The organism is Micromonospora sp. USAFONa4 (genome assembly GCF_057197825.1).
This window is the reverse complement of sequence record NZ_CM170072.1, coordinates 285,411-341,914: the sequence shown is the minus strand read 5'-3', so window position 1 is coordinate 341,914 and position 56,504 is coordinate 285,411. Positions and strand designations below refer to the sequence as shown.

General features: G+C 75.8%; 53 protein-coding genes and 1 pseudogene (2 of these 54 cut by a window edge). 37 read left to right on the top strand and 17 right to left on the bottom strand.

The features are described from left to right. The 3 genes from AC0OO9_RS01445 to AC0OO9_RS01435 form a co-directional block, all read right to left on the bottom strand. A protein-coding gene (locus AC0OO9_RS01445) for a SpoIIE family protein phosphatase (protein WP_484514932.1) crosses the window boundary here: on the bottom strand, positions 1-1,070 show its beginning. It extends 3,118 nt beyond the left edge of the window; 1,070 of the gene's 4,188 nt are visible here — the first part of the coding sequence; its start codon is at positions 1,068-1,070; its stop codon lies off the left edge, out of view. A 229-nt stretch (positions 1,071-1,299) separates the two neighbouring features. Beyond that, on the bottom strand, positions 1,300-2,001 hold the full coding sequence (locus AC0OO9_RS01440) for an alpha/beta hydrolase (RefSeq protein ID WP_484514930.1): 702 nt from the start codon (positions 1,999-2,001) through the stop codon (positions 1,300-1,302). A gap of 157 nt (positions 2,002-2,158) precedes the next feature. Beyond that, a complete protein-coding gene (locus AC0OO9_RS01435) occupies positions 2,159-3,145 on the bottom strand; it encodes a LacI family DNA-binding transcriptional regulator (protein ID WP_484514928.1) in 987 nt (328 codons plus the stop codon). A 157-nt stretch (positions 3,146-3,302) separates the two neighbouring features. Here AC0OO9_RS01435 and AC0OO9_RS01430 point away from each other — a divergent pair, with 157 nt between their 5' ends. Both AC0OO9_RS01430 and AC0OO9_RS01425 read left to right on the top strand, forming a co-directional pair. Next, entirely contained in the window at positions 3,303-4,523 is a 1,221-nt protein-coding gene (locus AC0OO9_RS01430) for an MFS transporter (protein WP_484514926.1), read from the top strand. A gap of 152 nt (positions 4,524-4,675) precedes the next feature. After that, complete coding sequence (locus tag AC0OO9_RS01425) at positions 4,676-5,011, top strand: hypothetical protein (protein WP_484518113.1); 336 nt, start codon at positions 4,676-4,678, stop codon at positions 5,009-5,011. Positions 5,012-5,044: 33 nt separating this feature from the next. On the opposite strand, the gene crcB is transcribed toward AC0OO9_RS01425, so the two are convergent. Both crcB and AC0OO9_RS01415 read right to left on the bottom strand, forming a co-directional pair. Continuing rightward, positions 5,045-5,407, bottom strand: coding sequence for a fluoride efflux transporter CrcB (gene crcB, locus AC0OO9_RS01420; RefSeq protein WP_484514924.1), 363 nt, complete (start codon positions 5,405-5,407; stop codon positions 5,045-5,047). Next, entirely contained in the window at positions 5,404-5,901 is a 498-nt protein-coding gene (locus tag AC0OO9_RS01415; RefSeq protein WP_484514922.1) for a fluoride efflux transporter FluC, read from the bottom strand. Before AC0OO9_RS01415 ends, crcB begins: the two co-directional genes overlap by 4 nt. Before the next feature lie 147 nt (positions 5,902-6,048). On the opposite strand from AC0OO9_RS01415, the gene paaI reads away from it, so the two are divergent. The 3 genes from paaI to AC0OO9_RS01400 all read left to right on the top strand — a co-directional run bounded on the left by paaI (position 6,049) and on the right by AC0OO9_RS01400 (position 8,316). Next, positions 6,049-6,501 carry a hydroxyphenylacetyl-CoA thioesterase PaaI gene (paaI, locus tag AC0OO9_RS01410; protein WP_484514920.1) on the top strand — a complete coding sequence of 151 codons (453 nt, stop codon included), beginning with the start codon at positions 6,049-6,051 and terminating at the stop codon, positions 6,499-6,501. 72 nt (positions 6,502-6,573) lie between these two features. Further along, on the top strand, positions 6,574-7,680 hold the full coding sequence (locus tag AC0OO9_RS01405; protein ID WP_484514919.1) for a nucleotide disphospho-sugar-binding domain-containing protein: 1,107 nt from the start codon (positions 6,574-6,576) through the stop codon (positions 7,678-7,680). 69 nt (positions 7,681-7,749) lie between these two features. After that, positions 7,750-8,316, top strand: a complete 567-nt coding sequence (locus tag AC0OO9_RS01400; protein WP_484514917.1) for a dienelactone hydrolase family protein — start codon at positions 7,750-7,752, stop codon at positions 8,314-8,316. A 35-nt stretch (positions 8,317-8,351) separates the two neighbouring features. Here the strand turns inward: AC0OO9_RS01400 and AC0OO9_RS01395 are convergent, their stop codons facing one another. Both AC0OO9_RS01395 and AC0OO9_RS01390 read right to left on the bottom strand, forming a co-directional pair. Continuing rightward, positions 8,352-9,245 (bottom strand): aldo/keto reductase, encoded by an 894-nt coding sequence (locus AC0OO9_RS01395; RefSeq protein WP_484514915.1) that lies wholly within the window; start codon positions 9,243-9,245, stop codon positions 8,352-8,354. A 143-nt stretch (positions 9,246-9,388) separates the two neighbouring features. After that, on the bottom strand, positions 9,389-11,677 hold the full coding sequence (locus AC0OO9_RS01390) for an AAA family ATPase (RefSeq protein ID WP_484514913.1): 2,289 nt from the start codon (positions 11,675-11,677) through the stop codon (positions 9,389-9,391). Positions 11,678-11,861: 184 nt separating this feature from the next. On the opposite strand from AC0OO9_RS01390, the gene AC0OO9_RS01385 reads away from it, so the two are divergent. The 5 genes from AC0OO9_RS01385 to AC0OO9_RS01365 all read left to right on the top strand — a co-directional run bounded on the left by AC0OO9_RS01385 (position 11,862) and on the right by AC0OO9_RS01365 (position 20,249). Further along, positions 11,862-14,756: a helix-turn-helix transcriptional regulator gene (locus tag AC0OO9_RS01385; RefSeq protein ID WP_484514911.1), complete on the top strand. Its 2,895-nt coding sequence runs from the start codon at positions 11,862-11,864 to the stop codon at positions 14,754-14,756. 111 nt (positions 14,757-14,867) lie between these two features. Beyond that, the gene (locus tag AC0OO9_RS01380; protein ID WP_484514910.1) at positions 14,868-15,638 is read left to right on the top strand and encodes a DUF5995 family protein; all 771 of its coding nucleotides are present in this window, start codon (positions 14,868-14,870) and stop codon (positions 15,636-15,638) included. Between the two features lie 327 nt (positions 15,639-15,965). Then, positions 15,966-16,367 carry a hypothetical protein gene (locus AC0OO9_RS01375; RefSeq protein WP_484514909.1) on the top strand — a complete coding sequence of 134 codons (402 nt, stop codon included), beginning with the start codon at positions 15,966-15,968 and terminating at the stop codon, positions 16,365-16,367. Between the two features lie 84 nt (positions 16,368-16,451). After that, the gene (locus tag AC0OO9_RS01370; protein WP_484514908.1) at positions 16,452-18,545 is read left to right on the top strand and encodes an APC family permease; all 2,094 of its coding nucleotides are present in this window, start codon (positions 16,452-16,454) and stop codon (positions 18,543-18,545) included. A 171-nt stretch (positions 18,546-18,716) separates the two neighbouring features. Next, entirely contained in the window at positions 18,717-20,249 is a 1,533-nt protein-coding gene (locus AC0OO9_RS01365) for a right-handed parallel beta-helix repeat-containing protein (RefSeq protein WP_484514907.1), read from the top strand. A gap of 117 nt (positions 20,250-20,366) precedes the next feature. Here the strand turns inward: AC0OO9_RS01365 and AC0OO9_RS01360 are convergent, their stop codons facing one another. From AC0OO9_RS01360 to AC0OO9_RS01335, 6 genes are all read right to left on the bottom strand, one after another. Further along, complete coding sequence (locus AC0OO9_RS01360) at positions 20,367-21,326, bottom strand: TIGR03557 family F420-dependent LLM class oxidoreductase (RefSeq protein WP_484514905.1); 960 nt, start codon at positions 21,324-21,326, stop codon at positions 20,367-20,369. Positions 21,327-21,566: 240 nt separating this feature from the next. After that, positions 21,567-21,773 carry a hypothetical protein gene (locus AC0OO9_RS01355; protein WP_091630565.1) on the bottom strand — a complete coding sequence of 69 codons (207 nt, stop codon included), beginning with the start codon at positions 21,771-21,773 and terminating at the stop codon, positions 21,567-21,569. A gap of 350 nt (positions 21,774-22,123) precedes the next feature. Then, a complete protein-coding gene (locus AC0OO9_RS01350) occupies positions 22,124-23,356 on the bottom strand; it encodes a hypothetical protein (RefSeq protein WP_484514903.1) in 1,233 nt (410 codons plus the stop codon). A 287-nt stretch (positions 23,357-23,643) separates the two neighbouring features. Further along, positions 23,644-24,993 (bottom strand): FAD-dependent oxidoreductase, encoded by a 1,350-nt coding sequence (locus AC0OO9_RS01345; protein WP_327028665.1) that lies wholly within the window; start codon positions 24,991-24,993, stop codon positions 23,644-23,646. 15 nt (positions 24,994-25,008) lie between these two features. Then, the gene (locus AC0OO9_RS01340; RefSeq protein WP_151456453.1) at positions 25,009-25,359 is read right to left on the bottom strand and encodes a TcmI family type II polyketide cyclase; all 351 of its coding nucleotides are present in this window, start codon (positions 25,357-25,359) and stop codon (positions 25,009-25,011) included. A gap of 122 nt (positions 25,360-25,481) precedes the next feature. Beyond that, a complete protein-coding gene (locus tag AC0OO9_RS01335; protein WP_484514901.1) occupies positions 25,482-26,291 on the bottom strand; it encodes an AfsR/SARP family transcriptional regulator in 810 nt (269 codons plus the stop codon). 417 nt (positions 26,292-26,708) lie between these two features. Here AC0OO9_RS01335 and AC0OO9_RS01330 point away from each other — a divergent pair, with 417 nt between their 5' ends. The 10 genes from AC0OO9_RS01330 (at position 26,709) to AC0OO9_RS01285 (ending at position 36,977) form a co-directional block, all read left to right on the top strand. Further along, complete coding sequence (locus AC0OO9_RS01330) at positions 26,709-27,047, top strand: TcmI family type II polyketide cyclase (protein WP_132234740.1); 339 nt, start codon at positions 26,709-26,711, stop codon at positions 27,045-27,047. Beyond that, positions 27,044-28,765, top strand: coding sequence for an acetyl-CoA carboxylase carboxyltransferase subunit alpha (locus AC0OO9_RS01325; protein ID WP_484514899.1), 1,722 nt, complete (start codon positions 27,044-27,046; stop codon positions 28,763-28,765). Before AC0OO9_RS01330 ends, AC0OO9_RS01325 begins: the two co-directional genes overlap by 4 nt. A gap of 203 nt (positions 28,766-28,968) precedes the next feature. Next, positions 28,969-29,523, top strand: a complete 555-nt coding sequence (gene accB / locus AC0OO9_RS01320) for an acetyl-CoA carboxylase biotin carboxyl carrier protein (RefSeq protein ID WP_484518112.1) — start codon at positions 28,969-28,971, stop codon at positions 29,521-29,523. Positions 29,524-29,536: 13 nt separating this feature from the next. Further along, positions 29,537-30,916, top strand: coding sequence for an acetyl-CoA carboxylase biotin carboxylase subunit (locus AC0OO9_RS01315; RefSeq protein ID WP_484514898.1), 1,380 nt, complete (start codon positions 29,537-29,539; stop codon positions 30,914-30,916). Continuing rightward, complete coding sequence (locus AC0OO9_RS01310; protein WP_484514896.1) at positions 30,913-31,638, top strand: SRPBCC family protein; 726 nt, start codon at positions 30,913-30,915, stop codon at positions 31,636-31,638. Before AC0OO9_RS01315 ends, AC0OO9_RS01310 begins: the two co-directional genes overlap by 4 nt. Beyond that, a complete protein-coding gene (locus tag AC0OO9_RS01305) occupies positions 31,631-32,035 on the top strand; it encodes a cupin domain-containing protein (RefSeq protein WP_132234732.1) in 405 nt (134 codons plus the stop codon). The genes AC0OO9_RS01310 and AC0OO9_RS01305 overlap by 8 nt, the downstream gene beginning before the upstream one ends. A gap of 115 nt (positions 32,036-32,150) precedes the next feature. Continuing rightward, positions 32,151-33,425 carry a beta-ketoacyl-[acyl-carrier-protein] synthase family protein gene (locus AC0OO9_RS01300; RefSeq protein WP_311412659.1) on the top strand — a complete coding sequence of 425 codons (1,275 nt, stop codon included), beginning with the start codon at positions 32,151-32,153 and terminating at the stop codon, positions 33,423-33,425. After that, complete coding sequence (locus tag AC0OO9_RS01295) at positions 33,422-34,669, top strand: beta-ketoacyl synthase N-terminal-like domain-containing protein (protein ID WP_484514893.1); 1,248 nt, start codon at positions 33,422-33,424, stop codon at positions 34,667-34,669. The genes AC0OO9_RS01300 and AC0OO9_RS01295 overlap by 4 nt, the downstream gene beginning before the upstream one ends. An 83-nt stretch (positions 34,670-34,752) precedes the next feature. Continuing rightward, the gene (locus AC0OO9_RS01290; RefSeq protein ID WP_484518111.1) at positions 34,753-35,055 is read left to right on the top strand and encodes an antibiotic biosynthesis monooxygenase family protein; all 303 of its coding nucleotides are present in this window, start codon (positions 34,753-34,755) and stop codon (positions 35,053-35,055) included. A gap of 536 nt (positions 35,056-35,591) precedes the next feature. Then, positions 35,592-36,977, top strand: a complete 1,386-nt coding sequence (locus AC0OO9_RS01285; protein ID WP_484514891.1) for a class I adenylate-forming enzyme family protein — start codon at positions 35,592-35,594, stop codon at positions 36,975-36,977. Between the two features lie 341 nt (positions 36,978-37,318). Here the strand turns inward: AC0OO9_RS01285 and AC0OO9_RS01280 are convergent. Continuing rightward, positions 37,319-37,834: pseudogene (locus tag AC0OO9_RS01280) on the bottom strand (4'-phosphopantetheinyl transferase family protein); the annotation flags it as partial. A 15-nt stretch (positions 37,835-37,849) separates the two neighbouring features. Here AC0OO9_RS01280 and AC0OO9_RS01275 point away from each other — a divergent pair. From AC0OO9_RS01275 to AC0OO9_RS01210, 14 genes are all read left to right on the top strand, one after another. Beyond that, on the top strand, positions 37,850-38,116 hold the full coding sequence (locus AC0OO9_RS01275; RefSeq protein ID WP_311412663.1) for an acyl carrier protein: 267 nt from the start codon (positions 37,850-37,852) through the stop codon (positions 38,114-38,116). Beyond that, complete coding sequence (locus AC0OO9_RS01270; RefSeq protein WP_421450266.1) at positions 38,116-38,400, top strand: acyl carrier protein; 285 nt, start codon at positions 38,116-38,118, stop codon at positions 38,398-38,400. Before AC0OO9_RS01275 ends, AC0OO9_RS01270 begins: the two co-directional genes overlap by 1 nt. Further along, the gene (locus tag AC0OO9_RS01265; protein WP_484514889.1) at positions 38,393-39,475 is read left to right on the top strand and encodes a beta-ketoacyl-[acyl-carrier-protein] synthase family protein; all 1,083 of its coding nucleotides are present in this window, start codon (positions 38,393-38,395) and stop codon (positions 39,473-39,475) included. Before AC0OO9_RS01270 ends, AC0OO9_RS01265 begins: the two co-directional genes overlap by 8 nt. Beyond that, complete coding sequence (locus AC0OO9_RS01260) at positions 39,472-40,029, top strand: beta-ketoacyl synthase chain length factor (RefSeq protein ID WP_484514888.1); 558 nt, start codon at positions 39,472-39,474, stop codon at positions 40,027-40,029. The genes AC0OO9_RS01265 and AC0OO9_RS01260 overlap by 4 nt, the downstream gene beginning before the upstream one ends. After that, entirely contained in the window at positions 40,026-41,642 is a 1,617-nt protein-coding gene (locus tag AC0OO9_RS01255) for a class I adenylate-forming enzyme family protein (protein WP_484514886.1), read from the top strand. Before AC0OO9_RS01260 ends, AC0OO9_RS01255 begins: the two co-directional genes overlap by 4 nt. Then, positions 41,639-42,877, top strand: coding sequence for a beta-ketoacyl-[acyl-carrier-protein] synthase family protein (locus AC0OO9_RS01250; RefSeq protein ID WP_484514885.1), 1,239 nt, complete (start codon positions 41,639-41,641; stop codon positions 42,875-42,877). Before AC0OO9_RS01255 ends, AC0OO9_RS01250 begins: the two co-directional genes overlap by 4 nt. Before the next feature lie 71 nt (positions 42,878-42,948). Then, complete coding sequence (gene hppD / locus AC0OO9_RS01245) at positions 42,949-44,052, top strand: 4-hydroxyphenylpyruvate dioxygenase (RefSeq protein ID WP_484514883.1); 1,104 nt, start codon at positions 42,949-42,951, stop codon at positions 44,050-44,052. Continuing rightward, the gene (locus AC0OO9_RS01240) at positions 44,049-44,978 is read left to right on the top strand and encodes a phytanoyl-CoA dioxygenase family protein (RefSeq protein ID WP_484514882.1); all 930 of its coding nucleotides are present in this window, start codon (positions 44,049-44,051) and stop codon (positions 44,976-44,978) included. Before hppD ends, AC0OO9_RS01240 begins: the two co-directional genes overlap by 4 nt. Position 44,979: 1 nt before the next feature. Then, positions 44,980-45,777 carry a DUF3050 domain-containing protein gene (locus AC0OO9_RS01235; protein WP_484514880.1) on the top strand — a complete coding sequence of 266 codons (798 nt, stop codon included), beginning with the start codon at positions 44,980-44,982 and terminating at the stop codon, positions 45,775-45,777. Next, entirely contained in the window at positions 45,774-46,745 is a 972-nt protein-coding gene (locus AC0OO9_RS01230; RefSeq protein WP_484514879.1) for a thiamine pyrophosphate-dependent dehydrogenase E1 component subunit alpha, read from the top strand. The genes AC0OO9_RS01235 and AC0OO9_RS01230 overlap by 4 nt, the downstream gene beginning before the upstream one ends. A 2-nt stretch (positions 46,746-46,747) precedes the next feature. Next, positions 46,748-47,719 (top strand): alpha-ketoacid dehydrogenase subunit beta, encoded by a 972-nt coding sequence (locus AC0OO9_RS01225; RefSeq protein WP_484514878.1) that lies wholly within the window; start codon positions 46,748-46,750, stop codon positions 47,717-47,719. Continuing rightward, positions 47,720-49,078, top strand: coding sequence for an ATP-grasp domain-containing protein (locus AC0OO9_RS01220; protein ID WP_484514877.1), 1,359 nt, complete (start codon positions 47,720-47,722; stop codon positions 49,076-49,078). Positions 49,079-49,236: 158 nt separating this feature from the next. Then, positions 49,237-50,490 carry a COG1361 family protein gene (locus AC0OO9_RS01215; RefSeq protein ID WP_484514875.1) on the top strand — a complete coding sequence of 418 codons (1,254 nt, stop codon included), beginning with the start codon at positions 49,237-49,239 and terminating at the stop codon, positions 50,488-50,490. Positions 50,491-50,527: 37 nt separating this feature from the next. After that, the gene (locus tag AC0OO9_RS01210) at positions 50,528-51,505 is read left to right on the top strand and encodes a phosphotransferase family protein (protein ID WP_484514873.1); all 978 of its coding nucleotides are present in this window, start codon (positions 50,528-50,530) and stop codon (positions 51,503-51,505) included. Between the two features lie 67 nt (positions 51,506-51,572). Here AC0OO9_RS01210 and AC0OO9_RS01205 read toward each other — a convergent pair whose 3' ends face one another. Together AC0OO9_RS01205 and AC0OO9_RS01200 are read right to left on the bottom strand one after the other, a co-directional pair. Next, the gene (locus AC0OO9_RS01205) at positions 51,573-52,220 is read right to left on the bottom strand and encodes a response regulator transcription factor (protein ID WP_484514871.1); all 648 of its coding nucleotides are present in this window, start codon (positions 52,218-52,220) and stop codon (positions 51,573-51,575) included. Further along, positions 52,184-54,109: a sensor histidine kinase gene (locus AC0OO9_RS01200; RefSeq protein ID WP_484514869.1), complete on the bottom strand. Its 1,926-nt coding sequence runs from the start codon at positions 54,107-54,109 to the stop codon at positions 52,184-52,186. Before AC0OO9_RS01200 ends, AC0OO9_RS01205 begins: the two co-directional genes overlap by 37 nt. A gap of 131 nt (positions 54,110-54,240) precedes the next feature. Between AC0OO9_RS01200 and AC0OO9_RS01195 the strand changes: the two genes are divergently transcribed. Then, on the top strand, positions 54,241-54,975 hold the full coding sequence (locus AC0OO9_RS01195) for an ABC transporter ATP-binding protein (RefSeq protein WP_484514867.1): 735 nt from the start codon (positions 54,241-54,243) through the stop codon (positions 54,973-54,975). After that, positions 54,972-55,715 carry an ABC transporter permease gene (locus tag AC0OO9_RS01190; protein WP_484514865.1) on the top strand — a complete coding sequence of 248 codons (744 nt, stop codon included), beginning with the start codon at positions 54,972-54,974 and terminating at the stop codon, positions 55,713-55,715. The genes AC0OO9_RS01195 and AC0OO9_RS01190 overlap by 4 nt, the downstream gene beginning before the upstream one ends. An 82-nt stretch (positions 55,716-55,797) precedes the next feature. Here AC0OO9_RS01190 and AC0OO9_RS01185 read toward each other — a convergent pair whose 3' ends face one another. Further along, a complete protein-coding gene (locus AC0OO9_RS01185; protein WP_484514863.1) occupies positions 55,798-55,950 on the bottom strand; it encodes a hypothetical protein in 153 nt (50 codons plus the stop codon). Between the two features lie 78 nt (positions 55,951-56,028). On the opposite strand from AC0OO9_RS01185, the gene AC0OO9_RS01180 reads away from it, so the two are divergent. Next, positions 56,029-56,504: the start of an MFS transporter gene (locus AC0OO9_RS01180; RefSeq protein ID WP_484514861.1), read on the top strand. The gene runs 1,027 nt beyond the window's last position; the window shows 476 of its 1,503 coding nt (coding positions 1-476); the start codon lies at positions 56,029-56,031; its stop codon lies beyond the right edge, outside the window.

The following is a 56,504-nucleotide window of genomic DNA, read 5'->3' as shown; positions in this document are numbered from 1 at the left end:
AGCGCCGTCGAGACCCGGTTGGCCACCAGGTCGAGGAAGCCGCGGTACGCCTCGTCGAGCTCGCGGAAGGGGCTGATGCCGACGACCAGCACGCCGGCCGGGTGGGTCTGCCCGGTGGCCAGCAGGGGCAGCACCACGACCTCGTCCACGGGCACCCCGACGACCGCCCCGGCCCCGGCGCGGGGGTCGCCGGGCAGGGCCACTCCGCGGACCCGCGCGGGGCGACCGGTGCGCGCCACCTCGCCGATCTGCGGCAGCCACCCGGGACCCGCGGCGGCGTCGTCCTCGGGCACGCCGACCGAGGCGGCCAGGACCAGTTCGTCGTCGGACTCCCGGCTGCCGCCCGACCCGGGGCCGGTGAGGTGGCTGCCGTCGTCCGGCGGCACGCCCCCGGGACTTAGGTAGATCATCGCGGCGGGCAGGTCGGCCGGGCTGCCGGTGAGGACGCGGGCCGCCGCCCGGACGGCGTCGCGGGTGGTGTCCGCCGCCGCGATGGAGATCGAACCCAGCTCGCGCAGCGTCTCCAGCCGCCGGTCACCGAGCACCCGGGCCGTGACGTCGGTGGTGGCCACGAAGACGCCGGGAACCCGGCCGTGCCCGGCGCGTACGGGGCTGTAGGAGAAGGTCCAGTACGTCTCCTCGAGGTAGCCGTGCCGGTTGAGCAGGAGCAGTTGGTTCTGCGCGTAGGTGGCGCCGCGGCCGGCGAGCACGTGGTCGGTGAGCGGGCCCAACTCGTCCCAGACCTCCGCCCAGCACCGCGCGCCCGGCTGACCGATCGCGGCCGGGTACTTGTCGCCGAGCACCGGCGTGTACGCGTGGTTGAAGATCTGCACCAGCTCGGTGCCCCACCACAGCAGCATCGGGATCTTCGACGGCAATACGGTGCGCACCGCCGCGCACAGCTCCGGCGCCCAGGTCTCCACCGGGCCCAGGGCGGTGGCGGCCCAGTCGGTGGCCCGGTGCGCGGCGCTGGTCGGGTCGTCGCCGGCGAAGAGGTCGTCGACGGACGCCCCGGCGCCCGCCGGTCCTGCGGCGCCCCGGTCGTCCCGGTCGCCCAGTGGGGCTGCCACGCGCTGCTTGGAATCCACGTCCCGGCCCCCTGTCCCCGCGTCGGTCTCCGGGTCGCAAGCAGCCGCCGTGTCCTGCCCCTCATCGTCCCGCCGGAGTCACTTTCCCCAACCGGTCACGCCCGAACCGTCGATCGACGTGACCCGACCCGCACCCTGACCGGCAGCCCGCCGAGCGAGAACTGCATGATCGCCAGCGGGCGCGGGCGCGGGCGCGGGCGCGGGAGTGGGGTCAGGTGGTCAGCCAGGTGGTGGCGCGGGTGCGGATGGGGGCGGGGATCTCGTGGGAGCCCGGGAACTCGTCGTAGGTGACGTCGCAGCCGAGCGCGCGCAGGCGGGGAACCAGCCGACGGCTGCACACGTCCACCGGCAGGACGGGGTCCCGTGTGCCGTGCGAGACGTAGACCCGGGGCCGGCCGTGGGTCACCAGCGGCGCGGCGAAGCCGGGGGAGAAGGCCAGCACCGCGTCGACCAGGTCGCCGTTGGTCAGGCCCAGGGAGAGGGCGTACGAGGCGCCGTCGGAGAACCCGCCGAACGCCACCCGCGCCACGGGGTAGCCGGCGAAGGCCGTGGCCAGCAGGCCGTCGATGCGCCGTACGTCCGTCCCGAAGCCCTCGCCGCCGATCAGGTCCCAGCTGCTCGCCACCGCCTGCGGGGCGACCAGCAGCAGCCGGTGCGCGTCGGCTTCCGGAAGCAGCAGGTCCAGCCCCTGCCGGGCCGAGCCGCCGGCCCCGTGCAGGAGCAGCACCAGCCGGTACGGCGGCCCGTCGACCGGCTCCGGGGCGTACACCATCGCCAGCGCGGCACCCCGCGGGTCGGTCAGCGAGGCCAGCCCGGGGGCGGCCAGGGCGGTCGGCGGCGCGGGACGCGCGGCGAGCCGGCCGTGCCGGGGGTTCTCCTCCGGCTGCCGGTGCGGTGGCGCGGGCTCGGTCACCGGATCACCGCTCCTCGTCCTGGGCGGGCATGCGCCGGCGGTTACCCGCCAACCCGACGCGCAATCCCACCAACGCGTTCCCCCTACGGGCGTGCTCGGCGGGCGGCGCGGTCGTCCATCGGTGCGTCCCGCCGGCGCGGTTGTCGCCGGGGCCGGCTCATCCGCTGACGCGGCGGACCAGCCGGGACGGGAACATCGTCGCCGGCGGCACCGGTCGCCCGCCCAGCACGGCCGTCGCCGCCGCCGTGGCGATCTGCGTCACCGGATGCGTCGCCGTGGTCAGCGCGGGGGTGGTCATCGCGGCGAACGGGATGTCGTCGAAGCCGGTGACCGCGACGTCCCCGGGCACCTGGACGCCGTCGCCGCGGAGCCGGTCGATCACCCCGAGCGCGGTCGCGTCGCTGCTGCCGACGATCGCGTCGGTGTCCGGCCAGCGCTCCAGCACCTCCCGGGCCGCCGCCCGGCCGCGGTCCGCGCTGAAGTCCCCCGGCACCAGCCGCTCGGGCAGGGCGGCGTCGCGCACGATCCGCCGGTACGCGCCGACCGACCGGCCGGCGCAGGACAGCCAGCGCGGCCCGGTCACCATGGCGATGCGGCGGCGCCCGGTGGCGTACAGGTGCCGGACCACGGCCTCGGTGCCGCCGTCGTTGTCCACGTCGAAGGCCGGGACGAGGGCGGAGCCGATGCCGATCGAGGCCACCCGACCGCGCAGCCGCGCCGGGATCGCGTCCAGCACCCCCTCGGTGGTGTTGATCAGGACGACCCCGCCGACGCTGCGGTCCCCGGCCAGCCGGCGTACCTCGCCCGGCGACCGGGTGGGCAGCCAGTGCAGCGTCACCCCGAGCCCGTGCGGCGCGCAGACCCGGGCGCACGCGCCGAGCACCCGGTGGACGTACGGGTCGTCGAGGACCGTCGCGGCGGTGCCGGTCACCGCCACCACCAGCCGGAACCCGGTGCCCTGGACGAGCGCGCGGGCGGCCGGGTTCGGCGCGTAGCCGAGCCGGTCGGCGGCGACGTTCACCCGCTCGCGGGCGGCGGGGGAGGCGTAGCCGGTGCCGGCGAGCACCCGCGAGGCGGTGGCCCGGGAGACGCCCGCCGCCCGGGCGACGTCCTCCAGGGTCGGTGGTCGGTGTGTCGTCGCCATTCCGGTCCTCCCCGTCGTCGGCCGTCGCGGCGTGGACGGTCGACCGAATCATCCCCCTCCGGCGCGTCCACGGTAAGGGGTGGGACCGGGTTGTCCTGAGAGCGCTCCCAGGTGTGGGATCGGGCGGTAGACCACCCGAGGCGAGAGGACCGCCACCGTGAGCCGCACCATTGCCCCGCCCGCCGCGCCGCGCCCGGCCGTGCCCCGGGCGGTGCTGGCCGCCCGTACCGGCGTGGCCGTGGTCTTCGCGCTCAACGGCCTGGCCGTGGCCACCTGGTTCTCCCGGGTGCCCGCCGCCCGGGACGCGCTCGGGCTCAGCGCGGGCCGGCTCGGGCTGCTGCTGCTGGCCATGTCCGTCGGCGCGCTGCTCGCGATGCCCACCGCCGGCCTGGTGGCCCAGCGGCTCGGGGCGGCCCGCACGGTCGCGCTCTCCACCCTGCTCCTCGCGACCGGGCTGACGGTGACCGGGGTCGCCGCCGTGGCCGGCTCCCTGGCCGGGGTCGCGGTGGGGCTGTGCGCCGTCGGCTACGGCTCCGGCCTCTGCGACGTGGCGATGAACGTCGAGGGCGCGGCGGTCGAGCGGCGGCTGGGGCGGACGATCATGCCCCGCTTCCACGCGGCGTGGAGCCTCGGGTCCGTGGCCGGTGCCGGGCTCGGCGCCGGGGCGGCCCGCCTCGACGTGCCGGTCGCCGCGCACCTCGCCGCGCTGGCTGCGGTGGTGCTGCTCGGCACGTTGCTGGCCGTCCGGTCGTTCCTGCCGGTGGCCGAGAGCGGCACCGCCTCCGCGTCGGCCGCTCCGGCCGAGCGTCGCCGTGAACTGCTCGCCGCCTGGCGGGAGCCCCGCACCCTGCTCGTCGGCCTGCTGGTGCTGGTGTCGGCGTTCGCCGAGGGCAGCGCCAGCGACTGGCTGGCGGTCGCCTTCATCGACGGCCACGGCCTCAGCGAGGCGGCCGGGGCCGCGGTCTTCGGCGTCTTCGTCGTCGGCATGACCCTGGGCCGCACGGCAGGCACCGTCGCGCTGGACCGGTGGGGCCGGGTGCCTGTCCTGTCCACCACGATCCTGCTCGCCACGCTCGGCGCGGGCGTCGCGGTGCTCGCCGACTCCGGGCCGGTGGCGATCGCCGGCGTCGCGCTCTGGGGGCTCGGCGCGTCGCTGGGCTTCCCGGTGGGGATGAGCGCGGCGGCCGACGACGAGCGCCGGGCGCCGGCCCGGGTCAGCGTGGTCGCCGTGATCGGCTACACGGCGTTCCTCGCCGGCCCCCCGCTGCTCGGCCTGCTCGGCGACCGGGTCGGCACCCTGCGGGCCCTGCTCGTGGTGCCACTGTTGCTGCTGCCCACCCTCGCCCTGGTGCCGGCCACCCGCGCGCCGGCCCGCTGAGCGGTCACCCGGGCCCGCGCTCGTCCGCCGCCCCGTCGGGGGCGGGTCCGCGTGGCGGCGACCGGCCCGCGCAGCGGGCTCCCAGGTGCGGCGCAGGGGACTGCCAGGTGGCGGTGCTGCACTGGGGAGACGCCGAGGAGAGGAGCACGGGCATGGGCTGGTTCAACCGGCGGTCGCGCGCCGCCGACGCGACCCCGACGAAGCTCGACCGCGAGGCGACCCGGGAGGACCTGGCCGCGCTGGAGGCGTTCGTGGCCAGCCGCCGGGGCGTGGAGTTCTACCTGGAACCGGAGACCACGGCGACCGACACCACCGTGGTCGCCATCGCCCACGACGGCGAGTGGATCCGCCGTCGCACCGGCTCGCCGCGCGCCGCCGGCTCCATCGCCCGCAAGCACGCGGTGCCGCTGTACGAGGCTGCCCGCACCGGCTACCCGGAGCGGATGCGGGTGTGGAACCGGGCCCACCCGGAGCGCCACGCCCGCTGAACCGCCCGTTGAACCGCTCGCTGGACGGCCCGTTCAGCCGGCGACGGCCCGGGCCAGGGCGAAGCCGACCGTGGCGGCGCCGAGGCCGGCGGCCACGCTGGACAGCACGTTGACCAGCGCGAGGAACCGCCGGCCCCGGCGCGCCAGCCGCAGCGTCTCGTACCCGAACGTGGAGTACGTGGTCAGCGCACCGCAGAAGCCGGTGCCGAGCAGGGCGCCGACGGTCGGGCCGACGGGCAGCCCGGCCAGGAGACCGAGCAGCAGCGACCCGGTCACGTTGACGGTCAGCGTGCCCCACGGGTAGGCGCTGCCGAGCCGGGCCTGCGCCGCCCGGTCGGTGAGGTAGCGCAGGGGCGCGCCGACGGCCGCGCCGAGCGCGATCAGCAGGACGGTCACCGGCCGGCCCCGCGCTGTGGCCGGCCGTGGCGGGCGGCGTCGAGCAGCCGGCCGGCGGCGGCGTCGCCGAGCCAGACCGCGACCAGCGCCCCGAGCAGGGTGGCGGCCAGGTAGCCCAGGGCGATCTCCGGCGCGCCGGCGTCGAGCGCCAGGCGGACGTCCACGGCGTACGTGGCGAAGGTGGTGTAGCCGCCGAGGACGCCCACGCCGAGGAACGGGCGCAGCAGCGGTCGGCGGCCACCGGAGCGCTCCAGCGTCGCCATCAGGACGCCGATCAGCAGGCACCCGGTCAGGTTGACGGCGAAGGTCGCCCACGGGAAGCCCGTCGGGCCGTGCGGGACGGCGTGCTGGAGGCCGGCCCTGGCCAGGGCGCCGAGCGCACCGCCGGCCGCGACGGACCCGAGCACCGCGCCGGGGCGGGTGGCCAACTCGCCCCGGTCGGCGGGTACGCGCAGGTCGACGTCGGGGTCGACCCGCGGATCCGGTCCGGTCACCTCGCCCTCCCCGCCGGTGCCACGGATGTGACCTCGGCGCGCCCGCCAGCCTAACGTCCGGGTGCGTTGGTCCCGGGCGTGCGGGCCGGCGTACCGTACCGGGACCGGCGGTCGAGGGGGCCGCCCCGGGCGGGCGTGGAGCGGTCGATGGGCGGGACGGGGCGGTCGTCGGGCGACGGCGGGACGGCTGAGGTGGCCGGGCGCGACGCCGCGTACGCCATGTTCGCCGCCGACGTCGCCAGCCGGGGGCTCGGCATCGAGCTGGTGGAGGCCGCCGGCGGCGCGGCGGTGGCCCGGATGCGGGTGACCGCCGCGATGGTCAACGGCCACGCCATCGCCCACGGCGGGTTCGTGTTCCTGCTCGCCGACACCGCCTTCGCGCTGGCCTGCAACAGCCACGGCCCGGCCACCGTCGCCGCCGGCGGCGAGATCAGCTTCGTCCGTCCCGCCCGCGAGGGTGACCTGCTGACGGCGCACGCCACCGAGCGCACCAGGTACGGCCGCAGCGGCATCTACGACGTCACCGTCACCCGGGACGACGGCGCGGTGGTGGCCGAGTTCCGGGGCCGCAGCCGCACCCTGCCCCCGACCGCCGGCTGAACCCGCCGCCGCCCGGGCCGCTTCGTCCGGCGCCCCCCCACGACGGGCTCCGGCGCGGCTAGCATCGGCGCGGTGCGAGTACTGGTGGTCTCCGCGCCGTTGATCGGGCACGTCGCTCCGCTGCTGCCGCTGGCCGCCGCACTGCGCGACGCCGGGCACGAGGTGCTCGTCGCCACCGCCGCCGACGGGCTGCGGGCGGTGCGCCCCGGGCTGCCGGTGCGCGACGTCGCGCCCGCGTTCGACTTCGGCCGCATCGCCCGCCGCGTGCTGCTGCGCCACCCGCTGACCGCGCGGGCCGAACTGGCCGGCACCGCCGGCACCCGGGGCGCCGGGCTGCTCTTCGGCGCCGTCAACGACCAGCTCGCCGATCCGGTGGTCGCCCTCGCCGGGCGGTGGCGACCCGACCTGGTGGTCCACGAGCCGTTCGCGGTGGCCGGCGCCCTCGCCGCCGCGACGCTCGGCGTGCCCGCCGTACGCCAGGAGAACGCCCTCTTCGACGGCCGCGAGCTGGCCCGGGCGACCCTGGCGCGGCTGGGCCCGGCGCTGCGCCGGCACGGCCTGACCGCGCTGCCGCCGCCGGCCGCCGCGATCGCCGTCGCCCCGCCCAGCGTGCTGCGTCAGGACGGCTGGCCGATGCGCTACGCCACCGAGGCGGGCGGCGAGCTGCCGGGCTGGCTGCGCGAGCCGGGGGAGCGGCCCCGGGTGCTGGTCAGCCGCAGCACCGTCGCCGGCCCCGGCAGCGCCGGACCGATGCCGGCCGTCGTCGCCGTCGCCGACCGGGTCGACGCCGAGTTCGTGCTGGTCCGCCCGGAGGCGCGGCTTGCCCGCCGGGCGCTGCCCGGCAACGTGCGTACGGTCGACTGGATCCCGGTCCCCGCGGCCCTGCCGGCGAGCGCGGCGCTGGTCCACCACGGCGGCGCGGGCAGCGTCCTGAGCGCGCTGATCGCCGGGGTGCCGCAGCTGGCCACCGTCGGGGCGGGCGACCGGCGGCACAACGCCGAGCTGGTGGCCGCGCGCGGGGCCGGGATCGCCGCCCGCACCCGCGACATCACCGCCGACACCCTGACCCGGCTCGTCGCCGACACCACGCTGCGCGACGCGGCGCGGCAGGTCAGCGCCGAGATCGCCGCCATGCCGGGGCCGAGCGAGCTGGTGCGGCGACTGGAATCGCTGGGCTGACCGGGCGCCGGCGGCGGCGGGTCAGCGCGGCGGCCCGGCCCTGTCGCATTCGTCAGACAGAATGTCCCGATGGGACACGTCGTGCTGTTTCATTCCGTCTACGGGCTGCGACCCGCCGTGCTGGCCGCCGCCGACCGGCTGCGCGCCGCCGGCCACCACGTCGTCACCCCCGACCTCTACGGCGAGCCGGCCGTCGCCACCATCGAGGAGGGCTTCGCCCTGCTCGAGCGGATCGGCGAGCCGGCGGTGATGGGGCGGGCCCGGGCCGCGCTGCTCGAGGCGCCACCCGACGCGGTGCTGGCCGGGTTCTCCATGGGTGCCGCGGTGGCCGGCGCGTTGCTCAGCGAGCGGCGCGAAGCCGCCGCGTTGCTGCTGTTGCACAGCGCCGGAGGCGCACCGGAGGCGGTCCGCCCGGGCCTGCCGGTGCAGCTGCACATGGCCGACCCGGACGAATACCCCCCGGAGCCCGAGCTGAGCCGGTGGCAGCGGGCGATGTCCGGGGCGGGCGCGGACCTGAGCGTCCACCGCTATCCCGGCGTCGGGCACCTCTACACCGACCCCGACCTGCCCGAACACGACTCGGCCGCCAGCACCCAGACGTGGGAACGGGCGCTCGCCTTCCTCCACGGTCGCTGACCGGTCACCACGCCGTGCGGGCGGGGCGCCCGCGGTCAGCCGAGGCGGGCCAGGTCCTCGGGGGTGAGCCGGATCGCCCCGGCCGCCACGTTCTGCGCCAGGTGCGCCGGGTCGCCGGTGCCGGGGATGGCCAGCACGTGCGGGCCCTGGTGCAGCGTCCAGGCCAGGCGGATCTGGTGCGGGGTCGCGCCGTGCGCCCGCGCCACCGCCCGTACGGCCTCGTCGTGGTCGCCGCCCGCGCCCGCCTCCCGCCCGGCGCCCGCGATCGCGAAGAACGGCACGAAGGCGATCCCCCGCTCGCCGCAGACCCGCAGCAGCTCGTCGGCCCACCGGTTCACGTCGAGGGCGTACGCGTTCTGCACGCACACCACCGGCGCGATGTCCCGCACCTCGTCCAGGTGGTCCACCCGCACGTTGGACAGGCCGAGATGCCGGATCAGCCCGGCGTCGCGCAGCTCGGCCAGGGCGGCGAACCGCTCCGCCACCGAGTCGTGCCCGGGTCGCCGGACGATCCGCAGGTTCACCACGTCCAGGTGGTCCCGGCCGAGCCGGAGCAGGTTCTCCTCCACCTCCCGGCGCAGCTCCGCCGGGCCCAGTTCCCGGTGCCGGGTCGCCTCGTCGAAGGACGGCCCGACCTTGGTGGTGACGACCAGGTCGTCCGGGTACGGCGCGAGGGCCTCGCGGATCAGGTCGGTCGCGTACCGGGGCGAGCCGGTGCCGACGCCGAGCGGTCCGCCCGGCGAGACGTAGAAGGCGGCGGTGTCGATGTGGTTGACGCCCAGCTCGACGGCCCGGCGCAGGACGCGGACGGCACGTGCCCGGTCCGGGTCGACGGTGAGCCGCATGGAGCCGAACCCCATCCGGTGCACGGTGCGGTCGCCGAGCGTCCAGGTGCCGGCGGCGGAGGCGGTGGTTTCTTCGACAGGCATCGGGCGAACCTAGCCAGCCGGCCCCGGGGCGCGCACTCGGTCGGCCGCCCGATACCGCCCGGATCGGGTATCCGTTAGCTTGGATCGTGGGGGAGATCCCCTGGCCGCCCCTCCCGCACCGCCGCGACCGGCACACCGCCCGCTCACGCCGCGACCGGCGTGCCGCGTGGCAGGGCCCGCCTCGGCCGCTGCCCGCGCCCCTGCCGCCGCGCCGAACCCTGCCGCCGCGCCGAACCCTGCGCCCCGAGGGCTTCCGGCGCAGCGGGGCCGGCCGGGTGCGCGGCGAGGTCGTTGGCCGTGACGGCGGTGGACCTGCCGGTCTTCAGGTCGATGACGACGCGGTCGCGCGCGGTCGTCGGAGCGGGGCCGGCCGAGGGGCGGCGATCGCGGGCCGCGCCCCAGCCGCGCAGCTCCACCACCCCGCCGCTTCCGGCATGTTCCGCGGGGACGGCGACCAGCGGACCGGGCGCGGAACGCGCCCCCGGCAGCGCCGCGACCCGGGGCACGTCGGCGACCTGGACCGCGCGGGCGGACCGGGGCGGGGCGGCGGGACGGGGCGCGGCGGCGGACCGCCGCAGTGGTGCCGGGTGTGACCCGCGAGCGTTCCGGGCCGCCGGGCGGTCGGCGTCGACGCGCGCCGGCCGCACGTCAGCGGTGGGGGCGTGCACGACCACGCGTACCGGCACCGGCACCGGCAGCGCAGCCTCCGCCGGCCGCCCGGCCCGGCGGGCGAACGCGGCACGCGCCGCTCTCGGCAGCCGGGCGTACGCGACCTCGCGGACCACCGGGTCGGCGACGGCGTACCGGCCGTCGGGGCGGGTGACCAGCAGACCCGTCGCGGCCAGGTCGCGCAGCACCGGGGCGGCCCGCCCGGGGGCCCAGTCGAGCAGGCGCGCCACCGTCGCGGCGGTGATCCCCGCGCCGACGGTCGCGACGGCCATCAGCACGGCCCGCCGCGCCCCGTCCAGGCGGTCCAGCCGGGCGTCGACCACCCGGCGCACCGCCTCCGGCACGGACCGCCCCGCGTCCGGCGACGCCACGTACGCGGCGGCCCGCCCCGGATTGCCGCCGACCAGCGGCAGCAGCCGGGCGACACCCGCCGTCGGCCGGTCGGCCCGGCCCAGCAGGTGCCGCAGCAGCCGTCCGGTCTCCACCGGGCGCAGCGGCGGCACCGCCAACCGGTGCCGCCGGTCCCGCGGGCCGGGCAGCACGTCCGTCCACTCGGAACGGTGCAGGGTCACCACCACCAGCGGCAGCGACCGCGCGGTGGCCGCCGCGAAGAGCCGGTGCAGGAAACGGTGCACCGTCGCGGTGGCCCGGTCGAGGTCGTCCACCGCCACCATCACCGGCTGCCGGGCGGCGAGCCCCAACAGCGCCTCCCGCGCCACCTCGGCGCCCCGCGCCGCGTCGCCGGAGCCGTCCGGCGTGCCCAGCAGCGCCTCCAGCGCGTACACCGCCTCGGACAGGCCGGTGGGCGGCACCAGGTCCGTGAGGGCGGCGGTGAGCCGTCGCCGTACCGTCGCGGGCGGCTCACCGGCGCGGAGGCCGGCGAGCCCGCGCACCAGGTCCGCGACGGGCGCCAGGGGCTCCGGGTACGGCGGGCAGTGCGCGACGCACCAGCGCACCGGCGCCCCGTCCACGGTCCGTGCCGCCAGGGTCAGCTCGTGCAGCAGCCGGCTGCGCCCGCTGCCGGCGGGACCGACCAGCGACAGCCAGCGCGGGTCGCGGCCCCGCACGGCCCGGACGATCAGGTCCCGGGCAGCGGCCAGTTCCCGTCGCCGCCCGACCAGCGGCCCCTCGTGGCGGGTCGGGGCCGGTCGGGTCGTGCCGGTGGCGTGCCACACGTCGACCGGCAGCGCCTTGCCGGCCAGGACCACCGGCGGTACGCGGCGCTGGTCGACCAGCCCCTCGGTGGCGCGGTGGGTGGCCGCGCAGAGCGCCACCCCGCCCGGCGGGGCGTACTCCTGCAACCGCGCGGCGGTGGTGATCACCGCGCCGCTGGCCACGCCGTGCCCGCCGTCGCGCGCCGCGGCGAGGTCCACCAGCGCCTCACCGGTGGCCACCCCGGCCCGGACCCGGAGGCGCGGCGCGCCGGGCGGCGGTCGCCGGTCGAGGGCCCCCTGGATCTCCAGCGCCGCCCGCACCGCCCGGTACGCGTCGAATCCGTCGGACCGGCGGGCACCGAACAGGGCCATCACCGCGTCGCCGACGTACTTCTCGACCACCCCGTGCCACCGGCGCAGCACCCCGCCCACGGTGTCGAAGTACGCCCGTTGCAGGATCCGCACGTCCTCGGGGTCGAGCCGCTCGACGAGCGCGGTCGAGCCGACGATGTCGACGAACAGCACGGTGACGAGACGTTTCTCCTCCGGTACCGGCCAGCCTGCCGAGGTGGAACGCTGCGAACCGGCGACGATGGTGGCCATGGGCATCGCACCCGCCTTCCCCACGGTGCTGACGACGCCTCGGACACTGTCACCGATGGGCTGACGGGGGATCTGCCGAACGACGTATGTCCACCCTGCGCAACCGTCGGTCGCGATGTCGACGCGAGGAGTACCACAGGCGCGAAAGACCCGTAGAACGGTTCGGGGGCACTTGACTAGGCTGCGTGCCATGGCCAGCGACGTGGACACCGCACCACTCGTCGGCCGGGCCGACCTGGTGACGACAGTACGGTCCGTGCTGCTCGACGACGTCACGCAGGGGAGCACCGCCGCCGTCTTCCTCACCGGCGAGAGCGGCGTCGGCAAGACCCGGCTGCTGCGCGAGGTGGGCACCAGGCTGCGCGACGCCGGGGCCCTGGTGCTCACGGGCTCCTGTCTGGACATCGGCGACGCGTCGCCCCTGCACCCGCTGCTCCAGGCGCTGCGCCGCCTCGACGCCGAACTGGCCGGCTCCCAGGCCCGGACGTCCTCGGCGGTCCGTGACCTCCTCGGGGTGTTCGCCGAGGAGACCGCCGGCCCGGACGGCGCCGGGGCGCTGCTGGAGCGGGTCTCGCGGGGGCTGCACCTGATCGCCGAGGGGCGCCCGCTGGTGCTCGTCCTGGACGACCTCCAGTGGGTCGACCGCAGCACCCGCCAGCTGCTGCTCTACCTGCTGGCCGGGTTGGGCGACCTCCAGTTGTCGGTGCTCGCGGCCGTACGGGCGGAGTCGTTGCAGGGCGCGCACCCGCTGCGCCGGGTGCTCACCGAGCTGCGCCGGCTGCGTACGGTGCGGGTGCTCGACCTGGCCCCGCTGGACCGGGCCGGCACCGACCGGCTCGCGGCCGCCGTGGTCGGCCGGCCGCTCACCGGCGAGGCGGCGGAGCTGGTGTGGCGGCGCAGCGGCGGCAACCCGTTCGTGGTGGAGGAGCTGGCCCGCGACCTGCGTGACGGCCGCGACGGGCTCTCCGACACGCTGCGCGAGATCTTCCTGGCCCGGGTGGACGCGCTGCCGCAGCACGCGCACGCCGTGGTGCACGCGGTGGCGACCGGCGTCGAGCCGGTGGCACACTGGCTGCTGGCCCGGGTGGTGCGGTTGCCCGAGGACGAGCTGATCGAGGCGGCCCGGGCGGCGGTCGCCCACCGGCTGCTGGTGAGCGCGGACGACGGCTACCGGCTGCGGCACCGGCTGGTCGCCGAGGTGCTGGAGCACGAGCTGCTGCCGGCCGAGCGGGCCGCCCTGCACCGCCGCTACGCCGAGGCGCTCACCGCGGCCCCGGCGGAGCTGCACCAGGCGCGCCTGGCGCACCACTGGCGGCTGGCCGGCGAGCCGGCGCGGGCGTTGCCGGCGGCGATGGCCGCGGCCCGGGAGGCCGAGCGGCTGCACGGCTGGGCCGAGGCGCACCGGCACTGGTCGGTCGCGTTGCAGCTGGCCGCCGCGCCGGGCGTCGCACCGCCGGACGTGGACCGGGTCACGCTGCTCAGGCACGCCGCCGAGGCCGCCCACCACTGCGGCGAGCACGCCCGGGCGCTGACCCTGATCGAGGAGCTGGCCGCCGCCGACGCCGACCCGTCGGCCTGTGCGCTGCGCATCCGCCGGGCCCGCTACCTGGCCGCCGCCGGCCGCTCGGCGCCGGCCGAGGCCGAGTACCGGCTGGCCCTGGAGGCCGCCGACTGCACGCCCCGGGAGCGGGCCACTGCCGCGGCACACCTGGCCGAGCTGCTGCTGCACCTCGGCCGGTACGCCGACGCGGGCCGGCGGGCCCGGGAGGCGTTGGAGCTGGCCGCCGAGGTGCCGGGCTCCACGTCGGAGGTGGTGCTGGCCAGCGCCGCGCTCGGCTTCTCCGAGGCGTACCTGGAGGACCCGGACGCCGGGCTGGCGGTGATGCGCCGCGCGCTGGAGACCGCCGAGCGCTCCGGTCGCCCGGAGGACGTGGCGTGCGCGTACCTGCACCTGGCCGAGCTGCTGACCGGCCCGCTGAACGTGCTGGAGGAGGGCGTCGTGGTGGCCCGCCGGGGCGCCGAGCGGATGGCCGAGCTCGGCCTGGGCCGCACGTACGAGACCCGGCTGCTGGCCATCGCCACGAACGGGCTGTTCCGCGTCGGGCAGTGGGCCGAGGCGGAGAAGGTCGTCGCGGCGGCGTTGCGGCACCGCCCCTCCGGCGCGGACGCGGTGGAGCTGCTGCTGGCACGCTGCCGGCTGTCGGTGGGCTACGGCGACGTCGAGGCCGCGGACCGCGACCTGGACGCGGTGGCCACGATGCTCGCCGGCGGCGGGGCGCGGCACGTGATCCCGCTGCTGACCCTGCGGGCGGGGCTGGCCATGTGGCAGGGCCGACACGACCTGGCCCGGCAGGCGGTGCAGCGCGGCCTGACCGAGAGCCGCTCCGACGACGTGGGCATCCTCGCGGCGCTGGTGTGGCACGGGCTGCGGGCCGAGGCCGAGGCGCACGCCGGCCGCACGGTGGCCGTCGACCCGACGGCGGTGCGGCGGCTGCGGGAGGTGGCCGACCGGGTCGCCCGCAAGAGCGGGCACGCCGCCCGCCCGGTGCGCGACGTGGTGGACGGCTTCCTGGCGCTGTGCGCCGCCGAGGTGAGCCGCCTCGACAGCAGCGACCCGGAGCTGTGGGCCCGCTCGGTGGCGCAGTGGGACCGCCGCCACCACCCCTACCCGGCGGCCTACTCGCGGCTGCGGCAGGCCGAGGCGCTGCTGGCCCGGCGCAGCCGCAGCGCCACGGCGGCCAAGCTGCTGCGCCAGGCGTACGAGGTGGCGCAGGGGCTCGGCGCGGTGCCGCTGACCTCGGAGATCCGTACCCTCGCCGGCCGGGCCCGGGTGTCGCTGGAGGAACGCCCGGCCACCGGCGCTCCGGCCGCCGGGGCGGACGGCGACGAGCTGGCGGCGCTGACCGCCCGGGAGCGGGAGGTCCTCGCCGCCGTCGCCGAGGGGCTCACCAACCGGGAGATCGGCCAGCGGCTGTTCATCAGCGAGCGCACCATCGGCGTGCACGTCTCGCACATCTTCGACAAGCTCCAGGTCCGCACCCGGGTGCAGGCCAGCGCGATCTTCCTACGCAACCGGCCCGGCTGACGCGCGGCGCGGATACGTCGTTCTACTGATCCGGCCGGCCGTCGCCGGCTGGCAGGCTGTGCTGCGTCGCCGACGGCACGGGGGTGCCGGGGGAACCACTGTGGAGGAGAGATGACGGAACCGGTGTGGGGGCCCGTGCATCGGGACATCGTCGATCTGCTCGCCGACCATCCGGCCGACGTGCCGGCGGTGGTCGACCACCTCACCAAGCTCCAGGACATGCTGGTCCGGCTGCCTCCGCTGGAGGCGAGCTGCCCGCTGGCCGACTTCAACCGGCTGTACCTGACGATCACCGAGAGCGTGCTGAACGGGCTCTACGACGACCGGTTCGCCGACCCGGTGTTCCTGTCCCGGCTCGACGTGGAGTTCGCGGGCCGCTACTTCGACGCGATGCGGCTGTGGACCGACTCCAGCCCGGGTACGCCGAAGGCCTGGGCCTGCCTGTTCCAGCGGATGCGCGGGCCGGACGCCCGCCCGCTGCCGTCGGCGGCCGCCGGGGTGAACGCGCACATCAACTTCGACCTGCCGTTCGCGCTGGTGACCACGTTCGACAGCCTGGAGTCGGAGCCGGTGGACGGCACCGACCAGCACCGCGACTACCTGGAGATCAACAACATCTTCGCGGACAAGATCCCCGGTCTGCGGCGCGGCTACCTGGAGCGGTGGCAGCTGCTCATCGACATGCTCAACGGCGACATCGACGACTGGTACCAGGGGGAACTGGTCGAGTACACCCGCGACGTCGCCTGGCGCAACGCGCAGAAGATCTGGCGGTGCCGGCACGACCCGGCCGCCCACGAGTGCGAGCGCGCGCGGCTGGACGACACCGCCGCGGCGCTCGGTCGGTTGCTGCTCTCGCCCCTCGGGGCGTTCCTGCAGTAGCCGTGACGGGGGGTCCCCGCGCTCCGCACCCGGCACCCGGCGGAGCGCGGGGACGCGTCCCGCCGGACCAGGGCTCGTTCGTCGGGGGGCGGCGAGCCCGGGTCGGGGAACGGTCCGCGCGGCCCGGGGGGTCCGCGCGGCCCGGGACGGGACGAGGGGTTCGCGGGTCGGCCGGCCCGGGGGGTGTCGGCCGGCCCGCACGGGGTACGCCCGCGCCATGAGTCACCCGGCCCGTCGGCCCGCCGCCCGACCCCGTCCCCGGCCCGTCGCCCCGTCCCGTCCCGCCCGACCGGGCGCCGCCCGACCCACCGCCCGGGGCGGCGCGCGATGACCGGCGAGGCGCACCGGTTCGCGTTCCGCTTCGACCCGGTCTTCCGGCCGGCGCTCGCGCTGGTGGGCGTCCGGCCGGCGACCGCCTGGGTCGGCGTCGACCGGGCCGAGCTGGTGGTCCGGTTCGGCCCGTGGCAGCTGCGCACCGCCCGGGGCAACGTCGTCGACGTCGCGCCCACCGGGCCGTACCGCTGGTGGCGGGGGATCGGCGCGCGCGTCTCGCTGGCCGACGCCGGCGTCACCTTCGCCAGCAGCACCGCCGCCGGGCTCTGCCTGCGCTTCGCCGAGCCGGTGCCCGCCCTGCTGCCCGGCGGGTGGCTGCGGCACCCCGGGGCGACGGTCACCGTGGCCGATCCCGACGCCCTGGCCCGGGTGCTGGCCGCCCGCGACGGCGACTGAGCCGTCCCGGCTTCACCGTTCGGGCGGGCGGCCGGCCGGCGACCGCCTACGGTCGGGTCAGGACGGCCGAGGGTGGGGAGGGGCATGCGTGACGAGCACGGGCCGAGGTCGCGGCGCACGCGTGGTCGCCGGCCGCCGCCCGCCGGCCCGCCACGGGACCTGCGCGCCGCCCGCGACCCCACCCGCCCCGGCGACCGCGCCGGGCGCCCGGTCGCCGTCCCCGAGGCGCAGGCCAGCCCCGCCCGGCCCGCCGCGCCGCTGAGCCCGCTGCGCCGGTGGCTGTTCGCGCACCAGGTGCAGCCGGTCGGCCCCGAGGCGGTGGAGGGGCAGGCCCGCTCGCGGCCGTGGTGGCAGGTCATGTGCCTCACCGGGGTGGACTACTTCTCCACCCTGTCGTACCTGCCCGGGATCGCGGCGGTGGCCGCCGGGGCGCTCTCCCCGCTGGCCACCCTGCTCATCGTCGCGCTGACGCTGTTCGGCATGCTGCCCATGTACCGCAGGGTGGCCCGGGAGAGCCCGCACGGGCAGGGCTCGGTGGCGATGCTGGAGCGGCTGCTGCCGTTCTGGCGCGGCAAGATCTTCGTGCTGGTCCTGCTCGGCTTCGTGGCCACCTCCTGGATCATCACGATCACCCTCTCCTCGGCCGACGCCACCGTGCACCTGCTGGAGAACCCGCACCTGCCCGAGAGTGTCGGCGGCACCGGCGCGGCTGTCGGCGTCACCGTCGTACTGCTGCTCGTCCTCGGCGGGGTGTTCCTGCTCGGCTTCCGGGAGGCGGTCGCGGTGGCCGTCCCGCTGGTCGCGGTCTTCCTGGCCCTGAACGCGGTGATCGTGGCGGACGGGCTGGCCGGGATCGCGGCGGACCCGCGGCCGCTGTCGGACTGGACCGCGGCGCTGACGGCCGGTGGCGGCCCCGGGGAGGTGGCGGTGACCGCCGTGCTGGCGTTCCCGCTGCTGGTGCTGGGGCTCTCCGGCTTCGAGACGGGGGTGAGCATGATGCCGCTGGTGGCGGGCGGGGGCGCGGACCGCGAGGCGCGGCTGGCGGCGCGGATCCGCAACACCCGCCGGCTGCTCACCACCGCCGCGCTGGTCATGTCGGTGTACCTGGTCTCGACCACCCTCGTGACCACCGTGCTGATCCCCGCCCGGGAGTTCGGGCCGGGCGGGGCCGCGAACGGCCGGGCGCTGGCGTACCTCGCCCACGAGCGCCTCGGCGAGACCTTCGGCACCGTCTACGACGTCAGCAGCGCGCTGATCCTCTGGTTCGCGGGCGCCTCCGCGATGGCCGGCCTGATCAACATCGTGCCCCGCTACCTGCCCACCTACGGGATGGCGCCGGAGTGGGCCCGGGCCGTGCGGCCGGTCGTGATCGTCTACACCATGGTCAGCGTCGCGATCACCCTGATCTTCCGGGCCGACGTCAACGACCAGGCCGGGGCGTACGCGACCGGCATCCTCGCGATGATGGTCTCCGCCGCCGTGGCGGTCACGATCTCCGCGGCCCGCCGCCGGGAACGCGTCGCGGCCGGCGGCTTCGCCGTGCTCACCCTGGTCCTGCTGTACGCCCTCGCCGAGAACGTCGTCGCGAAGCCGGACGGCATCGCCATCTCCGCGCTGTTCGTCCTCGGCATCGTGGTCGTCTCGCTGGTCTCGCGGGTGACCCGGACCACCGAGCTGCGCACGGACCGGATCGAGTTCGACGAGCCGGCCCGCCGGTTCATCGCCGAGTCGGTGGCGCACGACGGCCGGCTGCACCTCATCGCGCACAAGCGGGCCGGCGGCGCCGTCAAGGAGTACACGGTCAAGGAACGGGCGCAGCGGTCGATGAATCCCGTGCCCGGCGAGGGCGACATCCTCTTCCTGGAGATCGACGTGGTCGACCCGTCGGACTTCAGTCAGGTGCTGCGGGTGCGCGGCGTGGAGGTGGGTGGCTTCCGGGTGCTGCGGGCCGGCAGCCCGGCCGTCCCCAACGCCATCGCGGCGATCCTGCTGGCGCTGCGCGACGCCACCGGCGTACGGCCGCACGCCCACTTCGAGTGGTCGGAGGGGAACCCGCTCGCGCACCTGCTGCGCTACCTGATCCTCGGCCGCGGCGACACCCCGCCCGTCGTGCGGGAGATCATCCGCAAGTCCGAGCCGGACCCCGCCCGTCGGCCCGGCATCCACGTCGGCGGCTGACCGCGCGCGCTCCCTCGCCCCTGTCGAGGTGAATAGTTCGCTTATTCATGTTTGACGGACTTGCCCGATTGTCGTCCGTATCGTGACCTCCGGTGGCTGTCGCGACGTCAGCCGCCCCGCGTCCCGTTCGACGCGGCCGTGTCACGCACGCACGAGAGGCAGGGAAGCCTGATGACGACGTATCAAGGGGCACCACTCAGGCGGCGGTCGAGGTGGTTCTTAGCCGGCGGCCTCGTGGCGGGCAGCCTGGTGGCGGGGGCGGCCGGGCTCACGGACGGCGCCGCCTTCGCCGCCGACCGGGACATGCCGACCGCCTCGCCGACCGCCTCGCCGTCGCCGTCGCAGTGGGCCGGCGACCACTCCGGATGGCCCCGCGGCGACGCCGTCGAGGACCGTGACCAGGCGCGCGAGGAGCGGCGCGGCGGGCAGCCGCACGACCGCCCCGGACGGCCGGGCCAGGGGAACCGCGCGGAGGTCGCGGTGCCGTGCGACCCGACGAAGCTGATCTCGGCGCTGGTCCGGGCCAACGCCGAGGGCGGCGCCGACCTGCGGCTGGCGCCGAAGTGCACGTACGAGCTGACGCACGCCTTCCAGCAGCCCGACGAGTACGACGGCGGGATCCGCGACGCCCGGGAGACCGCCGACAGCGCCGAGAACCCCGGCGACGCCGAGGCGCCCCTGCGCAACCCGCAGCACGACCGGGCCGGGCTGCCCGTCATCTACCACCCGATCTCCGTCCGGGGCGAGGGGGCCACGATCGTCCGGAACGGGCACGCCGAGGCGTTCCGGTTCTTCACCGTCCGCGACGGCGGGGAACTGACGCTCTCCGACGTCGTGCTCCGCAACGGCCTCTCCGCCGCCGAGGGTGGCAGCATCCACATCGTGCACGGCGCGTCCGCCGTGGTCGAGCGCACCACGATCGTCGACAGCACCTCCCTCTCGGCGGAGGGGGGCGGCGGCGGGATCTTCAACGACGGGCACCTGGTGGTCACCGGGAGCACGTTCGTCGACAACCACGCCGCCGGCACCGCGGGCAAGGGCGGGGGCCTGCTCAACGGTGGCGTGCTGAGCCTGGAGAACTCGCAGTTCCGGGGCAACAGCGCCGTCGCGTACGGCGGTGGCTTCGCCAACTACCGGGGCGCGGCAGAGGTGCACTCGAGCACCTTCGCGCGCAACAACGCGGCGCAGGGCGGCGGCGTCGCCAGCTTCTCGGCCCGTACCCGGGTCGCCGACACGAAGGTGGTGGGCAACACCGCCCAGACCGGCGGCGGCATCGCCAACTCGGACGCGCTGATCTTCCTGCGCGGCCTGGAGGTACGCGACAACACCGCCACGGGCAACGGCGGCGGCATCTCCACCGTCCAGGGCCTGCTCCCGCTCGACGACAGCGTCGTGTCGGGCAACACGGCGCGCGGCTCCGGCGGCGGCATCCACGCCCAGAAGTCGAACGTCCTGCTGCGCCGCAGCGAGATCGAGCGCAACCACGCCGTCGGTGCGAAGTCCACGGGCGGCGGCGTCTTCGCGTCGCAGGGCCGGCTCTCCCTGTACTCCAGCAGGGTGACCGGCAACGTCGCCACCGTGAAGCCGGGCGGCCTCCTCGTCGACAAGGCGCAGTTCAAGGTCGACGACGAGACCGACGTCATCGACAACGAGCCGACCAACTGCGAGGGCAGCCGGGTGCCGGTCGCGAACTGCTTCCGGTGACCCGTCGCGGGCCGTCCCGACCGGGACGGCCCGCCCCGCCCGGGGCGCGTCCGGCATCGCCGGCGATCATCGCGATCGCGGCGGAGGGTGCCGGACGCGCCCCGGGTGGCGGACGGCTCAGCCGAGGGCGCGCAGCCGGGCGGCGAGGTCACCGGCGAAGAAGTCGAGGAAGCCGTCCGGGTCGGGGCCGGCGTTCTGCAGCACGACGTGGTCGTAGCCGGCCTCGACGTACGGGCGGACGGCCGCCACGTGCGCCTCCGGGTCCGGCCCGACGGAGAACAGTTCCCGGACGTGCCGCTCCTCGACGTACGCGCTGGCGGCGTCGAAGTTGACCGGGTTCGGCAGTTCGCTCATCACCTTCCAGCCGGTCACCATCCACCGGCTGGTCTCCAGCACCGCCCGTACGGCCTGCTGGTCGTCGGTGGCCCAGGCCATCGGCACCTCGGCGTAGCGGGGACCGTCGCCACCGGCCTGCCGGTAGTGCTCGACGATCGACGCCTTCGGCTCGGTGACGAACAGGCCGTCGCCGAGCTCCGCCGCCATCGTGGCCGAGGACCGGCCGCTCGCGGCGACCGCGATCACCGGTGGGGTCTCCGGCAGGTCGAAGATCCGGGCGTCCTCCAGGCGCAGGTGCTTGCCCTCGAACGAGTGGTAGCCGCCCTGCCAGAGCAGCCGGATGATCTCCAGCGCCTCGCGGAGCCGCTCGTGTCGCCCGCGTACGCTGGGAAAGCCCTGCCCCACCACGTGCTCGTTGAGCCGTTCCCCGGCCCCGACGCCGAGGGTGAACCGGCCGCCGGAGATCAGCGCCAGGGTCGCCGCGGCCTGCGCGATGATCGCCGGGTGGTACCGGACGGTCGGGCAGGTCACCCCCGTCGCGAGGCCGATCCGTTCGGTCTTCGCCGCGACCGCCCCGAGCACGCTCCAGGTGAACGACGAGTGCCCCTGCGTGTCGAGCCACGGGTGGAAGTGGTCGCTCATCTCGACGAAGTCGAAGCCAGCCTGCTCGGCCCGGACGGCCTGTCGGATGATCTCCTGCGGTCCGTATCCCTCCGAGGCGAGCTTGTAGCCGATCCTCATGCCGGTGCTCCCGTCCCGTGCGGCGCTGGTGGCGCAACGCCGGTTCCCGTGGCGGGGGTCGACAAACGTCGGGCCGCGCGGCCGGCCCCGGGACGCCGCCCCCGATGACCCAGCCTCCTAGGACGCCTTACGCGGTGTGGCCGGCGTCGGCGCGAGGGACGGAGCGGGGGAGCCGGCGTGGTGTACCCCGGACACGGCTCGGCCCGCGCCCCGAGTGGGCGCGGGCCGGAGGAGTGTGTCCTACTTGGACGGCTGTGGCAGTTCGCAGTCGACCTTCGGGTTGGCCCCGATGTAGTTCAGCGGCCCGGCCACGATGGTCACCAGGATCGTGCCGGCCTCGGCGCAGTTCGTGTCGTCGCCGCTGTAGTAGCCGCGCTGCCCGGCGGCGACCGCGCCGATGATCAGCCAGATGACGACCAGGACTCCGAATATCGACGTGCCGCGCATCGCTGCCTCCGCAAAGGTGTGGTGGATCGAGGTGCTGGGCGTTGTACCCAATCGCGATGAACGGCTAACGGTCCCGCCGCCGGGGAACCGGCGCGGCGGACGGCCGACAGTCGGCGGACGGGCCGCGGGGGCGGTGGTGGCGTGCGTGCGGGGCCGGGCGGCTGGCCGGCGCCGGCGGGGGCCGATGCGCCGTCATCTCCTCGCGGTTCGGCCCCGAACGCCGACATCGCGGCGCCCGTGGCTCGGGCGCCGCGATGTCGGCGACGGCGGATCGGTCGTGCGGCGGTACCCGATCCATCCGGTACCGCCGTCCGGCGCCGACGCGGAACGCGGCAGCCGGGGCGGCACGGTCAGGCGTCCGCGCCGCCCACCGGGGTCGGCAGGGCGGCGGCCGCCTCCTGCGGGGCGCCGGCGAGCACCTTCGCCTGCTGCGGCCAGGTCGCCAGGCTCGGCGCGGCCCGCAGCCCGGCCGCCCGGATCGTCTCCCGCAGGGCGGCCTCGTCGAGCTCCGCCAGCTGCCGGTACGTCCGGATGCCGGCCGCCTGCAACGCCGCGGCCATCTTCGGGCCCACGCCCTGGATCCGGCGGAAGTCGTCGGCGGCGTCGGAGTCGGTCGCGACCGGGGCGTCCACCTCGCCGCGCGGCGAGGGCACGACCACCGGCGCGGCCGGCGCGTCGGCCGGCGTCGACTCGGGCTCGACGGATGCGCCGGCGGCCGTGGCCGGCTCGACCGTGTCGGCGGCGACCGGGGTGGGCTCGACCGCGGTGGTGACGGCCGGGGTGGGCTCGACCGGGGTGGGCTCGACCGGGGTGGGCTCGACCGGAGTGGCGGCGGCCGTGGCCGGCTCGACCGGCGTGGCGCGGGTCGGCTCCGGCTCGGCGGGTGCGTCGGCCGGCTCCGGCTCGACGGCGGAGCCGGCCACGGCAGCGGGCTCAGCAACGGGCTCGGTCGGGCCGGCGGCGGTGGGGAAGGGTGCGGTCTCCGGCTCGGCCGGGGTCACGCTCGTCGGCGCCGAGGTGGCGGGGGCCGGGACGGGCTCCGCGTCGGCGGCGGGAAGGGCTTGCGTCGCGGCGGCCGGGAGGGGCTGCGCGTCGGCGCTCGGGGCGGGCTCCTCCGCCGGGCGGCGGTCGACGGGGCCGGTCACCTCGGCGGCCACCGGCAGCACGACCTCGTGCTCCGGCCGTACGTCGGTGGTGGTGGCGGACGGCACGGGGTCGGCGTCGGGCGCCGGCACCGGGTCGCCGGTCAGCGCCATGTCGGCCGGGTCGACGTCGTCGGCCCGGGACGCGTCGGCCGCGACGACCGTGGCCTTCGGGGCGTCGGTGCTGCCCGGGTCGGCGTCGGTCGGGGCGTCGACGCCGGGCGCGGCGGGGACGCGGTCGGCGACCGCCTCCCGCGCGGGGTCCACGATCACCTCGGGGCGTGCTTCGTCCAGGGTGGCGACGGGCGGCGGGTCGACCACCACGGCGGTCATGCCGGCGACCGGGTCACCGTCCACCATGGGGGAGCCGTGGGTGGCGGCCGCCGCGTCCCGCCGGCCGCGCCCGAACCAGCCGCCCGCCAGACCCACCAACAGAGCCACGATCAGTATCAGCCAGTGCCCGAAAGACCACGCCACGGCAAACCTCCCTATCGTTCACGTCCGGAAACCCGCGAGAAAAACTCGCCGCAGCTTCGCACACGCCCGACGACGCCGACAGGCAGGACCGGGTGCCCACCGTGGCGGCGGGACGGGTCGCGACGGGCGGTGTCCGTCGGGGCGACGGAGGGTCGCGGCGTCCGTGTCCAAGTCGGGGCGGGCGGTGGGCGGTGGGCGGGCAGGCGCGGACCCCGGCGCCCACTGGCGGCGCCGGGGTCCCGGTCGGACGGTCAGTCCTCCTCGCCCCGGTAGCTGTAGAAGTCGTCGACGAAGCGCCGCGCCAGGCGGGGTACCCGGCTGGTGACGCCGAAGTAGCCCCGCGCGCCGAGCAGCGCGAGCCGGCCGACGACCGGCTTGTACATCCGGTCGTCCCCGCTGGTGCCGCTGCGGTTGAGTGAGTCGGCGACCCGGGCGAACCCGTACGGCACCATCGCGGCCTCGTAGTCGGCCACCGCCTGGAGCAGCGTCTTGTCTCCGGTGGCGGCCAGCCGCAGCTGGCGGCAGAGCAGGGCGGCGTCGCGCAGGGCCGTGTTGGCGCCCACCCCGCGTCCCGGCGTCATCGTGTGGATGGCGTCGCCGAGCAGGGTGACGGTGCTGCTCTTCCAGGGCGGCACCGGCTCGCTGGTGGACACCCGGATGGGCAGGGCACTGCCCGGGTCGCTGCGGGCGAGCAGTTCGCGCAGGTGGGGGTGCCAGTTTCGGGTGAGTCGCAGGGCGAGCAGGACCAGGTCCTCGCCGCGCAGCTGCATGACATCGCTCGGGAAGCGGCGGGCCGTGCTCCAGACGACGAGGTTGATGTTGTCGCGGGTGTTGTCGTGGCGCAGCCCCGGCCAGCCGCGCAGCAGTTCGGCGTCGGCGGGATCGACGCCGGGCTTGAGCGCGCCGTCGCGGTCCCACTTGAACTCCATCACGTGCAGCACGCCCATCATCCCGCCGGTGCCGAAGATCAGCGAGATGCCCTGTTCGATCCGCTCGGGCAGCAGCCCCCGGGTGTGCGGGGTCAGGGGGATGCGGGTGGCGATGTTGATGGTGCCGGCGTCGCGGGTGACCGCGTGCGGCAGGTACTGGCGGCGTACCGCCGAGTGCGTGCCGTCCGCGGCGACCAGCAGGTCGCCGGTGGCGGTGCTGCCGTCGGCGAAGTGCGCGGTCACGGTCCCGTCGTCGCGTTGGTCGTACCGGGTGAAGGCCTTGTCGAAGTGGACGACGTCCTCCATGCCCGTGAGCAGGACCTGGCGCAGGGTCATCCGGGCGACGGACCGTTCGGTGTTCACCGGGTCGGTGTCCGGCCGGAGCGTGAACGAGGCCGTGCGCCGCATGCCCTGGGTGATGACGTTGAAGTAGCGGGGGGAACGGGCGCAGGTGGCGAGGTAGACGTCGAACAGGGCCGGCGGCAGGCACTCGCGCAGCGCGCGGCTGCCGGTCGGCCCGATGCCGACCCGGTAGCCGAGCAGCCCTTCGCCGCGGGTGCGGTACCGCTCGTAGACGGCCACGCTGATGCCGGCACGGCGCAGGCCGTGTGCCAGGCACAGCCCGCCCGTGCCGGCCCCGATGATCAGGACGTGGGGTGGTCTGGACGACATGGCGACCGCCCCCGTTCAGCCGGCCGGGTGCGACGACGCCGCCGCGTCTGCGGCGTCCCACCGGTAGAAGCAGCCCGCGATCGCGTCGCGCGGCGAGCGCCAGGTCGGCAGGTAGGGCGTGGTGTGCGCGGAGAGCCGCTCGTTGACCTGGCGGTAGAGCGGGTGGTTGCGGGCCTCGGCCAACGCGTCGGGGGCCACGTCGGCGGTCTCCATCAGGTGTACGCACAGGTCGTGCAGGCAGTACAGGGACCGGTGCCGGACCCCGGTGAGGGCGGGTAGTTCGGTCGCGTCGGACTCGGCGAAGATCTGCGCCACCCGACCCTCCGCACCCGGGATGATCCTGCTGACGATCAGTAGACGGCTCATGGGACCCCTCTCGCCGGTGGCGCTCCGCGACCATGTCGCAGACCACGGACTGTTGTGCGCCCACCGTGCCCCGGCGACTGTCACCTGTCCGTCACTCGCCCCGCCGCGCCGGTGACGCCGCGTCAGCGGGCGCGGGGCGCGATCCGGTTGGCCGGTGGCCGGCGGGGCCCGGCCGGGGCGGTACGGGTGGCCTCGCGGATCGGCGCGAGGGTGTCGTCGAGCAGGGCGGTCATCGCGGCCGAGGGCTCCAGCCGCAGTTCGCGCAGCAGCAGGTCGCGGTAGACGTAGAAGGCGTGCACGGCCTCGAAGGCGTTGCCCTCGGCGAGGTGGATGCGGACCACCAGCCGGTGCGGCGTCTCGCGCAGGGGTTCGGCGGCCATCGCCTCCAACGCGGCTTCCAGCGCCGCGCCGTGGCGGCCCGCCGACAGGTGCTGGCCGGCCAGATCCTCCAGCATGTGCAGGCGCAGCTGGCGCAGCCGCTCCCGGTCGGCCAGCACCCAGTCGTCGTACCAGCCGGGGAGCAGGTCGTGTCGGCCGGCGGCGAGCGCGGCGGCGGCGCAGGGGTCGTCGCCGTCGCGTACCCGCGCGGCCGTGCCGACGAGCGCGTCGACGTCGACCCGGACGGCCGGGCCGAGGGCGACCGTGTCGCCGGAGGTGGTGATCGGGCAGCAGGGGTCCTGGCGCAGCCGCCAGAGCGCGGTCCGCAGGGACGACAGCGCGCGGTCCTCGGGGGTGTCCGGCCAGAGCAGGCCGGCGAGGTTGCTGCGGGTGGCGCCGGGGCGCAGCCCGATCAGCGCGATGACGCGTTGCAGGCCGCGCGGCACCACGACCGGGGCGTCGCCGTGCAGCAGCCGGAACCCGCCGAGCAGGTGCAGGGAGATCTCGGCGTCGGCACGGCAAACGGTGGTCGGCGTCGATCGATCAGCGGCCACGGCGGCACCCCCTGCGGAACGCTCGTCCCGACTCGTCTGCTGTCCCCGGCGCGGCTGCCCATGACCCCACTGTCGGATCGCTCCGCCGCGGCACGGCGTCGCACGCCGCGGCCGCCGGGCTGACCGTGACGAAGATTATCAATAGTGGTCACTCTGGGTCAATGTCTTGTCCGGGATGGCGCTTGCCTGCCGGCGTCCACGAGAACCCTTCCTAACTGCGGATAGTCCACACCGGATGATCGGTGCCGCACAGCGGGTACACAGCTGGCGTCAACGCAGCGTCACGGAAGCTGCGTCGCCACCCGGCGGTCGCCGGTGACGCCGCCGTGACGCCGGGGGCCGGATCGTGTCGCCAGTCGTCCGGCTAGGCCGGTGCCGTCGTCACCGACGCCCGATGCCGTGGAGGGAGGCCCGTCCATGGACCGTTCGCTGATCGTCGCGAAGGTGGTGCCGAGCGCCGAGGCGCGCGTCGCCGAGATCTTCGCCGATTCCGACGCGACGGAACTGCCGCGCCTGGTCGGGGTCCGGCACCGGTCGCTCTACCGGCTCGGTGACCTGTACGTGCACCTGCTGGAGACGGAGTCGCCGGGCGGGGCAGCGGTCGAGGCGGCCCGGGGACACCCCGAGTTCGCCAGGGTCAGTGCCCGCTTGCAGCCGTACGTGTCGCCGTACCTGCCGACGTGGCGGGAGCCGCGCGACGCGATGGCCCGCTGCTTCTACCGCTTCGACGCCGCGCCCGTCGGGCGGTCGTCGTGACCGCCACCGCGCCCCGCGAGGGGCAACTCTGGTCCCGCTGCGGTGGCTGCGCCACCCTGCTCTACCGCAAGCGGCTGCGGCGCAACCTCGACGTCTGCCCCGAGTGCGGGGCGCACGCCCGGGTCGACGCGCCCGAGCGGCTGCTCCAGCTCGTCGACCCGGGGTCGTTCACCGCCCTGCCGGAGCGGCCGGCCGAGGTCGACCCGATCGGCTTCGTCGACCTGCTGCCGTACCCGCACCGGCTCACCGCCGCCCGCGCGGGCACCGGGTTGGCCGAGGCGGTCGTCTGCGGCACCGCCACCGTCGGGCGGCAGCCGTGCGTGCTCGCCGTGATGGACTTCCGGTTCCTCGGCGGCAGCCTGGGCTGCGTGGTGGGGGAGCTGATCACCCTGGCCGCCGAGCGGGCCCTGACCGACGGGGTGCCGCTGGTCCTCGTCACCGCCTCCGGTGGGGCGCGGATGCAGGAGGGCACCCTGTCGCTGATGCAGATGGCCACGGTCAGCCAGGCGATCGCCGCGCTCCGGGAGGCCGGCCTGCTCACGGTCAGCGTGCTCACCGACCCGACGTACGGGGGCGTGGCCGCCTCGTTCGCCACCAACACCGACGTGGTGCTCGCCGAGAGCGGCGCGCGGATGGGCTTCGCCGGCCCTCGGGTGATCCGGCAGGTCACCGGCCGGGACCTGCCGGAGGGCTTCCAGACCGCCGACTTCCTGCTCCGGCACGGCCAGGTCGACATGGTGGTGCCCCGGCACGCCCTGCGGGGCCGGCTGGTGGCGCTGCTCGCCGCCGCGCGGTCCGGGCGGCGGCCCGCGGCGCGTCCCGGCGTACCCCGGCAGGAGCCGTCGCCGCTGGTGGCGCGCCCCGCCGGCGGCGCCGCCGCGACGACGGCGCCGGGCCCGGGCGGCGACGCCTGGGAGACGGTACGGCTGGCCCGGCACCCGGGCCGTCCGACCACGCTGGACTACCTGGAGACGGCGTTCGACGGCTTCGTCGAGCTGCACGGCGACCGGCTCGGCGCGGACTGCCCCGCGGTGGTGGGCGGGCTGGCGCGGCTCGACGGCCGGGCCGTCATGGTGATCGGCCACCAGAAGGGACACACCACCGCCGAGCTGGTCGGGCGCAACTTCGGCATGGCCAGCCCGGCGGGGCACCGCAAGGCGCTGCGGCTGATGCGTCTCGCCGCCCGCATCGGCCTGCCGGTGGTCACCCTCGTCGACACCCCCGGGGCGGATCCCGGCGTGCGGGCCGAGGAACAGGGCCAGGCGGCGGCCATCGCGGAGAACATCCTCGCCCTGACCGTGCTGCCCACCCCCGTCGTCGCCGTGATCACCGGCGAGGGCGGCAGCGGTGGTGCGCTGGCGCTCGCGGTGGCCGACCGGGTGCTCATGCTCCAGCACGCCGTCTACTCCGTGATCAGCCCGGAGGGCTGCGCGGCGATCCTCTGGCCGGACCGGGGCGCCGCGCCGCAGGCGGCCCGCGCGCTGCGGCTGACCGCCCCCGACCTGTGCCGGCTCGGGATCGTCGACGACCTCGTCCCCGAGCCGGCCCCGGCCGCCCACCACGACCCGCAGGCCGCCGCCCGGGCGCTGCGCGAGGCGGTGCTGGCGCACCTGCTGCCGCTGCTCGACGTGCCGCCCGCGACGCTGGTCCGCCGCCGGCGGCAGCGCTTCCGGCGCTTCGGCGCCGCCCGCCTCGGCGCCCGGGCGGGTGCCCGGTGAGCGCCGGCGCGATCCGGGCCGCCGTGCCGCCGGCATCCGGGCCGGCGGCGGTCGTCGCGGTGCCGGCCCCCGGCACCCGGAAGGCCCCCGACGCCCACCCGACGCCGCAGGCGCAGCCCGCGCCCGGCCCGCAACCCGCGCCCGACGCGGGCCGCTCGCCTGACGGGGCCCGGTCGCCCGACGTCGAGCGGGCCGCCGGTCCGGTGCCGGCACCTCCTCCGCAGCCGCCACCTGGCGTCGCGCGGGCGTCCGGCGCGGAGGCGGCGTCGGACGCGGAGACGGCGTCCGGCGTGAAGACGGCGTCCGGTGTGGAGGCGGGTCAGCGGGTGGACAGCGTGCTCACCGGGCTGCGGTGGCACGCCCGGCACCTGGCGGCCGAGCTGCCCGGCCCGCTGCGGCGGATCAGGCTGCGCGGCGGCGACACGGTGCTGGAGGTGGAGTGGCACGCCGCCCCGCCCGGGACCGCCCCCGCCGCCACGGCGAGCCCGGCACGCCCGCCGACCGCCGCGCCGCCGCAGGGGCACGCCGTGCGGTCGCCCATCGTCGGCACGTTCTACCGCGCGCCGGAGCCGGGCGCCGCGCCCTTCGTCGCCGTCGGCGACCTGGTCCGTCCCGGGCAGGTCGTCGGCATCGTCGAGGCGATGAAGCTGATGAACGAGGTGACCGCCGACCGGGGTGGCCGGGTCGTCGAGGTCCTCGCCGCCGACGGCCACCCGGTCGAGTACGACCAGCCGCTGGTCGCGCTGGACCCGGCGTGAGGGGCGGGGCGCGATGTTCGAGAAGGTCCTGATCGCCAACCGGGGGGAGATCGCCCTGCGGGTCCTGCGCGCCTGCCGCGAGCTGGGCGTGCGTACCGCGGTGGTGTACTCCACCGCGGACGCCGACTCCGCCGCCGTGCGCCTGGCCGACGAGGCCGTACGGATCGGGCCGGCGGCCAGCCGGCGCAGCTACCTCAACGCCGCCGCGATCGTGGAGGCGGCCCGGCAGGTGGGCGCGCAGGCGGTGCACCCCGGCTACGGGTTCCTCTCCGAGGACGCCGACTTCGCCGAGATCTGCGCCGACAACGGCCTGGTCTTCATCGGCCCGCCGCCGGAGGTGATGTCCGTGCTGGCCGACAAGTCCTCGGCGCGGGCGCTGATGCGCCGGGCCGGGCTGCCCCTGCCGCCGGGCAGCGTCGCGCCGGTGCCCACCGCCGCCGCGGCGGCGGACGTGGCCGCCGAGGTCGGCTACCCGGTGATCGTCAAGGCGGCGGCCGGCGGTGGGGGCCGGGGCATGACGGTGGTGGCCACCCCGGCCGAACTGCCCCGGGCGTACGCGCGGACCCGCGCCGCCGCCCAGGCCGCCTTCGGCGACGACCGGGTGTACGTCGAGCGGTACCTGACCGGTGCCCGGCACGTCGAGGTGCAGCTGCTGTGCGACTCCCACGGCAACGGCGTGCACCTGGGCACCCGGGACTGTTCGGTGCAGCGCCGCCACCAGAAGCTGGTGGAGGAGGCGCCCGCCCCGGCGCTGTCGGCCGGCACCTCGGAGGCCATCGCGGAGTGCGCCCTGCGCGGCGCCCTGCACGCCGGCTTCACCGGCGCCGGCACCGTGGAGTTCCTCGTCGACCCCGACGAGCGGTTCCACTTCCTGGAGATCAACTGCCGGATCCAGGTCGAGCATCCCGTCACCGAGATGATCACCGGGATCGACCTGGTGCACGAGCAGCTGCACATCGCCGCGGGGGTGCCGCTGCGCTGGCGGCAGGAGGACGTCCGGTTCCACGGGGTCGCCATCGAGTGCCGGGTCAACGTGGAGGACCCGGACCGTGGCTTCGCGCCGACGCCCGGCCGGCTGGAGCGCTTCGTCCCGCCCGGCGGCCCGTTCACCCGGGTCGACACGCACGGCCACGCCGGCTACGTGTTCGGCCCGCACTACGACTCCCTGCTGGCCAAGGTGGCGGTCTGGGCGCCGGACCGGGAGCTTGCGCTCAACCGGCTGGAACGTGCCCTCGACGAGTTCGACATCGCCGGCCCCGGGGTCCGCACCACCATCCCGTTCGCCCGGCGGGTGCTCGACGACGCCGGATTCCGCAAGGGCCGCTACTCCACCGGCCTGGTCGAGCAGTTGCTCGCCGGCCCGCCCGACGCACACCACAGGAGGCTCCGATGACAGTCACCCATGGCCGTCCGCTGACCGCCGAGATCACCGACATCCTGGTGGCCAACTGCGGGCTGGACGCCGACGCCGCCGCCCGCGCCCCGGCCGCGTCCCTGGAGGAACTCGGCATGGACTCGCTGGCGCTGCTCGAACTCTCCGCCGTGGTCGCCGACCGGTGGCAGGTGCAGATCCCCGAACAGGCCGGGCAGCTCAGCATCACGGGCGTCGCCGAGCTGGTCGCCCGCCACGCCGACCAGCCCGGGCACACCGAGAACAGCGTGCTCATCGCCGCGCCGCTGCCGCTGGTGTGGGACGTCACCAACGACGTCGCCAACTGGCCGCAGCTCTTCACCGAGTACGCCCGCGCGGACATCCTGCACCGCGACGGCGACACGGTGCGGTTCCGGCTCACCATGCACCCCGACGAGAACGGCACGGTGTGGAGCTGGGTCAGCGAACGTACCGCCGACCCGGTCACCCGGCAGGTCGACGCCCGGCGGGTGGAGACGGGGCCGTTCGAGTACATGCGCATCCACTGGCGCTACACCGAGGAGCCCGGCGGAACCCGGATGACCTGGGTGCAGGACTTCGCGATGAAACCCACCGCGCCGGTCGACGACGCGGGCATGACCGACCGGATCAACGCCAACAGCGCGGTGCAGCTCGCCGTCATCAAGGAGAAGATCGAGCGGCTCGCCGGCGCCGGCCGGGCGACGGGAGCCGGCGATGAGTGAGCCGACACTGCGGCTGGTCGCCGCCGCCGACGTCGCGCCCGACGGCCGCCGCGGCGGCGAGTTGCGGGTGCTGCTCGGCCCCAAGACCGTCGGCAGCACCTCGGGTTTCATGGGGGTGGCGACGCTGCGCCCGGGGGAGCGGATCGCCGAGCACTACCACCCGTACAGCGAGGAGTTCCTCTACGTCGCCCGGGGCACGATCACCGTCGACCTGGACGACGAGCCGGTGCCGCTGGCCGCCGGAGAGGCGCTGTTCGTGCCGCGCAACGTCCGGCACCGGCTGCGCAACACCGGGGACGAGCCGGCCGAGGTGGTCTTCCACCTCGGGCCGCTGGCACCCCGCCCCGAACTCGGTCACGTCGACACCGAACTGGTCGAACAGCGAGGCGGATCGTGAGCGTGAGGAGTGAGCCGGGGTTGCGAGCCCCGCAGTCGCGAACCGAGGTGGCTCCCGTGAGCGCGAGGAGTGGGCCGGGGTTGCGAGCCCCGCAGTCGCGAACCGAGGTGTCGTCGTGAGCGGGCGCCGCACGGTGGTGACCGGCGTCGGGGTGGTCGCCCCCGGCGGCGCCAGCCGGGACCGGTTCTGGAAGACCATCACCGAGGGGCGTACGGCGACCCGGCGGATCACCTTCTTCGACCCGTCGGCCTTCCGCTCCCAGATCGCCGCCGAGTGCGACTTCGACCCGGTCGCCGCCGGCCTCACCGGAGACGAGCTGCGGCGCGCCGACCGGTACGTGCAGTTCGCCCTCGCCTGCGCCGCCGAGGCCCTCGCCGACGCCGGCCTGGAGCTCACCGACGCCGAACGGGACCGCACCGGCGTGGTGCTCGGCACCGCCGTCGGCGGCACCACCGCCCTGGAGCAGGAGTACGTCACGGTCAGCGACACCGGCCGCCGGTGGCTGGTCGACGCCGGGCGCGGCGGCCCGTACCTCTATCAGGCGCTCGTGCCCAGCAGCCTCGCCGCGGACGTGGCGTGCCGGCACGGACTGCACGGCCCCGCGCAGGTGGTCTCCACCGGCTGCACCTCCGGCATCGACGCGATCGGGTACGCCCACCAGCTCATCGCTGACGGCGAGGCCGACGTCGTGCTGGCCGGGGCCGCCGACTCGCCGATCTCCCCGGTCACCGTCGCCTCGTTCGACGCGATCAAGGCGACCAGCCCGGACAACGACGACCCGGCGCACGCCTCCCGCCCGTTCGACGCCGACCGGCACGGCTTCGTGCTCGCCGAGGGGGCGGCGGTGCTGGTGCTGGAGGAGGTCGGGCACGCCGCGCGCCGCGGCGCGCACGTCTACTGCGAGGTGGCCGGCTACGCCAGCCGCAGCAACGGCTACCACATGACGGGGTTGCGGCCCGACGGGCTGGAGATGGGCCTGGCCATCTCGGCCGCCCTGAAGCAGGGCCGCATCGCCCCCGAGCAGGTCTCCTACATCAGCGCCCACGGCTCGGGCACCCGGCAGAACGACCGGCACGAGACCGCCGCCTTCAAGCGGGCGCTGGGCCAGGCCGCGTACCGGGTGCCGATCAGCTCGATCAAGTCGATGGTCGGGCACTCGCTCGGCGCGATCGGCTCGATCGAGATGGCCGCGTGCGCGCTGGCCGTGGAGTACGGCGTGGTGCCGCCGACGGCCAACTGGAGCACCCGCGACCCGGAGTGCGACCTGGACTACGTCCCGAACGAGGCGCGGGAGCTGCCGGTCGACGTGGCGCTCTCGGTGGGCAGCGGGTTCGGCGGCTTCCAGTCGGCGATGGTGTTCCGCAGGCTGCCCGGGCGGGTGCTGCCGTGACCGCGCGGGCCGTGGTGACCGGCATCGGCGTCGTCGCGCCCAGCGGGATCGGCGTGGACGCGCACTGGCGTACCGTGCTCGCCGGCACCCGCCGCACCGGGCCGATCACGCTCTTCGATCCCGCCGGCTACCCCACCCGCCACGGCGGGGAGGTGCCCGGCTTCGACGCCGCCGCGTACGCCGACAACCGCCGGCTGGTGCAGACCGACCGCTGGACGCACCTCGGCTTCGCCGCCACCCGGCTGGCACTGGCCGACGCCGGCCTGCCGGAGCGGGCCCCCGACCCGTACGGCTACGCCGTGACGCTGGCCAGCTCGTCGGGCGGGAACCTGTTCGGGCAGCGGGAGCTGCAACGGCTCTGGGGCGGGCCGTCGCGCACCGTCGGGGCGTACCAGTCGATCGCCTGGTTCTACGCGGCCAGCGTCGGGCAGCTCTCCATCCACCACCAGTTCAAGGGGCCGTGCGGGGTGCTGGTCGCCGAGACCGCCGGCGGGCTGGACAGCCTGGCGCACGCCGCGCGGGCCGTACGCCGGGGCACGCCCGTGGTGATCGCCGGGGCGACCGAGTGCCCGCTGAGCCCGTACGCCCTGGCCTGCCAGCTCCGCTCCGGCCTGCTGAGCGACGTGGCCGACCCGGAGCGGGCCTACCGGCCGTTCGACGCCGCCGCCAGCGGCTACCTGCCCGCCGAGGGCGGCGCGGTGTTCGTGGTGGAGGAGCTGGGCCACGCGCTGTCCCGGGGCGCCCGCGTGTACGGCGAGGTGACCGGCTGGGGCGCCACCCATGACGCCGTCCACACCGGACCGGACACCGCCGGCGACCCGATCCAGTACGCCCGCGCCATGCGGCTGGCCCTGGACCGGGCCGGCGTCGGGGCGGAGACGGTCGACGTGGTGCTGCCCGACGCGCTCGGCGTGCCCCGCTACGACCGCAGCGAGGCCGTGGCGCTGCGCGCCGTCTTCGGCGACCGGCCGCCCCCGGTCAGCACCCAGAAGCCGCTGACCGGCCGCGCGCACCAGGGCGGCTCGGCGCTGGACGTGGCCACCGCGCTGCTCGCGTTCGGCCACGACACGCTGCCGGCCTCCGCCGGCCCGGACGAGGTGGCCGAGGGCTGTGAGCTGGACTTCCTGCGGGAACACCGGCGACCGCGCAGCCGCCTGGCGCTGGTCTGCGCCCGCGGCTTCGACGGTTTCAACAGCGCGCTGGTCCTGCGTGGGGCCGCGCCGCAGAGGGGAGTGACGCCGTGAGCGAGCAGGTCACGGGTACGGCGCCCGTCGGGTCCCGGGTCGGGGCGCAGCGGACAGTCGACGCGAACGGGCAGCGGGCCCGGGTGGTGTTCCTGGTGCGGGTGCCGCAGGAGCGTACGGAGGCGTTCCTGGCCGCGTACGAGGCGGTCCGGCACCTGGTGGCCGGGGGCGTCGCCGGGCACCTCGTCGACCAGGTCTGCCGGTCGTCGGCCGACCCGGAGCAGTGGCTGATCACCAGCGAATGGGCGAGCCTGGCCGACTTCGAGGCGTGGGAACGCAGCCCGGAGCACCGGGACCTGGTCCGGCCGATGCGGGAGTGCTTCACCGACGCCCGGTCGCTGCGCTTCCTCATCCACGCCCAGACCCCCGCCACGTCCCGGCCCTGATCTCCGTCTCGGCTGTTCTTCCCCTCACTGGCTGTCTTGCCCGCAGGTGAGGGGTCGGTGGCTGTTCACCGGCTGGCCGCGAGGCACGAGTGGAACACGCCGGCATGTCGCCCCGGCACATGTCGCTTGTGGCGCGGCCCGTCGCGCAGCCACCGCCCGCGCAGCCGCACCGTCCGGCCCGGCCCGTGCGGCCGTCGAGCCCCGCCCGTGCGGCAGTCCCACCCCGCCCGTGCGGCAGCACCGCTCAGGCTCGCCCCGGGTGGCCGTACCGACGCGCCTGAAGAGCACCATCGGCCGTCCGGTGGGCGTGCCGCGCCGTACGCACGACGGGTCATCCGGCGGATACCCTCAGTCGACGTACACGCCCGATACTGCCCGCCGAACCGGTCGTGGGCAATCCGGCCGGCCGCCCTTTCTGATCTAGCCATTTGCATCTAGCTATGCATCCGGACGGCGTCGTAAGGTTCCCCGCAGCACCCCGACAGGCACACCTTATGGGCGGTTCCGCCCTAATTGAGGCTGGGCGGTGAACGGTAGTGGCGACGGGAAATCCTGCGGCGACAGACCCGCTCTGGGTTGACGAAATTCTGCTCGAAGGCCGTCCGGCCGACATTTGTCTCCGACTTCCCGAACCGGTCGACCGGGGCACCCTGCGGCGGCTCGTGGCCGACGCGCAGGTCCGCCTCGGCACCGCCGGACTGCGCCCCGGGGGCGCAGTCGCGCTGCGGCTGCCGCCCTCGCTGGCGTACGTGGTGAACCTGCTGGCCACCTGGCGCAGCGGGGCGCAGGCGATCCTGCTCGACCACCGGCTCACCGACCACGAGGTCGACCGGGCGCTCGCGCGGCTCACCCCGCAGGTGGTGGTGGCCCCGGTCCGCACCGGCGGCGGTGGGCTGCGGATCTTCGTCGACGTCACGGAGGGCGTCACCGCGTACGCCGACCGCCCGGCGGTCAGCGGGCACGCGGTGATCCAGCTCAGCTCCGGCTCCACCGGACCGTCCAAGGTGATCGGCCGTACCGCCGACGACCTGGTCGCCGAGGTTCGCCGCTACACCCGCATCGACGGGGTGGCGCTGCCCGGCGAGCGGATCGTCCTGCTGCCCTCGATGGTGCACGTGCTCGGCCTGGTCGGCGGCCTGCTCTACGGCCTGCACGCCGGGGTCGAGCTGGTGCCGCCGGAGCGGCTCGCCGGCGACGCCGTGCTGGCCGCGATCGCCGCCGCCGACTCGCCGGCCACGGTGCTCGGCGTGCCGTTCCACATCGGACTGCTCGCCTCCACCCGTCCCACCGGAGCGCTGCCGCAGTTCAAGCGGATGACCACCGGCGGCGAGCTGGTGCCGGCCGCCGTGGCCCGCGCCTTCACCGACCGGTACGGCGTGCCGCTGGGCAACATGTACGGGATGACCGAGGTCGGCGTCATCGGCACCGACCTGCACGGCCGGCACCGCCCGTCCATCGCCCCGGCGCCCGGCGTCGAGGTCCGCGAGGTCGACGGCGAGCTGTGGGTGAGCTGCCCCGCGTCGCCGTACGTCGGGCTGAGCGACCCCACCCGCTGGGCCGACGGCTGGCTGCGCACCCGCGACGCCGGCGTCGTGCACCCGGACACCGGCCTGGTCACCGTTCGCGGGCGGCTCGACTCGCAGGTCTCCGTCGGAGGTCTGAAGGTCGACCTGACGGAGGTGGAGGCGACCGTCGCCGGGTTGGCCGGCGTCGCCGCCGCCGTGGTCGTCTTCGACGGCGGCATCACCGCCTACGTGCAGCCGGACGGGCCGCTGTCGGAGGAGGTGCTCGACAAGCTGATCGCCGAGCGGCTGGCCGGCTACAAGCGCCCCCGCACCCTGCGTCTGGTGGATCAGCTGCCGCGTACCACCACCGGCAAGCTGGTCCGCTCGACCGACGCGCTGCGGGCGGCCGCCACGTGAGCGCGGCACCGCGCGGCCCCGTCCGATCCGGCCGGCACCGCCCCGACCGGCACCGCCCGGACCAGCAGCGACCCGACCGACACCACGTGGAGCGGCACCGCCTCGTCGGCGACCACCGCGACCGCAAGGACCAGGCCCCCGCCCACGCGGGGATGCCCGACGCGCAGGCGCCTGCCGCCGGGCGCCGGCCCCAGCGCCCCGTCGAGGGCCTCGGGCACCAGCCGCCACGCGCCGTCGAAGGCGCCGGTCCCCGGTCGCAGCGCCGCATCGAGGCCAGCGGTCCCCGGTCGCAGCGCCGCATCGAGGCCAGCGGTCCCCGGTCGCAGCGCCGCATCGAGGGCGTCGGCCTCCGGCCGCAGCGCCCCGTCGGGGTCTTCCGGCACCGGCATGAGCCGCCGCAGGCCGCCGCCGCGCAGCCCCGCCCCGAGCGCCTTGCCCACGGCCTCCTTCGCCGTCCACAGCCGCAGGAAGTCGCGGGCCCGCCCGTCGGCGTCGCGCCCCGCCAGCCACGCCGCCTCGGCCGGCGCGAACCATCGCCCGGCCAGCGCCAGCGCGGGCAGCGGACGGCACCACTCCACGTCGATCCCCACCGGGCCGGCCGCCCTGGCAGCGACCGCGACCACCCCGTCGGCCCGGCTGACGCTGACCGGAAGCTCCAACCGGGCCCCCGCGCCGGGCACCGTGACCAGCGGACGCCCGTCGCGGCCGTGCTCCACCACGATCTCCGCCTCCGCGCGGCCGAGCAGCGCGGCACCCGCGCGCCGCAACAGCCGCCCGGCCGGGACCGGCCGACCGCCGACGCCCCGGCCGATCCACACGTACGCGGTGTCCCGACCGGGCACCGGTAACCGGCTCACGGAAAGAGGTTAACCATGCGACCCGAGATCCGCGCCTTCGTCGTCGAGCAGCTCGAGGACATGAACTACGACGTCGAGGGCCTCGACGACGAGACGACACTCGGCCCGTCCGGGGTGGACCTGGAGTCGTTGGCCCTCGCCGACCTCGCCGTACGCGTCGAGGACCGCTACGGCCTGAAGTTCGCCGACGACGAGTCCGAGAAGCTGGCCCTGATGACGGTCGGCGAGTTCACCACGATGGTCGCCGACCGGGTCGCCGGGGCGACGAGCGACGACTCCTGATGGCCGGTCAGCCCGACCTGGAACGGGCCGACCTGGTGACCATGCTCGCCGACCTGGCCGGCAAGCCGGCCGCCGAGGTCGGCGACCGGATCGGCTCCATGGAGCTGGCCTGGCTGGTGCACCTCGTCGAGCAGCGCCTCGACCGGCGCCTCGACCTCACCGACGACCAGCTCGCCGGGATCCGTACCGTCGACGACGCCCTGGCGGTCTTCCGGGCGTGCCTGGCGGCTGCGACCCCGCCGCACACCTCACCCGATCCGATGACCGCCGCCGCCGATGGCTGAACCGGCGGCCGTTCAGCTCACCGGCGTCCACGCGACCAGCGCGCTCGGCAGGGGAGCCGACGCGCAGCTCGCCGGGGTGCTGGCAGGCGTCCCGACGTTCCGGCCGGTGGACCGCTTCGACACCGCACCCCGCCGGGTGGACGCCGCCGCCGTCCTGCCCGACGCCGGTGACCTGGCCGACGAACTCGCCGAGGCGGTCGACGCGGCCTGCCGGGACGCCGGGCTCGACGCCGGTCGCCGGGCCGGCACGGCCCTGCTGCTGGCCGTGCACGGCGGCGCGCACGTGCCGGCGCTCACCACCGCGCTGGCCGCCCGGACGGGGCTCACGGGCCCGGCCCGGGCGTACACCACCGCCTGCGTCTCGGCCAGCAGCGCGGTCGCCGACGCCGCCGCCCTGATCCGCCGGGGCGACGTCACCCGGGCGGTGGTGGCCGCCGGCTACCTGGTCGAGCCGGACCAGTACGCGCTCTTCGACGCCGGTCGCGCCCTCGCCACCGACGGTGCGGTCCGCCCGTTCAGCGCCGGCCGCACCGGGCTGCTGCTCGGCGACGGCATCGCCGCGGTGGCGCTGGAGTCGCGGGCCGCCGCCCGCCGCCCGGTCGCCGACCTGCTCGGCTGGGGCCGGGCCGGGGACGCGTTCCACCCGTGCCAGCCGGAGCCGGGCGGGCGGGGCCTGGCCCGGGCGGTCACCGCGGCGCTGCGCCGGGCCGGACTCCCGGCGGAGGCGATCGGGTACGTCAACGCCAACGCCACCGGCACCGGCCACAGCGACGCCGCCGAGGCGGCGGCCCTGCGCACCGCGCTCGGCGCGGCGGCGGCACGCGTCCCGGTCAGCTCCACCAAGGCGCTGCACGGGCACGCCCTGGAGGCCTCCGGCCTGCTGGAACTGGTGGTGACCGTGCTCGCCCTGCGGCACGGGAAGCTGCCCGTCAACGCCGGCTGGCTCGGCCCCGACCCGGCCTGCCCGCTGGACGTCGTCCGCGACGCGCCCCGGCCCGCCGCCACCGGGTACGCGCTGAGCCTCAACGCCGCCTTCGGTGGCGCCAACACGGCGCTGCTGGTGGGTTCGGCATGAGCGGGACCGCGCAGCACCCCGCCGGCCGACTGACCGTGCTGGCCGAGGCGGCCTGGCCCGAGCCGGGCGACGGGGTGCCGCCGCCGGTGCCCGGGTACGTGCACTCCCGCTTCCCGCCCCTCGTCGCGGCCGTGGCCGAGCGCTGCCTGACCCGGGCGTACGGCCGGCGGCCGGCACCCGACGGCGAACGGACCGCGGTCGTGCTGGTCAGCGCGGCCGGGGACCGGGCCAGCGCGGCGCACGTGCGCGCCACGGTCGCCGCCGGCGGCCGGCCCGGGCCGCTGTTCTTCTTCCAGTCGGTGCCCAACAGCGTGGCCGGGCACGTGGCCGCCCGGTGGGGCCTCGGCGGGCCGGTGCTCTGCCTCGCGCCGACCGGTGACCCGCGCGCCGAGGGCACCGCCGAGGCCGAGCTGCTGCTGCACGACGGCGACGCCGACCGGGCGTTGCTGGTCCTGATCGAACAGGCACCCGTCGACGGCGGTGCGCGGGACGCGGGCGGACAGCCCGGAGCCCGAGCCGTCGCGGTGCTGCTGTGGGGAGGAGACGCACCATGAGGAAGAGGGGACTGCGCGGGGTGCTGGCCGCCGACGAGCGGATCGGCGCCGGCAACGTGCTCGCCCGGGTGCTGGCGCACGGCGCCGACCCGGACGGGCCGGGCCTCACCTTCGACACCGCCGTGGACGGCCACCCGGCCGGGCGGGCGCTCACGCTGGGCCGGCTCGACGAGCGGGTCGCCGCCCGGGCCGCCTGGCTGCACGAGCGGGGGATCAGGCCCCGCGACCCGGTCGCCGTGTGGGCCACCGCCGCCGCCGACACGGTGCTCAGCTACCTCGCGCTGACCCGGCTCGGCGCGATCCCGGCGCTGATGAACGGCGGGCTGCGCCCCGAGATCGCCGCCGAGTACATCCGCCGGCTGCGCGGCGTCGGGGTGCTCGCCGACGACGCGCACCGCGCCCTGCTTGCCGGCCACGACCTCGGCGTGCCGGTGCTCGGCACCCCGGCCGAGGCGGGCGCGGGCGAGCCGGCCGCCGCGCCGGAGCACTACCGGCACCACGGCGACGACCCGGTCGTCATCACCCACACCTCGGGCACCACCGGGGTGCCCAAGGCGGTGCTGCACTCGCACGCCAGCCTCTTCGCCGCCACCCGGCACCTGCTCGCCATGCCGCAGGCGCAGGGCACCGGCCGCATCCTCAACGCGCTGCCCGCACCGCACACCGCCACCGTGCTCATGGTCAACCAGGCCCTCGGCAACCGCGCCGAGATGCTCCTGCTCTCCGACCAGGGCGGGGAGCGGGTGCTGGAGGCGATCCAGCGCTGGCGTCCCGACGGGGTGTTCGGGTTCTCCGTGACGTGGGCGGAGCTGGCCCGCTTCGACCTGTCCGCGTACGACCTGGACTCGGTGTCGCTGTGGTTCAACACCGGAGACTGCTCGCACGAGCCGCACGTGCGCCGGCTCGTCGCGGTCGGCTCCCGCGACGTGCTGACCCGCGAGGGGGTCACCCGGGTGCCCGGCTCGGTCTTCATCGACGGGCTCGGTTCCAGCGAGATGGGCCACTCGATGTTCCACATCACCCACCGCGCCGACACCGACCGCTACGGCCGCTGCGTCGGCCGGCCCTACCGGTTCGCGAAGGTCGCCGTGCTCACCGCCGGGGGCGACCCGGTGCCGGCCGGCGAGGTGGGCTGGCTCGGCGTCGACTCGCCGTCGCTGTTCCGGGGCTACTGGAACGACTCGGCCACCACGTACCGGTCCCGGCAACGCGGCTGGTACCTGACCGGCGACCTGGTGTACGCCGACGACGAGGGCCGCTACCACCACCTCGACCGGGCCGTCGACGCGGTCGACGCGGGGGACGGGCGGTGGTTCTACACCGCGCTCTCCGAGGAGCGCGTCCTCGCCGCCTGCCCGGACGTCACCGACTGCACGGTGGTGATCACCTCCGGGGCCGACGGGGTGGTCACCGACGTGCTGCTGGAACTCGCCGCCGGCGCCGAACCCGCCGAGGACCGCACCGGGCGGGTCCGGGCCGCGCTCGGCCCGGACGTCGGCGCGACCCTGCGCCGGGTGGTGCCGGTACGCTCCGCCGACATCCCGGTCACCGTCACCGGCAAGGTGCGCAAGGTGGTCCTGCGGGAGCGCTACCTCACCGAGGCGCCGTCATGACGGCCGTCATCACCGGGATGGGGCTGTTCACCCCCGCCGGGCGGGGCGTCGACGCCACCTTCGACGCGCTCTGCTCCGGCCGCTCCGGGCTGACCCGGCCCCCGGCCGGGCACCCCGCCGCCGGGTCGCTGGAGGTCGCGGGCGTGCTCCCGGACGTCGACCCGCGTACGGTCGTCACCGGGCCGGAGACCAGGGTCCTGGACCGGGTAGTGGTGCTCGCACTGCTCGCCGCCACCGACGCGCTCGCCGACGCCGGCATCGAGGTGGGCCGGGACGTGGACCCGGGCCGGATCGGGGTGATCGTCGGCGGCGTCGGCGGGATGGCGACCCTGGAGGCGCAGGTGCTCACCCGCGCCGCACGCGGCCGGTCGGCGGTCAGCCCGTACCTGCTGACCGGGATCCTGCCGAACATGCCGTCGGCCCGCATCGCCATCCGCCACGGCATCCGCGGCTACACCTCGTCGGTCGGCACCGCCTGCGCCTCCGGCGCCCAGTCGATCGCCGACGCGCTGCGGCTGATCCGCGCCGGGGAGGCCGACGTGGTGCTCTGCGGCGCCAGCGAGGCGCCCCTCTTCCCGACCTTCGCCGACACCTTCGGCAACGCGCGGGCGCTCGCCCGGGGCTGGGCCGACCCGACCGCCGCGAGCCGGCCGTTCGACGCCCGCCGCAACGGGTTCGTCCTCGCCGAGGGCGCGGCCCTGCTGGTGCTGGAACGCGCCGAGCACGCCGCCGCCCGGGGCGTCACCGGCTACGCCGAGGTCGCCGGGTACGGGGCCACCACCGACGCGTACCACCCGACCGCCCCGAGGCCCGACGGCGCGGGCGCGGCGGAGTGCATGCGGCGGGCGCTGGCCAGCGGCGGCGTGCCCGCCGCGCGGGTCGGCTACGTCAACGCGCACGGCACCGGCACGAAGCTCGGCGACATCGCCGAGACCACCGCGCTGGCCGACGTGTTCGGCGCCGGCGGGGTGCCGGTCAGCTCCACCAAGGCGCTCACCGGCCACCTGCTCGGCGCCTCCGGGGTGCTGGAGGCGGCGGCCACCGCGCTGGCGCTCGGCCAGGGCCTGCTGCCGCCCACGCACAACCTCGACGATCCCGACCCGGCCTGCCCGGCGGACCACATCCGCGCCGAGCCGCGCAGGACGGACACCGGATACGCGCTGACCAACTCCTTCGGCTTCGGCGGGCAGAACGTGAGCCTGCTGCTCGCGCGGGCCGCCCGGCCGAGGGACTGACCCCGCACCATCCCGGGCGGACCGCGCCCGGACGGCAACCACGGCGGAGACCGTGGAAAGGGCTGAGGACATTGGACATCCGAGCAATCGACCACATCGAACTCTTTGTGGGGGACGCCCGGCAGGCGGCCTTCTACTTCGACCGGGCGGTCGGCTTCCAGCTGCGCGGCCAGGGCGGTCCCGAGACCGGGCTGGCCGATCAGCGGTCGCTGCTGCTGAGCCAGGGCGACGTCCGGATGGTGCTCACCACCGGGCTCACCGCCGAGCACCCGGCGTCGCGGTACGTGCAGCGCCACGGCGACGGCGTGGCCGTGGTCGCGTTGGAGGTCGACGACGCCGCGGGCGCGTACGCCGAACTGGTGCGCCGGGGAGGGGTGGGGGTGACGCCGCCGACCACCTTCACCGGCGCGGACGCCGAGGTGGTGACCGCCGAGGTGGGCGGCTTCGGCGACGTGCTGCACCGCCTCGTGTCCCGCCACGGCGACCGGGGCGAGTTCCTGCCCGGGGCGGTCGAGATGACGCCCCCCGACGACGGCGGCGGCAAGCTGCTCGCCGAGATCGACCACCTGGCGGTCTGCGTGCCGCCCGGGCAGCTCGACGAGACGGTCCGGCACTACCGGGACGTGTTCGGGTTCGCGGAGATCTTCGCCGAGCACGTGGAGGTCGCCGGGCAGGCGATGAACTCCACGGTGGTGCAGAGCCCGTCGGGACGGGTGACCCTGGTGCTGCTGGAACCCGACCGTTCGCGCCGGCCCGGGCAGCTCGACGCCTTCCTCGACCAGCACGCCGGCGCCGGGGTGCAGCACCTGGGGTTGCGCACCGACGACATCGTCACCGCGGTGGCCGTCCTCGCCGAGCGGGGCGTGCGCTTCGCCGGCACCCCGGCCAGCTACTACGACGCGCTGGAGGCGCGGGTCGGCCCGGTGGACGCGCCGCTGGACCGGCTGCGCGACCTCGGCGTGCTCGTCGACCGCGACCACGGCGGCCAGCTGCTGCAGATCTTCACCGAGTCCATGCACGTGCGCCGCACGCTCTTCCTGGAGCTGATCGAGCGGCGCGGGGCGCGGACCTTCGGCAGCGGCAACATCAAGGCGCTCTACGAGGCCAAGGAACGGGAACTGGCCGCGGCGGGCACCGCCGTCGCGGCCCCGACACCGCAGGAGGTGCGGACGTGACCGCGACCGAGTTCGAGCCGGCACTGACCGCCGAGGAGGAGGCGCTGCTGCCCTCCGACGACGACGTGGCGTTCTACGCCGCGCACGGCTGGTACCTGTCGAAGAAGCTGCTCACCGACGACGAGGTGGACGCCCTCACGGCCGCCGCCGACCGCTACTACGCCGGCGAGCGGGACCGCCGCCTGCCGGTGCGCCCGGCGAGGCTCGCCTACTGGGAGCCGTCGAAGGGCCCGGTGCAGCGGCACAACGACTACGTCCACCACGAGCACGACGTGCTCGGGGCGATCCTGCGCAAGCCGCTGATCGGCGCGGTCGCCGCCCGCCTCGCGGGCGCCACCGAGATCCGCGTCTTCCAGTCCACGCTGATCCAGAAGCCGCCGGTCTCGGGCGAGCCGTCGAACATCGTGCCCTGGCACTTCGACAAGCACTACTGGGCGTCCTCGTCGTCGGAGGACATGCTCACCGCGTTCATCCCGTTCCACGACTGCGGCGAGGAGATGGGCACCATCACCATGGTCGACGGCTCGCACCGCTGGGCGGAGATCGGCGCCGACGACACGGTGGTGCGCCACTTCGCCGACCGCGACCGCGGCCAGCTGGAGGAGATGCTCGCCGAGAACGCGGCCCACAACGGCGTGGAGATCCGCAAGGTGCCCATGGTGATCCCCAGGGGACACATGAGCTTCCACCACTGCCGCACCTACCACGGCAGCGGCGCCAACGTCAGCGGCCGCCCGCGCCGGGCGATCTCGCTGCACCTGCAGGACGGCGACAACGCCTGGCGGGAGTATCGGCTCTCCGACGGCACCCTCGCCGCGTACAACCACGACGTGCTGGTCCGCCGCACCGACGACGGGCGGCCGGACTACGCGGACCCCGAGTACTGCCCGGTCATCTGGCGCGACCGCGCCCCGCAGGGAGGCTGACATGTCACGGTACGACTGGGGTAGGACGCACCCGGGCATCGAGCGGCTGGAGAAGGCGGTGGGCGAGCGCCGCGAGGCGGTCGTGCGGCACCCGCTCTACGCCGCTCTCGACACCCACGAGGCGCTGGTGACCTTCATGGAGCACCACGTCTTCGCCGTCTGGGACTTCATGTCCCTGCTGACCTCGTTGCAGCGGCAGCTCACCTGCGTCACCGTGCCGTGGATCCCCACCGGGCCGACCGGCAGCCGCCGCCTCATCAACGACATCGTCATGGTGGAGGAGAGCGACGAGCTGGGGGAGGGCTACATCAGCCACTTCGAGCTGTACGTGCGGGGCATGCGCGAGGCCGGCGCCGACACCACCGCCGTGGACACGCTGATCGACCTGCTGCGGGCCGGCCGGCCGGTGGCCGAGGCGCTGGTGGCGGCCCGGGTGCCCGCGCCGTCGACGGCGTTCGCCGGCACCACCTGGCGGATCATCGAGAGCACCCCGGTGCACTGCCAGGCCGCCGCCTTCGCCTTCGGCCGGGAGGACCTGATCCCCGACATGTTCACCCAGGTCGTCGCGGTCAACGAGCGCAGCCGGCGGCTGCACACGTTCGTCGACTACCTGGAGCGGCACATCGAGGTCGACGGCGAGCAGCACACCCCGATGGCCATGCAGATGCTCGCCGACCTGTGCGGCGACGACGACGCCAGGTGGCAGGAGTGCGCGGACACCGTCAACACCGCGCTCGCCGCCCGCGCCCGGCTCTGGGACGACATCCTCGCCGCCGTCAAGCAGGGGCGCGAGCGGTGACCGACGCCGACCCGGTCCGGCTCTACCGGACGGTCCGGCTGATCCGCCGCTTCGAGGAGCGGGCGATCGAGCTGGTCCGCTCCGGGCACGTCGTCGGCGGCATCCACCCGTACCTCGGGCAGGAGGGGATCGCCGCCGGGGTCTGCGCGGCGCTGCGGGCCGACGACGTGGTCGCCGGCACCCACCGGGGGCACGGGCACGTGCTCGCCAAGGGCGCCGACCCGGCCCGGATGATGGCCGAGCTGTGCGGCCGGGTCACCGGCCTCAACGCCGGCCGGGGCGGCTCGATGCACGCCGCCGACTTCGCGGTCGGCGTGCTCGGCGCCAACGCCATCGTCGGCGCGTCCGGGGCGATCGTCACCGGTGCGGTCTGGGCGCGCCGCCGCCGGGGCGACGACGTCGTCGGGGTGAGCTTCTTCGGCGACGGCGCGGTCAACGAGGGGATGCTGCTGGAGGCGTTCAACCTGGCCGCGCTGTGGCGGGTACCGGTGCTCTTCGTCTGCGAGAACAACGGCTACGCCACCACCATGCCCGTCGCGGGCGCGGTCGCCGGCAGCATCCCCGGCCGCGCCGCCGCGTTCGGCATCCCGGCCGCCGTCGTCGACGGCCAGGACCCCGAGGCGGTACGCGACGCCGCGAGCGCCGCCGTCGACCGGATGCGCGCCGGCGGCGGCCCCGAGCTGATCGAGGCCCGCACCTACCGCTTCGACGCCCACCACACCTTCGAACACGCGGTACGCCTCGACTACCGCCCGCCCGACGAGGTGGCCCGGGGCCGCTCCCGCGACCCGGTGGACATCCAGGGCGCCCGACTGCCCACCGCCGTACGGGCCGACGTGGACGCCGAGGTGGAGGAGGTGCTGACGCGGGCCGTCGAGTTCGCGCTCGCCAGCGCGGAACCGGACCCGGCCGACGCCCTCGCGCACCTGTACGCCAGCGGCCTGACCGCGCGCACCGGAGGTGGCTAGCGATGCCCAGGCTCTCCTACCGCAAGGCGCTCACCCGGGCGCTCGCCGACGAGCTGGCCCGCGACGAGTCGGTGTTCCTGCTCGGCGAGGACATCCGGGTGGCCGCCTCGAACGTCACCGCCGGGCTGCTCAAGCGGTTCGGCCCGGACCGGGTGCGCGACACCCCCCTGTCGGAGCAGGCGTTCACCAGCTTCGCCACCGGGGCGGCCCTGGCCGGGATGCGACCGGTGGTGGAGTTCCAGATCCCGTCGCTGCTGTTCCTGGTCTTCGAGCAGATCGTCAACCACGCGCACAAGTTCCCGCTGATGACCGGCGGGCAGTGCGCGGTGCCGGTCACCTACCTGGTGCCGGGCTCCGGCTCCCGGACGGGCTGGGCGGGGCAGCACTCCGACCACCCGTACAGCCTCTTCGCCCACGTCGGGGTGACCACTGCCGTGCCGGCCACCCCGGCCGACGCGTACGGGCTGCTGGTGTCGGCGGTGCGCTGCGACGACCCGGTGGTGGTCTTCGCCCCCGCCGGGGCGCTGGACGTCCGCGCCGACGTGGACCTCGCCGCGCTCACCCCGGTGCCGCTGGGGCGCGCCCGGGTGCACCGGCCCGGCGACGACGTGACAGTGGTGGCGGTCGGGCACCTGGTGCACGACGCCCTCGCGGTCGCCGAGGAACTCACCGACCAGGTGTCGGTGGAGGTGTTCGATCCGCGCACCCTCCACCCGTTCGACTGGGAGGCCCTCGCCGAGTCGCTGCGGCGCACCGGGCGGCTGGTGGTGGTGGACGACGCCAACCGCTCCTGCGGCATGGCCGGGGAGATCATCGCGACGATGGTCGAACGGGTGCGGCTGGTGGCGCCGCCGCGCCGCGTCACCCGCCCCGACGGCGCGGTGCTGCCGTTCGCCCCGGCGCTGGACCGGGCCGTGCAGCCCAGCCGCGAGCAGCTCCGGACCGCCATCGGACACGTCATGAAGGAGGGATGAATGGACGACGTCGACTACCGCTGGCCCTCCGCCGCGCGGGCGTGGCTCGACCTGCCCGCGCCGGTGCGCGCCGAGATGGTGGCCGCCGGGGCCGACTGCTGGCGGGAGGTCTTCGACGGCCGGGCCACGTACAACGAGCAGTGGCGGCTGGCCCGCCCGCCGGTGATGGACGAGACGTCGCTCGGCGTGCTCAACGCCGTCGCCGACCGGATCGCCCAGCTCGTCTTCGAGGCGTGCCGGCGGCGGGCCGGCACTGCCGGGGAGCTGCGCCGGCTGCTGGACGTGCCCGACGGCGAGACCCGGCTGCTCGACGACGACGAGCCGCTGACCGGGGCGCTGCTCGACGCGTTCCGGCCGGACGTGCTGCTCAGCGACGGGGTGCCCCGGTTCGTCGAGTACAACATCGACAGCAGCCTCGGCGGGGCGTTCGACGCGGACACCACCGTGCGCCGCTTCGTCGAGGTCTACCGGCGGCGCGGCCTCACCGACCGGGTCCGCCTCGCGGCGGCCCCCTCGGCCGTCGACCGGCGGTTCGCCGCGATCCGCGCCGGCCTCGGCCTGCCCGAGGGTGCCCGGGTCGCCATGCTTATCGACTTCGACGCCGAGTACCCGGGACTCGACGACCCGCAGCGGTTCATCCGGCTGCTGTCGCCGGTCGTCGAGCGGGCTGCCGCCTGCGGCATGGACCTGGTCGTCGCGCCGGTCTCCCAGGTCACGCTGGACGACCGGAAACGGCTCGTCGCCGGCGGCGCCCCGGTCGACGGGGTGTTCCGGCTCTTCGTGCCCAACCGGGTCACCCCGAGCGCCGGGGTCGACGCCCTGGCGGCGGCGCTGGCCGCGGGCACCGTGCCGATGTGGGTGTCGACGGCGGCGTGGCTGGTCGCCAACAAGCGGGCCTTCGCCTGGCTGTGGGAGGACGCCGACACGCTGCCGACCGCCGACCGGGACCTGGTGCACCGGTACGTGCCGCGTACCTGGTCGCTGACGGCGGACCTGCTCGACCGGGCGGTCGCCGACCGGGCCGGCCTGGTGGCGAAGCCGGCCGACGGCTCCGCCGGGGTGGACGTGCTGATCGGCCGGGAGACCGACGCCGACGCGTGGCGCGACGGGCTGACCCGCGCCGTCGACCGGGGCGGCTTCATCCTCCAGGAGTACGTGAGGGCCGACGACGTCGGGCTGGACTTCGTGCACATCGGGACCGGCGAGACGGTCGCCGCCGAGGTGCCGTACAGCATCGCCCCGTACCTGTTCGGCCGCCGGGCCGCCGGCGCCTGCATCCGTACCGGCTTCCCCGGCTGCGACGGCGTGCTCAACCTGGCCCGAGGCGTCCTTCTCTCCGGCCTGCTGGTGGTCGACTGACGCCGCGCGGCGCGGCGGCTCGGCCCCGCCCTGGTGACCGGGTGCGGAGTTCCGGCGGATCCCGTACGCCGCGCCGCGCAGACGTTTGCAAGAGTCGATGTGAGCGGTTTGACTGGGGGTCGTCGACGACGATCGCCGTTTGCCTGAAGGAGCCCGCCATGGGTCTTGGTCATCGATGGCTGTCGCGCACGGCGGCGGTGACGCTGCTCGTCCTCGCCGGGCTGGCCGTCCCCGGCGGTCCCGCTGCGGCGGCGAACGCGGATCCGAAGTTCACGTTCGACGTGACCGGTACGACGGTCCCGTCGGGAGTCGGGAAGAAACGGCTCCACCTCAGGCTCACCAATCTGACCGACAGGACGCCGAGAGGGGCGATCTTCCACGTCCGCCCAGGCGAGCAGGACTGGCCGGACGGGATCTCCCTGATGTGGCCGGAGGGCGGTGGCTCCGGCGAGTGCGACGGCGACGCCGCGGGTTGGTACTGCCGGATCGGTCCGAACGCGCTTCCGGAGCTGCTCCCGGCAGCCGGCGAGACGGTGGATCTTCCCTTCGACGTCAACGTGCAGGAAAACCAGCAGCCCTACGAAGGCAGGTTCTCCGTCGAGGCCGGCATGGCCTGGGGCGACGAGCCGATGCAGACCGCTGCCCCCAAGTGGTTCACGCTCAGGTTGGTCGACGATCCCGAAGCCGATCTGTCGGTGGTGGCGCCGGACGTGAAGCAGTCGGTACGCATCGGCGCGGGCGGCCGGCTCGAACCCACCGGGACGTTGCAGCCGGGTGAGACGGGCGCGGTGCGGTACCGGATCGCCAACCAGGGCCGCAAGGCGGTCGGTGGCGTCAAGGTCACGCTGCGCCTGCCCGAGGCGGTGACGTTCACCCGACCGCCGAAGGAGTGCGTCGTCGCTCGCGACCGGCGGTCGGCCGTCTGCACCTACGCCACGCTCGCGCTGATCCCGGCCGGCCAGGACACCGACCCGACCGACGGCAGTCACTCCGCCGTCGAGCTGCACGATCTGGTGACGGTCGCGGCCGCCACCAAGGCACCCGCCACGTTGGCGGGCGGGACGGTGCAGGTCGAGGGCCTGGCCGCGCGGACGGACGGCCGCTCCGGCCTGCCGCGCACCGGGCTGCCGGCGAACGCCGTCGCCGTGCCGGCGGCCGACGTGGACGACAGCGACAACCGGGACGGGTTCGCGGTCCTGGTCGCGGCGAAGGGCGGTGCCGGGGACGACGACGGTGGCGACGGTGGCGGTGGCGGCGACGGCGGTGGCGACCTGCCGATCACCGGGCCGCGGGCAGGACTGGTCGCGGGAACCGGTCTCGCCCTGGTGGCGGGCGGCGGAGTCCTGTTGCTCCTCGCCCGGCGCCGCCGCGTGGTCGCGGTGCCCGGCGGGGGCGGGACGCCTGCCGCCTGATCTTTCGCCACGGGATCCCGCCGGGCAGGATGGCCGGGTGGGTGGCGCGCGGGTGGGGCTGACGGTCGACGAGCTGCTGCCGGTGGCGCGGGCGGCGTTCGGGCGGGGGCGGGCGCTGGTCTCGGTACGGCGGCTGACCGGCGGCACGAAGAAGGGCGTCTACCGGCTGACCCTCGACGACGGGTCCACCGGCGTCGCCTACGTGTGGCACCCCGGGGAGGACTACTGGCCGGCAGAGGCGGCACCGGCGCCAGACGACCCGTTCGGGCACGCCACCGGGGCCGGCCTGTTCGCCTCAGCGCACCGGGAGCTCACCGCCGCCGGGGTGCGCGTGCCCCGGCTGCTGCTGCACCCCACCGCGACCCTGCTGCCGGGCGAGGTGGCCGTGGTGGAGGACGTCCGGGGCGGCACCCTGCACGACCTGCGCCGGCGCGACCCGCGCCGCGCCGGGGCGGTGTCGGCCCGGCTGGGTGACGCCGTCCGGAGCATGCACGCCCGGCGTCGCGACCGGTACGGCCGCCCAGAGGTCGACGCTCCGACGGCGGATCGGCCGGTGGAGCGGCTCGTCCTCGACCGGGCGCTGCGTGACCTGGCCGAGGCCGCCGCCCGGGTCGAGCGGATCGCGGCCGTACGGGACCGCCTCGCCGACGCCCTCGCCGAGCGGTACGCCGCCGTCGCGCCCCGCTCCCGCCACGGACTGATCCACGGCGAACTGGGCCCGGACCACGTGCTGGTCGACGACCGGGACCGCCCGGTGCTCGTCGACATCGAGGGCACCATGTTCTTCGACGTGGAGTGGGAGCACGCCTTCCTCGAGCTGCGCTTCGGCGACGACTATCCGGCGCTGGCCGTGCCCGGTCTCGACGAGGACCGGCTGCGCCTCTACCGGCTCGCGACGTACCTGTCGCTGGTGGCGGGCCCGCTGCGCCTGCTCGACGGCGACTTCCCCGACCGGGCCGGCATGCTCGCCATCGTCGCGCACAACACCACCCGGGCACTGGACCAGCTTGCCTGAGCCCTGCCGCCGGCGCCGGTGGTGGCGGGGGCGTGCGGTGGCGGCTGCACGCCGGGGAGCGCGGAGGTCAGGCCTCGTTGAGGTAGGCGAGGACGGCGAGGACGCGGCGGTTGTCGTCGGAGGACGGGGGGAGACGCAGCTTGCCGAAGATGCTCGCGGTGTGCTTGCCCACGGCGCTCTCGCTGAGGAACAGCCGCTGCGAGATGGCGGCGTTGGAGCGGCCCTGGGCCATGAGTTCGAGGACGTCCCGCTCGCGTGGCGTGAGGCGGGCCAGGGGCGAGGCGGTGCCGCCGGCCGTCAGCAGCTTGGCGATCACCTCGGGGTCCATCGCGGTGCCGCCCGCCGCGACGCGCCGCACGGCGTCGATGAACTGGTCGGCGTTCAGGACGCGGTCCTTGAGCAGGTAGCCGACCGCGCCGGCCCCGTCGGCCAGCAGCTCCCGGGCGTAGAGCTGCTCGACGTGCTGGGACAGCACCAGCACCGGCAGGCCCGGGACGTCCCGCCGGGCGGCCAGCGCCGCCTGGAGGCCCTCGTCGGTGAAGGTCGGCGGAAGCCGCACGTCGACGATGGCCACGTCGGGCCGGTGCCGGGCCAGGGCGGTGCGTAGGGACGGCCCGTCGCCGACGGCCTCGGCGATGGTGAAGCCGTGGCTCTCGAGGAGCAGGACCAGCCCGTCCCTCAGGATGTGGAGGTCTTCGGCGAGGACGACGCGCACGGGATCTCCATGGTGACGACGGTGGGTCCGCCGGGCGGACTGTGCAGGGTCAGGGCTCCGTCGAATGTAGCGAGCCGCCGCTGGACGCCACGCAGCCCGGTTCCCGCGGTCGGGTCGGCCCCGCCGGGACCGTCGTCGGCCACCACCATCCGGAGCACCCCGTCGCGGTGCGACAGCGAGACGGAGATGTGGGCCGCGCAGCGGGCCGCGTTGGTGAGGGCCTCGCAGGTGACGAAGTAGGCGGCCGACTCGACCGGCGCGTCGAGCCGGCCGGGCAGGTCGACGTCCACGTCCACCGGCAGCGGGGTGTCGAGTGCGATCGCCCGGATCGCGTCGCCGAGTCCGCGTTCGGCCAGCACCGGCGGATGGATGCCGCGTACCAGGTCGCGCAGCTCGGCCAGCGCAGCGGCGGACGTCTCCTGCGCCTGCGCCAGCACCAGCCGCGCCCGCGCCGGGTCGGTCTCCATGAGCCGCGCGACGGCGGCCAGGCCGAGCCCGACGGCGATGAGGCGGGCCTGGGCGCCGTCGTGCAGGTCGCGTTCGATGCGGCGCAGCTCGGCCGCCTGCACGTCGACGGCGTCGGCCCGAGTGGTGGCGAGGTGCGCGACCCGCGAGGCGAGCACGGCGGTCGCCGTGGGGGTGAGCAGGAGCCGGTCCCACGCCAGCCTCAGCCTCATCAGCGGGCCGGCCAGGCCGAGCCCGAGCAGCGCCATGGCCAGCCCGAGGGGCATGCTCGCCCAGTCCGGTAACCACGGCCCGACGAGGCCGACGTGCGCGAAGCCGAACCACAGGTAGAACGGGGTGACCCAGTAGCCGGTGGACAAGCCGATCGGCACCGCCCAGCCCGCCCAGGTCAGCGGCTGGCAGAACAGGCCGTAGAACCCGAAGCCGACCAGGACCGCCGGGACGAACGAGAGCGGGGCCAGGACGAGCGAACCCAGTGCCCACAGCTGGTCGCGCCAGGTGGCCGGGTCGCCGAGCAGCCACCCCGGCCGCTGCCCCTGGACGGCCGCCACGATATCGGTGTAGAGGACCCGCCCGACCCGGTAGTTGCCGTCCTCGCCGGGGCGGGGCGGCGGCGGGTACGGCCGGTACGGTGCGGGCAGGTCGGCGCTCGTCCACCGGCGGACGTGGCGTCGGTAGAGCTCCACCACCGACCGGGTGGCCGGCAGGGTGTACGGCAGCAGCCCGCCCCAGGACACGACGGCGGTGAGCAGGTTGAGCAGCACGCCGCCGAACGCGGCGAGGGACAGCCCGGCCAGGCCGGCCGTCCGCCAGGTCGCGGCCGACGCCCGGGCGACCCAGCGCCCGACCGCCGTCCGGGGCGGCTCGCCGCTGCCCAGCAGCACGCCGGTCCACCGCCCGAACGCCCGCAGCGCAGCCGGCGCGAGCAGGAACGCGGCCACGATCGCCGCGACGGCCACCGGCACCGACCACGCGAGCGGCCAGGGGGGCGACGCGAGCAGGAACCCGCCGGCCGTGATCAGCGCGGGCGGCACCAGGAGCGGGACCGCGCCGGTGACCGGGGTGAGGATCAGCCACACCCACTCCCGGCCGAGCGTCGGGTCCTTCGCGTGGTGGTCCAGCGTGAGCAGGAACGCCGGCACCCGGGGCGACCTGAACACCGTGTCCCCGTGGACGTACCAGCCGTCCGCACGCCGGTGCGGTGCGAGTGGCGGCGACCGTACGGGCTCGGGGAGGTCCGCTCCGGCCCAGGCGCGGGCGAGCCGGCGGGCCAGCGCGGTCAGCCGGAACTGGCCGGAGAGGCCGAGCGGATAGGGGATCACCAGGATGGCGGCGACCACGAGGAGGTGCCCGTAGGCGAACCCGGCCGCGACCAGGACGACCAGGACGACGCAGCGCGGTACGGCGAGCACGAAGCGGGTCACGGGTCGAGTCTTCGCCGCACCGACCGCCACCGCATCGGGGCAGGCTACCGACCAGGGGTGGGGCTGGGTACACCCCCACCGGGCGGCTGGACCCATTCTGCGCGCCCGCCGCGATTCCTAGCGTTGCCGGCATGTCAGTCATCGAGGTGCGCAACCTCCGCAAGCAGTACGGCGGCCAGGTGGCCGTCGCCGACGTGTCGTTGAGCGTGGAGGAGGGCGAGATCTTCGGGCTCGTCGGCCCGAACGGCGCCGGCAAGACCACCACCGTGGAGTGCGTCGAGGGGCTCCGGACCCCGGATTCGGGCACGGTACGGGTGCTGGGGCTGGACCCGTACCGGGACCGCGCGGCGGTGCGGCGGAAGTTGGGCATCCAGCTCCAGGAGAGCCAGCTGCCGGACCGGATCAAGGTGTGGGAGGCGCTCGACCTCTACAGCTCGTTCTATCCGCACCCGGCCGACTGGCGGGAGCTGATGGACGAGCTGGGCCTGGCCGCCAAACGGAACACGGTGTTCGCGAAGCTCTCCGGCGGCCAGAAGCAGCGGTTGTCGATCGCGCTCGCCCTGGTCGGCAACCCGAAGGTGGCGATCCTCGACGAGCTGACCACCGGCCTGGACCCGCAGGCGCGGCGGGACACGTGGGAGCTGGTCCGCCAGGTCCGGGACCGCGGCGTCACGGTCGTGCTGGTGACCCACTTCATGGACGAGGCGGAGCGCCTCTGTGACCGGTTGGCGGTCATCGTGGCCGGCCGGGTCGTCGCCGTCGACACCCCCCGCAACCTGATCGCCGGTGCCCAGGTGCCCGGCGTCGAACGGCCCACCCTCGAGGACGCGGTCCTCTCCCTCACCGCTGCCAGGAGCCTCCGATGACCGCCCTTGCCAGGATCGTCCGCGTCGAGGCGAAGCTGTTCCTCCGGGATCCGGTCGGCACGTTCTTCGCCATCGCGTTCCCGGCCCTGCTGATCCTGGTGCTCGGCCTGGCCCTGCCGGGGACCCGCGACCCGTCGGAGGAGATGGGCGGCCGGCGTCCCGTGGAGGTCTACCTGCCGATCACCATGACGCTGGCCATCGCGACGGTGACGATGGTGACGCTGGTGGCCGTGGTGGCCAGCTACCGCGAGCGGGGCGTCCTGCGCCGGCTGTCGACCACCCCGGCCTCGCCGACGGCGTTGCTCGTCGCGCAGGTGGCCGTGAACGTCGCCGCACTGCTGGTCGCCTGCGGCCTGGCCTGGCTGGTGGCGGCGACCGTCTTCGACGTCTCCCCGCCCGGCAACGCGGTCGGTTTCGTGCTGGCGTTCACGCTCGGGGCGAGCGCGATGTGCGCCGTCGCGCTGCTCGTGGCGGCGGTCACGCCGAGCGCCCGGGCCTCGTCGGGGGTCGGCCAGCTGATCTACTTCCCGATGATGTTCTTCGCCGGGGTGTGGACGCCGGGGCCGCAGATGCCGGACCTGGTGCGGAAGATCGCCGACTTCACTCCGTTGGGGGCCGCGTCCCTGGCCGTGCAGGACGCCTGGGTGGGCGCGTGGCCCACGCTGCTGCACCTGACCGTGATGGCGGCGTTCACCGTGGTGCTGGGCGGGATCGCGGCCCGCTACTTCCGCTGGGAGTGATCCGCCGCCGCGAGCGGCACGGACCGCCGACGACGTCGACGCAACGGGGGGCGGCGTCGTCGGACGGTCCCGGTCGGCGCGGTCACCGGGTCAGGCCCACCCGGGCGGCCAGGTGCGCCACGCCGGCCGGCGCCGCGCCGCCGCCCGCCACGACGGAGCCACCGCCCTGGCCCGGTCGTCGGCCAGCCGCGCCGCGTCTCACCAGCACCGACGCGCTGATGCGGTACGCCCGCACCAGCCGGACGATTGGTCGTTCCGGTCTCCTGCCTGGTAGAACTGTACCGTCGGGACGGTTTAGTTCTAGGGGGACCGGATGAGTGCGGCGTTGAGCCCCACGCGTCGCTGGGCGTCGCTGGCCGTGCTGGTTGGCGCCGTGTCGTTGCTGGCGATCGACGCGACGGTGCTCTACCTGGCGGTGCCCTCGCTGACCACGGAGCTGTCGCCGACGGCGACGCAGGTGCTGTGGATCGGGGACATCTACTCCCTGGCCCTGGCCGGTCTGCTGGTGACGATGGGCAACCTGGCCGACCGGATCGGCCGGAAGCGGTTGTTGCTGATCGGCTCGGCCGCGTTCGGGTTGGCCTCGACGCTGGCGGCGTTCGCCCCCTCGGCGGAGGCGCTGATCGCGGCCCGTCTGCTGTTGGGCGTGGCCGGTGCGACGATCATGCCGTCGACGCTGTCGCTGATCCGGAACATCTTCACCGATCAGATCGAGCGGACGCGGGCGATCGCGATCTGGTCGGCTGCGGCGGCGAGTGGCATCGCGCTCGGCCCGCTGGTGGGCGGGGC

Bases quoted from the DNA above. Each gene is read 5' to 3' on its own strand.
- AC0OO9_RS01435 (WP_484514928.1), bottom strand. From the start codon at position 3,145: ATGGCGACGACACACCGACCACCGACCCTGGAGGACGTCGCCCGGGCG.
- AC0OO9_RS01425 (WP_484518113.1), top strand. From the start codon at position 4,676: ATGGGCTGGTTCAACCGGCGGTCGCGCGCCGCCGACGCGACCCCGACG.
- paaI (WP_484514920.1), top strand. From the start codon at position 6,049: ATGGGCGGGACGGGGCGGTCGTCGGGCGACGGCGGGACGGCTGAGGTG.
- AC0OO9_RS01400 (WP_484514917.1), top strand. From the start codon at position 7,750: ATGGGACACGTCGTGCTGTTTCATTCCGTCTACGGGCTGCGACCCGCC.
- AC0OO9_RS01395 (WP_484514915.1), bottom strand. From the start codon at position 9,245: ATGCCTGTCGAAGAAACCACCGCCTCCGCCGCCGGCACCTGGACGCTC.
- AC0OO9_RS01390 (WP_484514913.1), bottom strand. From the start codon at position 11,677: ATGCCCATGGCCACCATCGTCGCCGGTTCGCAGCGTTCCACCTCGGCA.
- AC0OO9_RS01385 (WP_484514911.1), top strand. From the start codon at position 11,862: ATGGCCAGCGACGTGGACACCGCACCACTCGTCGGCCGGGCCGACCTG.
- AC0OO9_RS01380 (WP_484514910.1), top strand. From the start codon at position 14,868: ATGACGGAACCGGTGTGGGGGCCCGTGCATCGGGACATCGTCGATCTG.
- AC0OO9_RS01375 (WP_484514909.1), top strand. From the start codon at position 15,966: ATGACCGGCGAGGCGCACCGGTTCGCGTTCCGCTTCGACCCGGTCTTC.
- AC0OO9_RS01370 (WP_484514908.1), top strand. From the start codon at position 16,452: ATGCGTGACGAGCACGGGCCGAGGTCGCGGCGCACGCGTGGTCGCCGG.
- AC0OO9_RS01365 (WP_484514907.1), top strand. From the start codon at position 18,717: ATGACGACGTATCAAGGGGCACCACTCAGGCGGCGGTCGAGGTGGTTC.
- AC0OO9_RS01360 (WP_484514905.1), bottom strand. From the start codon at position 21,326: ATGAGGATCGGCTACAAGCTCGCCTCGGAGGGATACGGACCGCAGGAG.
- AC0OO9_RS01355 (WP_091630565.1), bottom strand. From the start codon at position 21,773: ATGCGCGGCACGTCGATATTCGGAGTCCTGGTCGTCATCTGGCTGATC.
- AC0OO9_RS01345 (WP_327028665.1), bottom strand. From the start codon at position 24,993: ATGTCGTCCAGACCACCCCACGTCCTGATCATCGGGGCCGGCACGGGC.
- AC0OO9_RS01340 (WP_151456453.1), bottom strand. From the start codon at position 25,359: ATGAGCCGTCTACTGATCGTCAGCAGGATCATCCCGGGTGCGGAGGGT.
- AC0OO9_RS01330 (WP_132234740.1), top strand. From the start codon at position 26,709: ATGGACCGTTCGCTGATCGTCGCGAAGGTGGTGCCGAGCGCCGAGGCG.
- AC0OO9_RS01315 (WP_484514898.1), top strand. From the start codon at position 29,537: ATGTTCGAGAAGGTCCTGATCGCCAACCGGGGGGAGATCGCCCTGCGG.
- AC0OO9_RS01310 (WP_484514896.1), top strand. From the start codon at position 30,913: ATGACAGTCACCCATGGCCGTCCGCTGACCGCCGAGATCACCGACATC.
- AC0OO9_RS01305 (WP_132234732.1), top strand. From the start codon at position 31,631: ATGAGTGAGCCGACACTGCGGCTGGTCGCCGCCGCCGACGTCGCGCCC.
- AC0OO9_RS01275 (WP_311412663.1), top strand. From the start codon at position 37,850: ATGCGACCCGAGATCCGCGCCTTCGTCGTCGAGCAGCTCGAGGACATG.
- AC0OO9_RS01270 (WP_421450266.1), top strand. From the start codon at position 38,116: ATGGCCGGTCAGCCCGACCTGGAACGGGCCGACCTGGTGACCATGCTC.
- AC0OO9_RS01265 (WP_484514889.1), top strand. From the start codon at position 38,393: ATGGCTGAACCGGCGGCCGTTCAGCTCACCGGCGTCCACGCGACCAGC.
- AC0OO9_RS01260 (WP_484514888.1), top strand. From the start codon at position 39,472: ATGAGCGGGACCGCGCAGCACCCCGCCGGCCGACTGACCGTGCTGGCC.
- AC0OO9_RS01255 (WP_484514886.1), top strand. From the start codon at position 40,026: ATGAGGAAGAGGGGACTGCGCGGGGTGCTGGCCGCCGACGAGCGGATC.
- AC0OO9_RS01250 (WP_484514885.1), top strand. From the start codon at position 41,639: ATGACGGCCGTCATCACCGGGATGGGGCTGTTCACCCCCGCCGGGCGG.
- AC0OO9_RS01235 (WP_484514880.1), top strand. From the start codon at position 44,980: ATGTCACGGTACGACTGGGGTAGGACGCACCCGGGCATCGAGCGGCTG.
- AC0OO9_RS01225 (WP_484514878.1), top strand. From the start codon at position 46,748: ATGCCCAGGCTCTCCTACCGCAAGGCGCTCACCCGGGCGCTCGCCGAC.
- AC0OO9_RS01220 (WP_484514877.1), top strand. From the start codon at position 47,720: ATGGACGACGTCGACTACCGCTGGCCCTCCGCCGCGCGGGCGTGGCTC.
- AC0OO9_RS01215 (WP_484514875.1), top strand. From the start codon at position 49,237: ATGGGTCTTGGTCATCGATGGCTGTCGCGCACGGCGGCGGTGACGCTG.
- AC0OO9_RS01195 (WP_484514867.1), top strand. From the start codon at position 54,241: ATGTCAGTCATCGAGGTGCGCAACCTCCGCAAGCAGTACGGCGGCCAG.
- AC0OO9_RS01190 (WP_484514865.1), top strand. From the start codon at position 54,972: ATGACCGCCCTTGCCAGGATCGTCCGCGTCGAGGCGAAGCTGTTCCTC.